Genomic DNA, 57,671 nt, shown 5'->3' with positions numbered 1-57,671 from the left:
AGGAGGAAAGGGAGCGTATATCTCATAATTTTTTTCTTTGAAATTTATCATAGTAGTTATATCTCATAATTATTTATAGGATTGTTAGAGGTTAGTATTTTATAGAAATTTAAGGTATTGATTGGTTTATCGCCACTCATAATATATTGAAAATGTATGGCCAGAGGATTTTCTTTTAGTTTTAAATATGTTTCATCTTCGTACATATTAAAGAATTTACTGTTTTTACTATCTATCCCTAAATAAAGAAACTCTTTTTCAGTATTAATTCTTGAGGAAACTGGATCTGCAGGTGAGTAAACGTCTAACCATAGGGTATTAGTCTTTTTTAGAGAGCTTATTATGTTTGTTTTATTCTCTTGGAAATGCTTAAGGTTTATGTATACAGGTATACAATGCCCCATGGTTATTATTTTTATTTTTTTAAGATGCTCTGTTGGTAACCTAGCTAGCAAAAATATTAAAGGATAACATCCAGCAGAATGTGCTAATAGTATGTATTCATCATGTTTACCTTCATTCAAGCAATTTATAATTATATCAGCATGTTTCTCAGCATTTTCCTCAAAGTGGGGTTTATATTTTTTTGAAAAATATGCTAAAGAAATAAATCCTTGTGTCCATAATCTAACTTTTTCAGGAATAATCTTGTTCTGAAGTTTCTTATACAGGTAAACCAGAAAAATTGATGTTACTAAAAGTATTATACTAATGACATATTGCCCTGATATAAAAGGTATAAAAACAAGTAAAATTATGAATGCAAAAAAAGTTGAATCAATAAGTATAATAGATAGTAAAAATAATTGATGTTTATAATCAAGAATATTTTTTGGAGATTTATGATTGGATATAAAAATCATTAGAGTTGAAAATAAATTAGATACCCAAGTTATAAAAGCGGATTTTTTGTATATTAAATTTATTATATTTATCCAATTAAGAAAAAATAAGTCACAGTTAGAAGTGTTGGATTTTATTATGTATTTAAAGCTATCTACTTGTTGAAAATTGGTGTCTTGATTTGTACTTTTTGAGAATTTTCTTAGTTCGTTTTTGAAAACTCTTTTATAAAACCTTTCTCCTCGAGGGTCAAATCCAGGGAGATAAAAGACTGCTCTGTTCATGGGTAAAATAAATTTCTAACATGTAATATAATGGGGAAGATTATACCATGGGATTGTTGCAAACTAAAATCATGTGGGCTCTAAGTATGTTAAAAATATTCGCAAAATGCGCATTAAACTCGGTTAGATAATTATTTTACCAATTGGCACATTGCGGTTAGCGGCTGTAAAGACAATGAATAAGCAGCTACAACTGTTTGAGCTTTGCGAGTTTTGTAGCTGCCATTGGCTTACAGCTACGCGATAGCATAGTGCTAGGCAGTTTTGCATACTTTTTCTGCCATGAAAAAAGTATGTCGCAATAACTAGCAAAGCTAGTTGCGAAACTTAAAAGCTAGTATTAAAAAATTTTGTAACATATAAATTTTAATATCAAAATGAGGTTAGTTTACTAATAGTCTTTAATACTATAAGAAAGTAAGTTTTCGACATTTATATTTTTTTCATAAGAGTATTTTGTGCTGGCATTTTTTTTAATTATAAAATAGTCAGTAGAGTATTTGTCTTGTTGTGATAAATTCCAATTTGCTATACTTGGCTTATGATCTCCATACCATATTAATAAAGTATCATTATCTATATTATTTTCTAATGCTTTTAGCATAGTTGTTGCTTTATAATTTAAATCTAAATATGAATCAACCTCATCACTTCCAGTGTTTGCCTTATATTTTTTAGAATCTCTTCTTTGAAGGGTGTAAGGACCATGTCCTGCAATGGTTATAACAAAAATAAAGATCTTTTGGTCAGAGTGTTTTTGTAAATATTTTTCAAGGTATTCAGTCAGCTGAGCGTCTGTAGTGAATATATCAGTTTTTTCAAATTCTGATTCATCAATAAAATCATCAAACCCTAAATGCTCAAAAACTTGTTTTCTATTAAAAAAATCTTTTTTAAAAGGGTGGACTACAACGCAGCGGTAGCCCAAACCTTTTAATTGTTCGATATAGCTATTTGTAACACTTTTATAAGTTTTTCGGTATGGATTAAAAGAATCTGTATCTAATTTTTCTAATGAAAGACCTGTTAAAAAAGCAAACTCAGATCTCATGGTATATGCACCGTAACAAGGGACATGAAGTTTTCCATATTTATAACAGTTTTCTTTTTTAGACATGCTAAAATCAAAGTTCTCTTTAGCAAGCATATATGATTCTGATTGTATAGCAATGATTCTTTTAGGTAGTAAATCAGCCTCTAGCTCAGAGGACTTTAAGGTTTCTATTTGTTTTTGATTCCGATATAAGTATATTAAGATCGTCATTAATACCCCAAAGCTTTTTATACAAGAATCAAAGGAGTGTTGTTCGGTTTTTTTTGTTAAGAAAAAGATGATAATATTTAATAAGAAGAAAATTAAAATATTCATTAGCCAGTTATTCATACTAAAGTTGTATACCCACAAGTAATTAAGGTAAAAAATAGTAAAAATACTTATAACAGCTATAGATACAATAGTCCAAAAACGAATCACTCCAACAAAAGGGATATAGAATTTTGGAAAACGGAATACTTGGCTATAAAGGAAAAGGTCTTCATAGTGAAAATGTTCATGAAGTATCTTGTATTTTGTATGATTGACAGCATGTATTAACGCTATGAAAAATGCTGAAACAATAATACATAAACTTGTACTATGGAAAAAAATATTAACAAAGCTATATATCCAACATATAGCTATAGTGTTATATACACTTAGCCAAAAAAAACTAGTGACAAGATTGCTAGTAATAAGAACTATGGTAGTGATTATTAGCACCGTCATTATTTTCTACCATATCCTGTTTTTATCATAAACCAATCAGCTAGCTTATATGGAAGAATACTTTGTAGCCTTATCGCAAGCTGTAAGATTAAAGGAAAGCGGATATAGGCTTTACGTTTATTTATTCTTTTACAAATGTAGGTAGCTGCTTTTTCTGTAGATAAAAGAAAAGGTTTAGGTCTTGTGAATTGTCTACTCATATCTGATTCAACAAAACCCATGGTGATAACTGAGATATTAACATTAGTTTTATGGCAATATTGTCTTACAGATTCAGCATATACGCGTAAACCAGCTTTGCTTGCACAGTAGACTGGAGAGTATGCCATCCCATAGTATGAAGCTAAAGATGAGAAATAAACAATATGCCCAGTATTTGATTCTAACATCTGTGGCAATAGGTAGTTAGTTGCAGCTATTGCTCCATTTAAATTTATTTTTAATAAGTTGTTAGAGTGTTGTAAATCTTCAAATTGATTGTTGCTAATAACCGATGTAATTCCAGCAGCATAAATACATAAATCAATTACATATCTGGATGTAATTTCTTGTAAAGTTTTTATGAATTTATCAATGTTTCCTGTATCACAAACGAAGTATTCTACACCATCAGCCCCAGCTTTTTCACATAGGTTTTGGGTGGTTTTTAGATTGTCTTCGTTACGCGCGATTAGAATCAAAGAAGTATTTTGTTTAGCAAAATTGATAGCTAATTGTTTCCCTAGTCCTCGAGATGCGCCAACAATAAGAACATTCATCTTAATTATTCTCCAATATTCTATGTGTTACAAATGGAACAGCTATGCTTATCCCATGTTTGCTATAGAAGCCACCATTAAATTGATTATGATCTAATAAGTATTTCCTGAAATTTTGAACTAGCTGCTTATTTGGTTTTTGCGGGTTTATCCAAAAGGTATTAAGAGGTTGTGTAGCTGTTAAACCTTCAAAATTATATATTGCTCTACCTAAGGCTTTTGTAGCTTTGTCATGAGACAAAGATTGTAAGCCTACAGTACTATTGATAACCACGACTCCTAGTGAGTTATCAATAAGAGTTGGTAAATGTCCGCCATCTAATACAAGTACTCGTTTTTTCAGAGAGGGTAAGGTTTTTAATTTTCTTTTAATATGTTTTATGCTATTTACCAATAAAGTATCTAAAGGATGAATTTTAAAAACTAGTAAAGTTTCTTTAGGCGCATTACGTTCAAAGCTTTCTAAAATTTCGTCTATCATACATAAGGTAGAATCATAGTCTGAATGTTGTATGATTTGAAAATCATGACTTAATTGTAAAGGAACTAAAAAGAAAGCTTTATTTTCAACATACTTTAATTGCTTAGGTAGAAGAAATTTATCTGTAATAATTTTTTTACTAAAACGTTTCATCCAACCAATATATTCTTGATAAATTTTTGCTTTTCTATGATGCTGATAGTTTCGAAAGCTTAAAAATGTTAGGGCATTGATTAAGTGGTAGCTTAAATCCCATCTTAAACGAGTAAATAAAGAATTCTGTATCCTTATTAGAGGATAATTTTTTACCGGTTTATATGTTTGAAAAAAATCTTTAGTTTTAGGGATTTTGCTATAAGCATTTGTACCTGAATTATATTCTAAAGTAACTGTGTCAGGTCTTAGATAACCTTCTTCAAAGATCCAAATATTGATATTTAGTGATTTAGCTATTTTTGTTGCTTTAAGATGATAAGGGCGGCAGTCTCCTAATAATAAAATATCTGTTATGTATAGGTTTTTAAAAGTTGCTTCTATAAATATATCAAAATTTTCTAAAGTCCCTTTATAAGTAATTAATTCAAAATCCCACCATAAACTATCACCTTTACATAATTGTAATTTATAAACTTTACTATAACCTTTTTGACATAATTCATGAGCAAGTTCATTAAAAAAAGGAGAGATTGGTCCTTGTAAAAATAAAAAATTCCTTTCGTAAGGTATTACTGTAAGCTTTTTGTTTTCAAACGAAGCAGGTCTGTTTAGGGTTTTTTGCATATACTTATTTTTTACCTATGCTCGAGGATAATAGTGACTATCATGCGTAAAATCCCGTACATCGCACTCAATATAATAAATATAGTCATTAGGCTATACCAAGTTCTTGGGTACTTAGGAGTATCTGGTAAAGTTGGTTTCATAACTTCAACTAAGAAGCTTTGTTGCCTAGAGGTATCAATTTTTGAAGCTTCAAAGGCCTGTAATGCGGCTTTATATTCAGCCATTTTAAATTCAGCATTAAGCTTTAACCATTGATAATCTGAGACTAAGTCTTTGATACCAGCCTCACTTTGGTCAATATCGCTTTTTTCATTAAGAAACTCAGCTCGTTCCTTTACTAGTTGAGTCTTTATAGCTTGTATTTCTTGTTCAATAGATTTAACTTCAGCAGATTCCTCATTTAAATAAAGTTTCGTAGAAGTCAATCTTGTTTCAGCTTCTGATAATTTTCCTTGTAGTTCACTAACAACAGAAGATTTTGTTGCAAAGGATCCTTCAGGATCTACAATACCTTTGTTATGTTGAAAGTTAATAAGTTCTTGTTGAGCATCTAAAGCTTGTTTTTTGACTATTTCTAGTTGCTCCTTACTAAAATCCATCCTATTTTTTGCTAGAGTTTGGGTTATATAGTCAATAGCTTTTTGACTATTTTTAACTATTTCTTTTAGAATATTTTGTGCTTGCTCAGGAGTATAGCCTTGAGCATTAATAGCAATTGCATTTGACTCCGGATTATAATTAAGTTGTAGCATACTATCGTAATAGTCCAAGAAGTTTTGTTTATCAGCACTACTGCTTAATCTAGATATAAAATCGATATTTCTATTTTGGTAAAAAGATTTAATATTTATATCTTTTTGTAACAAGTCAAGCATTTCGGGTGATAACATATAGTCTATTAATAAGTAGCTATTAGAAGTATTTGGGGATGTTCCTCCAAAGAAACTACTAATTGAGCTATCAACCATAGAAGCCGAGTCATTTTGTCTTAGAGAAACTATAGCCGAACTTTCGTACCTTGGCGTAGCTATCAATAGGTAGTAAAAAGCTAAAATTATTATTGGTATTATAACAAAAGAAAAAAAAGTGTTTTTCTTAACAAATTTATATGATTTTCTAGAGTTTTCTAAAAGCTTTTCTTTATTTAAACATTTTTTGTGCTTATTAGTTTGTGCTAAAAAATTATGTTTAAATCTTCTATATCTTTTTTTAAAATCTGATAGTGTATTTTTCATATTTTGTTTCTTCTTACTGTGTTTATTTTTTATACTCGGCTATAGCATCATCAATGTCTTCATATACGGTGAAATGTCCATCTTTAAGAAGCACACCTATATCAACGTTCTTTTTTAGTTCTCCCATACTGTGAGAGACCATGATTATGTTTGACTTTTCTCTTTTCTTATCAAATTCAGCTTTTGCTTTACTCTTAAATGAAGCATCACCAACTCCAGTAACTTCATCTACAAGGTAATAATCAAAATCAAAAGCCATAGATAAGCCAAAATTAACTCTACTTTTCATGCCAGAGCTATATGTTTTTACAGGCATATCGAAAAATTTACCAATTTCGGCAAATTCACGCACAAATTCGGTGATTCTTTTTCTTTCAGCAGGAGTTTTATTGTAAATTTGGCACACAAATTTAATATTTTGGGTAGCAGATAAACTTCCTTGGAAACCAGAGGAGAGGCCAACTGGCCAAGATATTGAGCAATCTGTTTGTATTTTTCCGGAGTTTGGATATTCTATGCCTCCTAAAAGACGTAATAGAGTTGATTTACCAGCTCCATTAGCACCTAGTAACCCTATACTTTTATTTTCAGGAAACGTATAAGTCATATCCTTTAGTATAAAATGTCTTTGTTTTTTTATATTGTAGTATTTTGTTACATTAACGAGCTTAATCATATTTGTGGTTACCTTGATCTATCGTTCATTAAGATATTTTCTCTAGAGGTGAAATATACGCCAACTCCTAAAAATATAACGATAATAGTTAGCCCAAAAACATATTTATAACTAAGATATATAGACATATAACTTGGGTTAAAAGCAGAGCGAATAAGTTCAATAACTTGAAATAAAGGGTTAAAAGAAAGGTAATAAGCAATATTGTTTGGTAGCTGCTCTAAGCTAAAAAATATTCCAGATGTAAAAAATAAAAACCTAAAAACAACTCCCAAGAATTTATCTAAATCTATATAATAATAAGACATAATTGCTATGCACAAAGAGGTCCCGAATGCTAGTCCAAGCAGCATTATAAGAGCAAAAATTATTCTAGCTGGGTAATATATAGTTGAATGAGTATTCTCAAAAAAAAGTATTATAATAAACGAACATATAAAAGCCACACATATTGAGATTGTTGTTTCTAATAATATTCTTGAAATTATGACATCAAAAATTTTAACTTGTCGGTAAGTAAGTAAAGCCTTATTTGCAGATATTGCCTTTGCACATGACATAACAGCTTTTTTGAAGTAGAAAAAAGGCACAATACCTGTTAGTAAAAAAAGCAATATAGGCATATCTCCAGTATTTCTACCCAAAAAATAAAAGATGCTAGCTAGTATGAGCACAAATAATAGCGGCTCTATTATTAGCCATGCGTAACTAAAATAACTCTCATCAAAACGAGTAGTCATTTCACGGTTCAACAGGGCCCAAATTACTGCTTTTCTTTCAATTAGAGCTTCTTTTACACTGATATTCATTTTTAATTACCTTTTTTGTATTTTTCTACTAATTTTAAGAATTTTAAAAAATATTAGTTTACATTTTTAATTAATTTTGTTAATATATAATATTACTATAGTCAAAGATTAATAACTTTGTTATTGTAACACTATTATTTACATTGTAAAATAGGCGACTAAATAGATTTTAAGTTCTTGGTTTGTAACTCAAAATATGAAAAGTGGTCTTAAGATACGAACGTTTATTCTTGGTTTTTTATTGTGTTGCTTATTTTTTATTCCACTTTTTACATATGCTGAAGTTGGTTTATTAACACAACAGTTGGCAGAAGATGCCGAGGGTAATTTCACAGCTGCTAGAAATGGTAACCAAAAAAGTAAAGATCCGACAGAAAATATACCAACGCCTCCGCCGATAATACAAGATCAAGCTGGTGGTAAGTACTCTAATAAGGTTTTAGATGTGGCACATTTGGATCAGTTGGGTAATTTGCAAGTTTTTGGTGAGAATTTATTTAGTCATCAATGTTTAACACTTCCTAAGATGGCATTTTATAATCCTGATTATTTGATTAGTCCAGGAGATAATCTTTCACTATCTTTATGGGGAGCTTATGAATATGTTTCAAATAGTACAGTTGACAGTCAGGGTAATATTTTTATTCCAAAAGTTGGTCCTGTTAAGGTTGCCAACACCCCAAATAAAGAGCTAAATGATGTTGTTAGTACAGCTCTAAAGAGAACTTTTAAAAATAATGTTGTCGCTTATGCTAATCTTCTTGGGGCGCAACCAGTACAAGTTTTTGTAACCGGGTACGTTGCTAACCCTGGTCTTTATGATGGTATGTCGTCAGATTCTATATTGTATTTTTTATGTAAAGCTGGGGGGATTATTCCAGAGCAAGGTAGTTTTAGGAAAGTTGATTTAGTCAGAAAGGGTCAAGTAATTGCATCTATAGATTTATATGATTTTTTGTTAAAAGGAACTATTCCTTTTTCACAATTACATCAAGGCGATAGTATAGTTGTCAGACCAAAGGCTGACTCTGTAACTGTACTTGGTGAAGTTAAAGTTCCAGCAATGTATGAGCCATATAATGGCAGTTTTGGTATCAAACAATTAATAAAGTTAGCAGGAGTCAAACCCAATGCCACTTATGTCTTGATTGAAGACAGTAGCGGTGTTGAGCCAACAAATAATTATATAGCGTTATCTGACATTACAAATCAAACTTTAAAGCCAGGTGAAAAAATCACATTAATGTCGGACCAAAATATTAAAGAGTTAACAGTTTCTATAAATGGTGCAATATTTGGACCGCATCAGTTTGTAGTTCCAATTGGGACAACCTTAGAGGATATTGTTGGTAGGCTTAAATTTAGATCTGATGCTAATCGTAAAAACCTGCAATTATTCCGAGAAAGTGTCGCTGCGGCACAAAAGGCAGCTATTAATTCTAATTTGGACTATTTAGAGCAGCAAGCTTACACTAAAAGCTCATTAACTAAAGATGGCCTTATCATGCAACAGCAGTATGCAGGATTAGTATCAAGCTTTGTTGCAAAAGCAAGGCAAGTTCAGCCTAAAGGTCAAGTGATTGTAGGGCCTGAAAACAGGTGGGAGCATATAGCTCTTCAAAATAATGATGTTATTAATATCCCTAACAAAAATCAAGTGATTACAATTAGTGGACAGATAATGTCACCAATGGCAGTTAACTACAATGAAAAGTTTAGTATCGAGGACTATATTAAACTGGTTGGTGGGTATACACCATCAGCAGATAAAGGGTACATAATATTGTTGCATGAAAATGGCATAGCAGAGCAAGTCAATTTGGGATTTTTCTCATCATTATTGCCTTGGTCAGTTTATCCTCAGCCAGGAGATCAGATAATTGTACCTAATGAAGGTATGTCTGAAGCATTACCAATACTGGCTACGATTTCGCAAATTGTATTTCAGATTGCTATTGCTGCAAGAGTGTTTATTGCGCCTTTTTAGGTTGGAACTATTTAGTGTTTTGAAATTACTTTGGAGAGATGAAATGAGTTATTCTGTTAGAGAAGCTAAACCAAAAAACATAAATAGACTATTGATAGTTGGTCATGAGATGTCTAATTATGAAACTGTTGAATCTTTGCTTAATCAAAGTGGTATGAAAGAGGCTGAAGCTCTTAAAAAAGAAAGAATTAATGCTAAAGATGTTTCATCCATTATAAAAAAAGCAAATAATATTGATGAACAGTCATACGATAGATTGGATGTTAATCCGATTTGGAATGGCTTAGCTATGGATCTTATGATTAGTAATATGAATAATAAGCTATGGGGATGGTCTGATCCTCAAGCAATTTCATTGCTTGAATATTGGAAGTCAGCTGATCCGAATCTAGGCTTTGTGCTTGTATATAATTCGCCACAAAGTTTTGTCAAGCGATTGTTTGATAGTGTTGATAATATTTCTAATGAGGTATTACAAGATAAGATATCTGATTATATTGAGTATAATGAGGCTTTGCTACAGTTTTTTTACCAAAATATTGAAGAGTCAGTATTGGTAAGCTCGGAACAAGTTGGGCATAACGCTAAAGAGTATATAGAGCAGCTAGAGAGTCAGTTGTCACTGGTAAATATTTCCTCGACTAATGCTGTAGTAAATGTACTTGATATGGAAGGTATGGGTTCAGGTGGTGATGAAGTCAGTGACTACCTTATTGAGCAGTTAATCAAAAAAAATACACAGCTTGTCGATATGTTTGATGAGCTGCAATCTGTGGCTGTACTGCCACAAGGTTATGCAGATCATGGCAATAATGATGATCAAGAATTTATTGTTAATGCTCTGATTAAGAGGAGTAACGATATTAAGGTTGTTAAAAACCTTGAGATGAAATGTCAGCAAAATGAAAAGCAACTACAAGCATTGAATGTTGAAAACTCTAGCATAAAAGAGCAGAGAAATAACATAGGTATGAAGTTGAAGCAGGCTAGTGATGAAAATGAACTTCTGATGGGAAGCTTATTTCAAGTGCGGGAAGAGCTGGAGAGGTTATATGGCGATAAAAATGCGGCAAAATCACAGTTTCAGAGCTTAGAGAAGCAAAAGAATGATATTGAAAAAAGGTTAAATAATGTTGTAGAGCAGACAAAATTATTAACGGAGCAAAATAAAAAGATAGATGAGGCTAAAAAGAATTTAGACATTGAATATAAGCAAAAAATTTCTCAGCTGGAGCAGAAATTTAAACAGCAAAATAATGTTTTAGGTTCTAAAAATAAGTTAGAAAAAAATGTGAGAAAATTAGAAGAAGAGAATAATTTATTGTTATCTCAACTGTTTAATGTTCAAGAAGAGTTGGAAAAAGCATATCTCTTGAATAGTAAGCTTGGAGCAAAAGAATCTAAGCGGCAATTGCAATATGGTGCTGCAGAAAGAGTTAGGGGTTACCTAAGTTATAGGTTAGGAATAGTTATGATGGAAAACTATAATAGTCTGTTTGGTTTGATTAAAATGCCATTAAAATTGCTGCTGGAAGTAAAAAAGTTTAAAAAAGATCAGAAAAATAAGCCTAAACTTCCTCCACTTCATACTTATGCTGATTATTATAAGGCTGAAAGAGTTAAAAATCATCTGACCTATCATCTTGGTAATGAGATTATGCACTGTTTTAGAACACCGTTGGGCTTAGTTAAATGGCCTTTTGCAGTAAGAAAAGCATTTAAGAAATATGCTAAAGGTAAGGCGTGATGTTAAAAACTAGATTAGCAGAGAAATTTTCTGTTAAGTGATGGCATACGGGTTTAGAATAGTTGATACATTTGAGTATGGTTTTCTAGGTCTTAAGTTAGCAATATATGTCAAAAATTATAGCGGTGTATATGATGGTATATCTGCTGGAAAGGTGTGGGTAAAAATTGAGGGTAGGCTTAAAGATGGAAGATGATAAAAATACAAAATTAATGGTAGATGTTGAGAATTTAGCGAAAGAAAAAGAATCATTGCAGAAAGCTCTTGCTGACGAAGATAAAAAAATATCTCAAAAGGATGGAAGTATTCAAGATTTTCTTGATAGTCATGGGGTATATATTCCTGAAGGATGTTTGAATACTCTCAGCTATGAAAATAAGATAGAAGTTATTACATCTTATTGCATGAAGCAGAGTGATGTTTTGGGATCCATTGATGCATTTGTGCTTGAGAGTGAAGTAAGTGATGAAGAGAAGTTCGATATCTGTTGCTCTTTTGCGACAAAAATTAAAGAATATGGTGATAGAAATCAAGGCGTTAGCTATATGAACAATGCGAGATATTTCTTAAGTGATAAAGATCAAGAGAGAGAAAAACAGTATAAGAAGCTAATCAAGCTTGCAGTTTTATTTGATGAGGTTGCATTAGCTGTTGATTTAGAGATGGAATACAGTTCCCAATTTTGGAATTTTGCGGATGATATTAATAGAAAGGTATCTGAGGAATATAAAAAAATACGCGCAGCGAGTTTTAGTAAGCAAGAACATGGGCAAGCTCTACTAATAGACTATATTGAAAAAAATGTAAAAGATGGGGAAGGTTTTGGTAAAACTTTAGTTGAGATTGGCACAACGAGAGAAAATGTTCCTGGTCAAGGGTCGACTCTACAACTAGCAAGACTATGTAAAAGAAAGGGTATTAAGTTTATTACAGTAGATATGGATGCACACAATGTACGATGGGCAAGCTTTCTTTCTAAAAAGTATGACTTAAACATAAAAGCTGTCACTAGGAAAGGAGAAGAATTTTTGAAAAATGATATAGAAGATTTTGATTTTGTATTTTTAGATGCTTATGACTTTGATCATGGTGGACATAGTAGTTTAAGACAGTCTAGGTATGAAAAATATTTGGATGGCAAGATCGATGAAAAAAAATCACATAAAATGCATTTGGAATGTGCAAAAAGTGTAGTAGAGAAACTAAAAAAAGATGGGGTTGTCTGTGTTGATGATACTTGGCAAGATGAGGTTGGGGCTTGGATGGCGAAAGGAGCCTTGGCAATTCCGTATTTAATTGAAAAGAATTTTAAAATATTAGAGCAAAAAAATAGGGCTGTTTTAATGAGGTATAAAGATAGATGAGAAATAAATACATTGGAATAGATCTAACTTCAGCAGTTGCTCATATGGAATGTGGGATGGTAATAGCATTGAAAAGAATTATTTCAGCTTTGCCGTGTAAAAAAAATGACATTAATTTTATACTTTTTTGTACAGAAAAAAATATAAACATGTATGATAATTTAAAAAATATAAAAATAGAAGTTTTAACAACTGATATTGAATATTACCATAATAATATTAATTTCATAGATGTTTTACATTCACCATTTAATAAGGTCGACAGAAAAATAGATGGTGCTTTAAGTTTATTGACTAAATATGATTTAATCCCACCTCGTTTTATTAATGATTTTAGAGAAGATCAAATTGTTAATAGTATTGAGTCATGTCATGAAGCAGATTATATTTTAACTTCAACTGAGTTTTCAAAACGTGATATACATTGGCAAACAGATATAGATGAAAACAAAATAGAAGCAGTTTATTTACCAGTAGAAAAGAGCATTCTTGGAGTAAATAAACCTAATGTAGACTTAAGTAAGCCGTTTTTATGTTATCCCGCTGCTGGTAGAGCACATAAAAATCATGAAAATCTTTTTAAGGCTTTTTCGAAAATTAAATCAGATGTCAATTTAGTGTTAACTACTGGTGAGAAAAATGTAGCAAACAATAAGTTTAATTATTTAGAGAAACTTACTGCTGAGTATCATTTAACAGGTAGAGTGCATGTTTTGGGCTGTTTAACTGAAGAAGAGTTAAACTATATTTATAGTCATGCTTTAGCATTAGTTTACCCAAGCCTATCTGAAGGATTTGGTTTGCCGCTAGTAGAGGCTATGACATTTTACCGTCCAATTCTGTGCTCTTATTGGAGTTGTATGCCAGAAATTGTTGGGGATATTGGTATATACTTTAATCCCAAAGATCCAGATTGTATAGCTAGGACAATAGATGACTTTTTAAACTCTGAGTATATCGTTAATGTAGGTTCATATGATAGACAATTAGAAAAGTTTAAAAAGAATAAAATTGGAGAAGAAATGATTCAGTTTTATAGTCAACTGGTGTACAAGTCTAAAATATTGAATTTACGAAAAAAAAGAAATAATGAAATAAAAGGTATGCTGGCTATTAAGCATATAATGATTGAAAAGGAGTTGTATTCAAAAGAATTACTTTCATATACTGAAGAGTTTGTATTATTAATGGATTGTTCAAGACTACTGGGAACTAATAATGTTTCTGGTATTTCTAAATATATTTTTAAATTATTTGATGTATTAAGTAGCAAACTTGGTTCAAGATTTATACCTTTTTATGATGAGAATGCTAGAGGTTTAGCAAAAGATCTTGATATAAGAACACGGTTTGTTTTAAATAATGATAAAGAATATAATTTATATCATAAAGGTTATGCAATAAATTTGGCTAAATCTATTTCTAAAAATATAGTTTATTTTTCTCCATACCACCCCTTACCTAAATTAAGAGATAAAGATTTTTCGTATGTTATTACAATATTCGATATTTTTCATTTAACTAGGTTAGATATATACCCAGAGCAAAATAAATATTTTACAAATGATATAGTGAAATCAATACTAAAAAATGATGAAGTAGTTTGTATTTCAAAACACACTGCAACAGAACTGATAAAATACCAAGGTTATAAACACCATGTTTCAGTCTCATTTTTATTAAGTATGAATGATATGATAGAGGAAAAGAAATACAAAAAGAAAAATTTACCTCAAATATTAATTCCATTTCAAAATGATCCAAGAAAGAATTTTAGATTGATGTTGGAATCTTATTATGAATATCTTAAAATTGGTGGTGTGAATAGCAAACTTTGCATATTTGGTAAAACTAATCTTTTATCAGAGGATGATAAAAAGCTAATTAATGAAATTAATAAACATGTAAATGTTAAATTAGTATTAACACCATCTGACATTGATTTAGCGAAGCTAATTTTAGATTCATCTTGTTTCTTATACCTTTCTGAACTTGAAGGTTTTGGTTTACCTCCCCTAGAAGCCATGGTTGGTGGGTGTGCATCAATTGTTTTGGATAATACTGCATTAAGTGAAGTTTATGATGGTTGGCCATTTAAGTTAAGCTCTAACTCATCGAGTATTGAGGTGGCGGCTAATATTAAAAAACTACTTCATAGTGACGAAAATTACATAGTAAAAGAAATTGAAAAGGTAATATCTAAATACACTGTGGAGAATTTTTTAAATTCTCATCTAAGTGCATTTTATGAAGCAATGAGGAGGAAAAATGGAAACTAGAGAAGCTAGAAATAAAAAAGAAATAGATTGTGCTATTAGTGAAATAACTTCAAATAATGCTTTTAATAAAGAAGTTAGTATTGTTGTAGTTCCTCAACTTCAATTATCTACTTATGTTTTTTGTGTATTGAATCATAATATATCTTTAATAAAAGGCGCAGTGATAGTAATTTATCCAGTAGCTTTTGAGATGCCCAAGCTAATATATAATTCAAGTAAAAAGTTTTTCTCATTAGATGTGGTTCAGTTTCATGAAAGACATCAAGATGGTGCGATATATTTACTAAATAAAATTAAAGATAATAATCTCAAGCTTCATTCAGTTGTGTTGCATCCATTTGCTGGCAGCATTAATCGAGAGATATTAGATCAGATTTTACAACGAGACATAAAGGTAAAATATTATTTTTATGCAGATGGGTCAAGAAATAATTTTAACTTAGAGTGGAATAGAAATAACGAAGAGAATATGATTGATATTGTTGCAAAGAAAAAACAATTTACTTCAGTGTATTCATTTGGTTATGATACCTCTGATACGATTGAGACGAAACGGAATCTAAGTAAAATAACAGTTATAGACTATGGATATATGGACTTTATTTTTACGCATTTTAAGCATAATATAAAATCTAATTTAGAAAAGAATAAAAAATATAATTTAGTATTATCTAGATATTGGGGAAGAGATCCATATCTGTTTAAAAATGATGATTTGCAGGTGAAAGCTTATTGGAAGTCTATAGATGTGGCCTTATCAAGCAAACAGAATGATATAATATATAGAGGAGATAATAGATCAACAGTAGTTACATTGGCAAGTTCAATTATTGATAATGTAAAACTAATTGATTTTTCATCAGTATTTGCTGTTCAGAATACTAGACATGAGCGTTTGTTAATGGAAAATTTTATTCATGAAGAACCTAATTTTTTAAAAAAAATAGTTTTAATTTATGTGTTTGACAGTAGTTTTCCTCTTATTTTTCAGTCAAAAAAACTATATAAACTATTGCCATATGATACTGTTATTGTGGTTGGTTTTGATTATGAGAGTGTATTTAAAGATTCTACTAATAATACTTTAGCTGTGATGATGAGAAGAGTTGCTACTCTTATTTATGATTTGCTGAATTTGAATATATTTCGTATATATGACAAAAATAGGTTAATCACAAAAGATATGGTTAATTCATATCATGATATTCTAAAATATTTTAAGGATAATGATGGATTTTTTTATATACAAAAATCTTAAATAAACATAAGGAATGAAAATGAAAAAAGCAATAGTAACAGGAATAACAGGTCAGGATGGGGCATATTTAGCAGAGTTACTTTTAAGTAAAGGTTATGAAGTATATGGAACATATAGAAGAACAGCATCGGTGAACTTTTGGAGAATAGAAGAGTTAGGTATAAATAATCATGCAAACCTTCATTTGATAGAATATGACCTTACAGATCAAGCAAATAGTATTCATATGGTACAAAAAATCCAGCCAGATGAGATTTATAATCTTGCAGCACAAAGTTTTGTGGGAGTATCTTTTGACCAGCCATTAGCAACTGCACATATTACAGGACTTGGTTGTGTGCATTTGCTAGAAGCAATAAGAATAGTAAACCCAGAGATCAAGTTTTATCAAGCAAGCACTTCAGAGATGTTTGGATTGGTTCAAGAAGTTCCTCAAACAGAAAAAACACCTTTATATCCTAGAAGTCCATATGGTGTAGCTAAACTTTATGCTCACTGGATGGTTGTCAATTATAGAGAGTCTTATAATATTTTCGGGTGTAGTGGAATTCTTTTTAATCATGAGTCTCCATTGCGAGGCCAAGAGTTTGTAACTAGAAAGATTACTGATAGTGTTGCTAAGATAAAGCTTGGAAAGTTGGAATGTTTAGAGTTGGGGAATATGGATGCAAAAAGAGACTGGGGATTTGCAAAAGATTATGTAGATGGTATGTATCTTATGCTTCAAGCTGATAAACCCGACACATATGTATTAGCAACAAATAGGACAGAAACTGTTAGGGATTTTGTAACTATGGCATTTAAAGCTATTGATGTTGAACTAGAATTCCAAGGCGAAGATGAAAATGAAATAGCAATAGATAAAGCTACAGGTAAAACAGTAGTAAAGGTTAATCCTAAATTTTACAGGCCTTGTGAAGTTGATTTGCTTATTGGAAATTCTGCTAAGGCAAAAGAAGTATTAGGGTGGGAACCAAAATGTACACTAGAAGAGTTGTGTGCCATGATGGTAAAAGAAGATCTTAGAAGAAATAAAATAGGTTTTAGTTTTTAGCATTATGAAAAAAGTTTTAATAATTGGTGTAAGTAGCTTTACAGGCATTCATTTGTCCAAATATTTGTCAAGTTTTGGGTATGATGTATATGGTACGTCCCTTTCTAGTGAGGGTGAAAAAAAATATATATGTGATATAACAATAAAAACTGACGTACTAGCGATATTAGATAAAGTAAAACCTGATTATTTAATACATTTATCAGGTATCTCTTTTGTAGCACATGGGAATAATGAAGATTTTTACAAGATCAATACTATTGGTACTACTAATATACTTGATGCTATTTTAGAGTTGAAGTTGAATCCTTTAAAAATTGTGCTAGTGAGCAGTGCTACTGTATATGGGAATCAAGGGTTAGAGGTGTTGGATGAAACTTTATGTCCAAAGCCTGCTAATCATTACGGGGCAAGTAAATATGCTATGGAGTGTTTAGTATCAGAGTATTTTACAAAACTACCGATTATTATTACAAGACCTTTTAATTATACTGGAGTTGGACAGGCTGAATATTTTTTGATTCCAAAAATTGTTAAACACTTTAAAGAAAAAAAAGAAGTCATTGAGTTGGGTAATTTAGATGTTAGTCGTGAATTTAATGATGTCAAATTTGTATGTGAGGCTTACAAAAGGCTTTTGGAGTCTATTTATCATTCTGAAGTTGTAAATATTGCTTCAAATAAAGCTATTAAGCTTTTAGATGTAATTTCTATGATGAATGATATAGCTAGCTATGAGATAAAAGTAGAAGTAAATCCTACACTTGTGCGTTCTAATGAAATTAAATCTCTTACTGGCAGTGAATCGAAATTATTTTCTTATGTTGGTGCTATTAAACAAAGAGAATTTAAAGAAGTTCTTAAAGAAATGTATGATGAAGGTTGATAGATTTGTGATTCTTTACCAAATGGTTTTTAAAATATGGTTTAGATGATATTGTGTTCTATGCAAAAACACGATAAGAATATTTTTTAATAAAATTTAATAAAACTTAAGTTTGAATAAAGGTTTGTATGGTTAATTTAATTTTATGTGGGGGCTCAGGAACAAGGCTTTGGCCTGTTAGTCGTACACTTTTACCAAAGCAGTTTGTGAAGTTTACATTCAAAAATAATGAAGAGAAAGAGTCTTTGTTTCAACTTACTATAAAAAGAAATGCAAAAGTCTGTTCTAAACAGCTTATAATTTCAAATGTTGAGCAATATTTTTTAGCTCAAGATCAGCTTGAAGAGCTTAAACAAAAGAACTGTTCTTTTTTGTTGGAGCCTGTAGGAAGAAATACAGCACCTGCTATAGCTCTGGCATGTATGGCATGTGATCTGGAGGAGGTTGTTTTGGTAACGCCATCAGACCATCTTATAAAAAATAATAAAGAATACGCAAAAGTTTTAGAAAAAGCTGAAGTTTTAGCAAAAAATAACAACTTAGTTACTTTTGGAATTACTCCATCATTTGCTGAGACTGGTTTTGGCTACATAGAGTCTGAAGGTGAAAATGTTAAGGCTTTTCATGAAAAACCAGATATACTTGCGGCTACTAAGTATGTAGAGGCTGGAAACTATTATTGGAATAGTGGGATGTTTATGTTTAAAGCAGGAGTGTTTCTAGAAGAGTTAGAAAAGTATTCTCCTAAGATTTTTTTTGCATGTAAAAAAGCCTATGAAAATGCTAAAGGAGATAGGATCACACGAATTAAATATGAAGATATGCTCAATATTCCGGAAGATAGTATTGATTATGCTGTAATGGAAAGGTCAAATAAAGTAAAAGTAGTAGCTTCTGATATTGATTGGTCAGATCTTGGAAGTTTTGATGCACTTTATGAAGAGCTTCCAAAAGATGATTTTGGCAATACTCTTAATAAAAATCATATTTGTATAGATAGTAAGAATAATCTTATCTATGGTAAGGATAGAAAAATAGCTACAGTAGATATAGAGGATATGATAGTAATTGACACAGGTGATGCATTGCTCTTAAGTAAAAAAGGCTCATCTCAGAAAGTCAAACAAGTAGTAGCTAAAGTTAGAAAAAACTCTAATCTTCATAATATCCACTTAACAGAATACAGGCCATGGGGGACATATACGGTTCTAGAAGATGCTCTAGGATATAAGATAAAGCGTATAAATGTAAAGCCAGGTGAAAGCTTAAGTCTACAAAAACACTATCATAGAAGCGAGCACTGGATAGTTATAAGTGGCACAGCTACTGTAACTGCAAGTGAAGAAATTTTCATAGTTAGATCAAATCAGTCTATATATATAAAAAAGGGAGAAGTTCACCGTCTAGCAAATGAGGGGTTAGACTCACTAGTACTTATAGAAGTCCAGTCAGGTGATTATATAGGAGAAGATGATATCGTTCGTTTTGATGATAGGTATGGAAGAATATAGATGAAAACAGCAAAAAAAGTGATTGAACAAAGTGGTATTAAGTTCGGTACAAGTGGTGCTAGAGGTTTAGTAAGTGAGTTCACTAGAGAGGTATGTACTGCTTTTACCTTTGCTTTTTTAGATATGCTGAAAAAAACATTTCAATTTCATCGAGTCGCTGTTGCGATTGACAACCGTCCTAGTAGCCCAGATATTGCTGCAGCAATATGTGGAGCTGCTAAAGCATATGGAATAGAAGTTGATTATTATGGTGTGTTGCCTACTCCTAGCTTAGCCTTGTATGCAATGACAGAACAAATAGCATCTATTATGGTTACTGGAAGTCATATCCCTTTTGATAGGAATGGTATCAAGTTTTATAGACCAGATGGCGAGATAACAAAAAAGGATGAAATTGACATACTTTGTAGTGAAGCTAATATTGAATATGTTGAGTCTTATTTACCTGAAGTACGAAGTCATGCAGCAGAGCTTTATATGCATAGATATAGCACTTACTTTGGTGAAAAAGCATTGGATGGGTTGAAAATCGGTATATATGAACACTCGAGTGCAGGTAGAGATCTATATAGTGATTTATTTAGATCTTTGGGCGGAAAAGTTGTTTCCTTAGAAAGATCTGATGAATTTGTACCTATTGATACTGAAGCAGTTTCGGAAGCTGATAAAAAGCGAGCTAAAGTTTGGTCAGATGAGTATGGATTTGATATTATTTTTTCTACAGATGGAGATGGTGATCGACCTCTTATAGCAGATGAAAAAGGCGATTGGTTACGAGGAGATATGGTAGGGTTGCTAACAGCAAATCTTCTTGGGATTAAGGCTTTGGCTATTCCTGTGAGTTGTAATACAGCTATTGAAGAAAGTGGGTTTTTAGATAAGGTTATTAGAACACGTATAGGATCTCCATATGTTATAGAAGCATTTAATAGTCTGAAGACAGATTGTGTATTATTTGCTGGATTTGAAGCAAATGGTGGTTTTTTGCTAGGCTCTACTTTAAGTGAGGGTGCAAAAAGATTAGATGCCCTACCCACTAGAGATGCGTTATTGCCTTTTATGGTATTAGCTACTTGTGTAGCTAAAGAAAAAATGCCCTTATCTAAATTAGTTAATAATCTTCCGCAAAGATATACTTCAAGTGATAGATTACAAGATTTTCCTAAAGAGAATAGCCTTATGCTTATGAAGAAAGGTTTTATTACCCCCCAAGCACTTTTAAAAAGTTTTGGTATAGATGAGAAAGTGGTAGATATAAATCAAATCGATGGTTTAAGGCTCACACTTGAAAATCAAGTGATTATACATCTACGACCTTCTGGAAATGCTCCAGAGTTACGTTGTTATGTTGAAGCTGGTTCGCAAGAGTATGCAGATCAGCTTGTTACTAATATATTAATTTATATAAAAGGACAAAGTTAATGAAGAAAATAAAAGCTTTATTACCTATGAAAGGTACTTCAGAAAGGGTGCCGAATAAGAACATGAGATTATTTGATGGAGCTCCACTGTATCATGCGGTTATGAATTCACTTTTATCTTGTAAGTATATTGATAAAGTTGTTATCAACACAGATAGTGATGTAATAGCTAAAGATGCTAAGGACAATTTTGGAGATAGAGTCATTATAGTAGATAGACCTGTAGCGATACAAGGGGGAGATGTTTCTATGAATATTATTATTGGCTATGATCTGAATATTCTAGAAGGAGAGCATTTCTTACAAACACATAGTACAAATCCATTATTAAAGTCAGAGACTATTGACAAAGCCATTGAGTCATATTTTGAAGGGCTTAGTGAATATGATTCAGTATTCGGTGTTACAAAAGTTCAAACTAGATTCTATGATAAGGATGCTAACCCTATTAATCATAATCCACAAGAGTTATTAAGAACTCAAGATTTAGAGCCAATGTATGAAGAAAATTCAAATTTTTATATTTTCTCAAAATATTCTTTTAAAAATGCTGGGAAAAAACGAATAGGTATAAAACCACAAATATTCGAGGTTAATAAACTTGAGTCATTAGATATAGACGAACCAGAAGATTTTGTGCTAGCAGAGCTGCTTTATAAAAATAAGGGGCTTATATGAGCTTAAAACAGAAATTAAAAAATAATGAGCTAACTATTGGCTCATGGATTATGATGAATAGTGCTATGAGTATTGAAGTTATGGCATTAGCGGGATTTGAGTGGCTAGTTATTGATATAGAGCACACATCAATTGATTTAGAGACAGCTCAAGTTTTGATCAGAACTACTCAAGCTAATAACATGAAAGCACTTGTACGCGTTAGTAAAAATGAAGAAGTTATTATTAAAAGAATTCTTGATATGGGAGCCGATGGGATAATAGTTCCAATGGTTTGCTCAAAAGATGAAGCTAAACAAGCTGTAAACTATGCTAAATATCCTCCATTTGGTAAGAGAGGAGTTGGCTTATATCGTTCTTCAGGTTATGGTACCTCTTTTGAAGAATATAAAAAATGGGTTGATGAAGAGCTTGTTATTATTGCACAAATAGAGCATATAGATGCAGTTGAGAGTATAGATGAAATTTTAGCTGTGGAAGGCATTGATGGTACTATAATTGGCCCTTATGATTTGTCGGGGTCAATGGGGTGTCCTGGTGCTTTTGAGCGTGATGATGTTAAAGCTGCAGTGCAAAAAGTATTAGATAGAAGTAAAGCAGCAAAAATGCCATCAGGATTTCACGTTGTAGATACAGATCCATTAAAACTTCAGCAAAAGATTGATCAAGGCTGTACATTTTTAGCTTATGGTATAGATTATTTCTTTATGAGAGATGCTGCTATTAACGGTATGAGAAAATTAAGATATAAGGGGCTAATATGAAAGTTCTTGTGTCAACACACCCATTTTCAACAACATCGAATAAGCCTTTTGAGTTATTAAAGCATTATGGCTTTGATGTTAGGTTAAATCCATTTAATCATAAGATAGCAACAAAAGAATTAGTAAAAGAAATTAAAGATGCCGATATCTTGATAGCTGGTACAGAAAAAATAACGGAAGAGGTTTTAAAAAACGCACCAAATTTAAAACTTATTTCAAGAGTTGGTATAGGTCTTGATGGTGTGGATTTTGACTTATGTAAAAAGTATGGAATAAAAGTTGCGTATACACCAGATGCCCCTACCATAGCCGTTGCAGAACTTTGTGTAGGAATGATTCTTGATTTAGCTAGACAAATTACAGCAGCTAATAATAGAATGGCAAAAAAAATCTGGGAGAGGCATATGGGAACTTTACTGTATGGTAAGACTATAGGTATTCTAGGTCTTGGTCGTATAGGCAAAAGCTTAGCTCATTTGCTGTCATCATTTAATGTTAAATTATTAGCTCATGATTTAAGTCCTGATTTGGCTTTTGGTAATTTATATAATATACACTTTGTTAGTAAAGAAGAATTATTACAATCTAGTGATATTGTTTCAGTCAATGTCCCTCTTAAACAGGATACTTTAAACTATATTGCATTTAATGAACTATCTTTGATGAAATCAAGCGCTTTTTTAATAAATACAGCACGAGGTGGCATAGTTAATGAGAGTGATTTATATTCTATTTTACAGTCAAAACAAATAGCAGGTGCTGCGGTAGATGTTTTTGAAGAAGAGCCGTATAGGGGAGAGTTGATAAATTTAGATAATTGTATATTAACTTCTCATATGGGAGCTAGTACTATAGATAGTCGCACAGATATGGAAATTCAAGCTGTTGAAGAAGCTATAAGATTTAAAAAAAATGAACCACTATTAAACGAGGTATTTGAAAATGCGTAAAAAAGTAGTTGTTTTTGGAGGATGTGGGTTTATAGGAACTTATTTAATACAAAAGCTTTTTGACGAAGGTTATAATGTTGTAGCTGCAGATATAAACCAGTCAGTGCACGTGGCTGATGAATTTTTTGTTGAGTGTGATATTTTAGATAAGCAGCGAGTTTTTGATATAACAGAAGGTGCTTTCATTGTTTATAATTTTGCAGGTATTGCAAACCTTGATGATGCAGTTGAGACCCCCGTAGAAACTTTAAATTTAAACGTTATGGGAAACTTAAATGTATTAGAAGCATGTAGAATTCATAATGTTAAAAGGATGGTTTATGCTAGTAGTGCTTATGCTATGAGTGATAAAGGATCCTTTTACGGTATAAGTAAACTGACTTCTGAGAAATTAGTTGAAGAATACTATAAGAAATATGGTTTAGAATTTACTATTATTAGATATGGTTCTGTTTATGGAGAAAGGGATTACCGTAATAACTACATATATAACTTATTAAAAAAAGCTTACTTAAGCAATGAGATAAACCATCAAGGTGATGGAGATGAGTATAGAGAATATATTCATGCAATAGATGTCGCTAAGCTATCTATAGAAATTATTCAGTCTGATAAATATATTAATCAACATATAATATTGACAGGCGTTGAAAGAATGAAGAGAAAAGAGCTCTTTGATATGATCAATGAGATGATAGGAGGAAATTTGAGAATTACTCTTAGAAGTGATGGTTACTTAAACCATTACAAAACAACCCCATATTCTTTTTTACCAACGAGAAGTAAAAAATTAGTTGCTAACCCGTACGTTGATATGGGACAAGGTCTCATTGATTGTCTAGAAGATATTGAGAGAAATTATGGGGCTAGAAATTATGAGTAGACATATTTACTTATCTTATATTCTAGATGAAAACACTCCAAGCTATGGTAATAGAAATAGCTTTGTAGTTAATAAAAATGCAGATATGTCTAAAGGCGATCCTGTTAATGATACTAGTATTTCGACTACTGTACACATGGGGACACATATTGATATGCCATATCATTTTTTTGAAAATGGTCAGACAATTATTGATTTTGATATAGACTTCTTTGATTCAAAAAAAGTTCTTTTTATAGAGATAAAACCACAAGATTTAATAATAAAAGGTGATTTGATTGAAAGGTTAGAGCAAATTTCAAATAAGCAAGATTGTGAATTTTTAATAGTTAAAACAGGGATTTGTTATGAGAGGTCAGAGTCTAAGTTTTGGGAGTCAAACTATGGCTTTGATCCATCTGTGGCTATATATCTAAGAGAAAATTATCCTAATATTCGTATTATTGGTTTTGATAGTATTTCAGTCTCTAGTTTTCAGAATAGAATACTTGGGCGTGTAGCGCATAAAGAATTTTTATCTCCAGAGTCGCCGATTTTATTGTTGGAGGATATGGATTTAAGAGAAGTTAATGAAAATATGAAATTTGATCGAGTTACTATTGCTCCTATGAGAATAGCTAATAGTGATGGTTTGCCATGTACTGTTATTGCGGAGGTAAGATAATGGCTATATATGGAACTTTTGATTCTATTAAAGAACAAGTAGTGGATCAGAGATTTAAAACAGCTTTTAATTATGTACAAGAAGCTTTGACAGAGGGTAGTGAGGTTAGAAATAGGTTATTGTCTCATTCAAGTGGAACTTTCCTTAAGGTAGATCTAGATAAAGATAATTTAGCCTTAGAGCAAGTTTATGATACGAAAGAAAGGCAAGAGTGTTTTTTTGAATCTCATTTAAAGTATATAGATGTTCAAGTTATATTGGATGGTGAAGAAGTTATAGAGATTGATGATATTAAGACCTTTACTATTAATGGGGAATATAATGATAGTATCGATTTAGTTAAATACAAAGATATGCCAAATTCGACACCGTTAACTATGAAAAAAGGCTATGTTTCTATATTTTTCCCAAGTGATGCTCATATGCCTTGTATTAAGAATAAATGTAGTCAAAAAGTTATTAAAACGGTTGTGAAGGTGAAAATTTGATTAGGAATATCATATTTGATTTTGATGGAGTAATACTCGATTCTGTATCAGTTAAAACCCAAGCTTACAGAGATTTATTTAAAAAATTTGATAAAAAAGTAGTTGATCGCATGATTTCTTATCATGAACGTCATGGAGGAGTATCTAGATATTTAAAAGTGAAATACTTTTTTAATCAATTGTTAGGAGAAGGTATCTCTGATGAAGATGTTGTGATGTATGCAAATAGATATTCAGAGCTTACAAAACAAGAGCTTTCACAGAAGAAATACCTTATTAGAGATACCGTTGATTTTATAAAAAGAAATCAAAATAAATATAACATGCATGTGGCTTCGGCAGCAGATCATAATGATTTAATATGTATTTGTAAAGAATTAGAGATTGTAGGTTATTTTAAATCAATACAAGGGTCACCTAAGTTAAAATCAGATATTATAAAAGAGATCTTATTAGAAAATAAGTATCAAAATCAAGAAACAGTTTTGATAGGTGATAGTATCAATGATTATGAGGCTGCAGAAAAAAATGATATAACGTTTTATGGATATAACAACCTATCACTAAAAGATAAATGTAATTATATATACGATTTCAAGGAAGCGGATATATGAAAAAAAAGTTTTATAGAACCTTAAAAGATTCTTACTTCTTTTTGAGAGTAAGAGGTCGAAATATAAGAGTAGTATGGTATCCAAAAATTAAAAGTGAAGAAGTCTTGATTCGTGAACTATGTAGAGCTGTTTGGTATTTGTTTCCCGTCAAGGATCGTATTAGAGAGTTGATATTTGTAGTTGATATAGAGTTTATTAATTTTGATTTCAAAAAAGTTGATGTACCAGAGTATTTAGATTCTAATATAAAAAAAATCTTGATAGAATTTTTTGATAAAATAAGTTTTAGAGCTACTAGGAAACATATAGATAAATATGACATGCAGGTTTTTTGGAAAGGAACTGACAAGCTATACTACAAGAAGATAAATAAATTATATCCATATGTTGTTAATACAGATTTTTTAATAAATCAATTTGAGGCTATTCAGCTTGTTAGATTATCAAGACTATTTATTTCATATAAAGAAAAGCAAGATAGTAAGATACAATTACGACATTTTTTATCATTTCTAAAAAAACAACAAAAAGATGTTTTGTTGATTGGAAGTGGTCCGTCGACAGTTAAGATAGATTATTGCGACCTTGATTTCAGTAATACAATATCAATAGTTTGTAATAGTGTTGTAAAAAATATAGATTTACTCAAAAAAGTAAATCCGAGTATTATTGTTGCCTCAGATAGTGTATTTCATTCAGGTTATTCTAAATATGCTGAAGAGTTTCGGAGAAGTTTAATAAAAGCTATGAAAATGTTTACAAGCTTAGTTTTGATTGTTCCCATAAAAGATTATAATATTTATAAAGCCGTATTGCCTGAAACAGTGCTTAGTAGACTGTATTGTGTTGAATCTAAAAGAGTAAAAGCTTTAAATATGAACTTGATAAAAAGAACTTTTGTTAAGTCAACGAATAATATTCTTACATTAATGATGTTACCCATTGCATCAACAATTTCAAAAAAAATAAAATTGATAGGATTCGATGGGAAAACTAAAGAAGATAAGGATATTTTTTGGAAATATAATCAAGATTTACAGTTTACGAGTATTGATTCAACTAAGTTAGGGCATCCAGCCTTCTATCGGGTAGATTATCAAAGATACTATGAAAAGCATTGTAGTGAAACGGAGTTTGCTATTGAAAAGATATTAAAAAAAGGGATTGATGTTAAAAGTTTCTGTTCGTCAAATATACCTATATTAAATAAGGTTAGTGATAAATGATTAGTGTAGTTGTTCCTATTTATTATAAGTCTAAAAATCATTTATAATTACAAGAGCAACATATCTTGTAGAGAAGTTTTCAAATTTAAGAGAGTTTGAGTTGATTATTTTAGACGCAAGTCCTAGAAAATACTTAGATATAGGTAAAAGTTATCAAAATGTTAAATTGTTTAATGTAGAGGCTACTAAAGCGTTCTCACCTGCAATAACTAGAAATGAATGTATAAAATATGCTAAATATGATTATTTATTCTTTTTTGATGTAGATCTTGATTTTGATAGTCAATTTCTAAGTAAATTAAAAAGAGAAGTTTTATATAAGCTTAAACGAGATTCTGACTTTTTAATGATTCCTTGTTACTATTTATCAAGAAATGGAACATCTATATTTGAATCTTCTAAATCTAGAGAGATTATGCTAGATATAAAAGAATCATTTCTTTTAGGAGATAATGAATATGTAGACAGGTTAGCTATAAATACTTCAGCAATTGTTCTTAGGAAGAGTCATTTTATAAATATTGGTATGTTCAATCATGATTTTTTTAGTCATGGATGTGAAGATTTTGAGTTACTTCATAGATTATTCTCTATTAGACCACATATCAAGAGAGATCATGATTACTATGTTGATAATGTGTCACAATTCGTTGGTAACTATAAAGGTTTTAGGAGGTATATGGCTTCATTTTCTTTACCTTATCTATTTAGTGATTTAGCTCTTGTTCATAGGTGGCATGAAAGGCCTTTATTTAATAAGTTTTATTTAAATAGAGTCAAAAATGAGAAGCTTTTAGAGTTAAAAATGAAATATCATGACAGTAAAAAAGATTTTTTAGGTATGAAATTATGGTTAAGTGATTTATCTATAGATTATGATAGTTTTATAAAAAGATTGCTTGAAAGTAATGGTTATGACACTAATAAGTATATTGGATTATATAGGTTCAAGAAAGGAGTTGTAGTTAATAGAGTAAAAGGAGCAAGGATTAGAAAATTAATTACTAGACCAAAACAGTATTTTAAAGATGCATTTAAGAAATAAATTAAGTACATGCATGAGTTTACAAAATATCATAATAGGACTTAAATTGCTTAAAATGTTATATAGTTATCGTTACTACATCAATAATTTTTTACAACTTTTTTATAAGAGCAAATTTGCTGGTTGGGGACGTAAAAAAACAGGCCGTTTAGCTTTATGGTGTTATAGAAGATTCGGTGGTTCTGTTAGGCTTCTTGAAGACGGCTTTATCCGTTCCATAGGTCTTGGTATTGATAATAGTCCTAGTTTTAGCTTAGTAGAAGATGATGTTGGTATTTACTACGATGCTACAACTCCTAGCAAATTAGAAAATATTTTAAACTCCTATGATTTTGCACAAGATAAGGATCTTATGCTCAAGGCGCAAAATGCTATATCTTTGTTGAAAAAACATAATATATCTAAATATAATAATGCACAGGATGTAGATAAAGATTTCTGTAAAAAATATGGGTTAGGTTATAGAGATTCCCGATCGGAGTCGGGAATGATGGAAAAAGTGAGTGCATCGATGAATGAGATCCCCGGATCAAGTCCGAAGATGACTGCTTGTTCGGGTAATGATGTAGAGATTCTGAATCAAGTTCAGGATGATATATTACACAAGAAAAAAAATATTCTCATTATAGCTCAAACAGCTGGAGATAGTAGTCTTGAGTACGGTTTAGCAAATCAGTTCTCAACAGATGATATGATTGAAGCTGCAATTGCAGAAAATCCTGATGCTAAGATATATCTAAAAATTCACCCAGATGTGTTAAGTGGTAAAAAAGCCTCTGATATAGATATTCATAATATTGATAGTAGAGTAACTATTATTTCAGAAAATATAAATCCTGTCTCGCTACTTAAATATTTTGATAAAGTTTATACAAAAACATCAGGTATGGGTTTTGAAGCTTTATTGGTCGGCTGTGAATGCGTGTGTTTTGGTATGCCATATTATGCCGGTTGGGGAATTACAGATGATAGAATCTTGTGTGAGAGAAGAAAAAGGAAGTTATCTGTTGAAGAAGTTTTTGCAGCTGCATACATTCTGTATACTCGTTATGTAAATCCATATACTAAAAAAGAAATAGACATAATCGAAACTATACAAACTATAGTTAAACTAAGAAATAGCTAATTTATAAGAGTTATATATTTTTAAGTAATGTGTATTATAGAAATATTACGTAAAAGAGAGAAAAGGATGACAACGCTTACAATTAGAAAAACAGCTAATGCAGTTTGTATTAATATACCAAAAAAATATTAAAACTCTTAGGCCTGGAGGTAGGTGAGGAGATATAATTAATAAAATAGATATATAAATAGTGTATAATAGAGATACACATCAAAGGAGTTATCAAAAATGAGCACAGTAAGAACAAACATTTCTCTAGATAATGATTTAAAGCTAAAAGCTACAGAAGTAGCTTCTACATTGGGTTTATCTTTTTCTGGCCTAGTCAGATTACTCTTATCAAAAACAGTTAATAAAAATAAACTAACTGGTCTAGAACAAGGCATGTTAGATTATATTAACGGAGACGTAGAAATATCTTCTGGTGAAGAGTTTCTAGCAAAGCTTCGAAAGGATATAGATAAGTGTTAGAAGTCTTTGAAACTAAGAGATTTCTTAAGAGTTATAAAAAGATAAAGCACAAAAAGAAAATCTTAGAAGAATTACAAAAAGCGATTAAATTTTTAATAACACAACAAGAAATACCTAAAAAATACAAAGATCATGAGCTTAAAGGAAAATTCTCTGGCATTAGAGAACTACATTTAGGATACGATGATTTACTCCTATATTTTGTAATTAATGAAGAAAAGAAATTAGTATTAGTAGATATAGGAACTCACGCACATACATTAAATATCTAATTTTTTGTTCATAGAGCCTGGTTTGAAACTATACAGACAATAGTGAAACTGAAAAGAACTTCTAAAGAAGGAGGGATTAATATGAATAACCTAATAAAGCATAAAGGATATTATGGCTCTGTTGAGTTTGATGAAGAAAGCATGGTTTTTTATGGTCAAATTCAATTCATTAGAAGCCTTATATCTTATGAGGCTGAAAATGCTAAAGAGTTAGTAGATAGCTTTCATAGTGCTGTAGATGAGTATCTAGAAGATTGTAAAGAAAGAGGAGTTGAGCCTGAAAAAGCTTTCAGGGGTACTTTAAATGTTAGGCTTGGTACTGATCTGCATGAAAAAGTAGCTATAGCAGCTAGTAATATGGGTACTAGTATTAATGATTTTATCAAACAATCTCTTAATAAAAGTACTGCTTAAAGATGACAAAGATAATACTAGAAGGACAATTGTTGGCTCTATGGCATGAGTAATCCTATGAGCCATAAGATTTATATATTCATGTTGATGTTATTTAACCTAAGTTTGACAATTATTTTGTCAATAGCTACATTGCGGTTAGCATCTGTAAAAAGATATTGCTGGCCGGGACTTTCCAAATAAATGTGTAAATTCTTAATTAACCTGCTAGATTATATCTAGCAAAATATTAAGGATAGAAACGATGTCTAAGAATAAGAAGTCAGAAGATATTTACTCAGTTATTGCAGATCAAATAATAGATTCAGGTGTTGATGTTAATCAAATGTTTGAGAAAGATGGTTTGCTAAAGCAACTAACAAAACGATTATTAGAAAAAGCACTAGATACAGAAATGAATAGTCATCTTGGCTACTCAAAGCATCAACGCAGTAACTCTTCAAATGCTAGAAATGGCTATAGTAATAAAAGTTTATCTACGGATACTGGTAATATAGATATATCAATTCCTAGAGATAGAGATAGTAACTTTGAGCCTCAAATAGTTCCCAAAAGAGTAACAAAGATAAATGGATTAGACAAAAAATAATATCTTTGTATGCTAAAGGTATGAGTACTACAGATATCCAACAACAGTTATTTGAGTTATATGATACAAAGATAAGTACAAGCTTTATAAGTGATGTTACAGAAGCTATTATTGATGATGTTAAAGCATGGCAAAATAGACCTTTAGAGTCAGTTTATCCAATAGTGTTTTTGACTGTATAGTCGTTAAAGTTAGAGAAGACAAGCATATTATTAATAAAGCTGTGTATGTGGCTCTTGGCATATCGTTAACTGGTCATAAGGATGTATTAGGTCTTTGGATCAGTCAAAATGAAGGTGCTAAATATTGGCTAGGAGTATTTACTGAATTAAAGAATAGAGGCTTACAGGATATATTTATAGCATGTACTGATAATTTAAAAGGTATGTCTGATGCTATACAAGCTATATACCCTGAGACAAAGCATCAGCTTTGTATGGTTCATCAAATTCGTAATAGTCTTAAGTATGTGCCATATAAAGACAAAAAAGAGGTAGCTAGAGAGTTAAAGAAAATATATGATGCTGATACCATTGAAATAGCTCAATCTGAACTTGATAACTTTGCAAATAAGTATGACGCTAAATATCCTTTAATTTCAAAATCATGGACAAATAACTGGGATAATTTAACCGTATTCTTGCAATACCCACCAAAAATTCGTAAAGTTATTTATACTACTAATGCGATAGAATCGCTTAATAGTCAGTTTAGGAAAGTTATTAAAAATAAAAAGCTGTTTCCTAAGGATGACTCTGTTTTCAAATCTTTGTACTTGGCTATAGATTATTTGACTAAAAAATGGTCTATGCCTGTCAGATATTGGAATGAGGCTATGCCTTATTTCGCTATTGAGTTTGAGGATAGAATCCAGAGATTCATGTAACTGAATTTACACAGTTAAGTGGAAAGGCTCCTGGCCTTGTTTGTGAATTTTTAAAGTACTTCTAATTTTAATCTATAAATTAAAGTTATTTTTTATCAATGGCATTACAATTGGTAGAGCAATTGAGGTAATACCTATTCCAACAATCCAATATAATAATGACGTTAAACGGTCAAATCGCTTATCAACCTCAATAAACCTTCTATCGACATCAATTTTGAATTCATTAATTTTTTTGTCAAATTCACCAAACTTTTTATCAACATCATTAAACCTTTTATCAACATCGGCTCTTAATCTATCAATATCAACCCTAGTTTCAGCAACAACATCATGAGTAATCTTATGAGCCATAAGATTTATATACTCCTGTTGGCTTAAACTAATATTTTTATCATCCATAGTTTATTCTCCATAATATCAATATAATTATACTAGGGTCAGTTTTATATTAAAAGTTATATATTACAAAGGTTTAAGTTTTCAGATAATACAAAATTTTTTAATACTAGCTTTTAAGTTTCGCAACTAACCGCAATGTGCTAATTGGTAAAATAATTGTCTAACCGAGGTCATACTATATTTCTATATTCAAAACTTCTAATTACTATATATACCTAGCTCCAATCAAAACACATAAATTTTGTGAAAACTACATTATACACACTTATATTAGAAAGAGCCTTGATTATAAATTCAAATTGTTTTTTATCAATGGCATTACAATTGGTAGAGCAATTGAGGTAATACCTATTCCAACAATCCAATATAATAATGACGTTAAACGGTCAAATCGCTTATCAACCTCAATAAACCTTCTATCGACATCAGTTTTGAATTCATTAATTTTTTTGTCAAATTCACCAAACTTTTTATCGACATCAGTTTTGAATTCGTTAATTTTTTTATCAAATTCTCCAAATCTTTTATCGACATCAGTTTTGAATTCGTTAAATTTTTTGTCAAACTCTCCAAACCTTTTATCGACATTAGCTCCTAACCTATCAATATCAACTCGAGTTTCAGCAACAACATCATGAGTAATCTTATGAGCCATAAGATTTATATACTCCTGTTGGCTTAAACTAATATTTTTATCATCCATAGTTTATTCTCCATAATATCAATATAATTATACTAGGGTCAGTTTTATATTAAAAGTTATATATTACAAAGGTTTAAGTTTTCAGATAATACAAAATTTTTTAATACTAGCTTTTAAGTTTCGCAACTAACCGCAATGTGCTAATTGGTAAAATAATTGTCTAACCGAGGTCATACTATATTTCTATATTCAAAACTTCTAATTACTATATATACCTAGCTCCAATCAAAACACATAAATTTTGTGAAAACTACATTATACACACTTATGTTAGAAAGAGCCTTGATTATAAATTCAAATTGTTTTTTATCAATGGCATTACAATTGGTAGAGCAATTGAGGTAATACCTATTCCAACAATCCAGTATAATAATGACGTTAAACGGTCAAATCGCTTATCAACTTCAATAAATTTTTTATCGACGTCATTAAACCTTCTATCGACATCAGTTTTGAATTCGTTAATTTTTTTATCAAATTCACCAAATCTTTTATCGACATCAGTTTTGAATTCGTTAAATTTTTTGTCAAATTCTCCAAACCTTTTATCGACATTAGCTCCTAACCTATCAATATCAACACGAGTTTCAGCAACAACATAATGAGTAATCTTATGAGCCATAAGATTTATATACTCCTGTTGGCTTAAACTAATATTTTTATCATCCATAGTTTATTCTCCATAATATCAATATAATTATACTATATTTCTATATTCAAAACTTCTAATTCTATACCTATATATTGAACCTCATAAAACCAATATTATTTAATACTCATTTTGATATTCTAGGTAATAATCTTTATATTCCCTGTAATAATTATAATTAATTGCTTTACACAACTTTTCAGCCTACCTATACCAACTTATCTTATATAGTTAATCTTCTTAGCAACTCAAATAAAAACTGCGATACAACTATTAATCCTCTAGTTTGCTGTGGTATTTTGAAGCTAGATAGCAAACTAAATTATCTTGACTGTCTCAAGATTATTAATAGAATACTCACATAAATATGTTGATTATTTTGATATTATCAACTTATTTTAGATTATATGAAATACAAAGTTAGAAAATACTAATATGTATTGGAATTGGTATTAGGCTAAATTAAAGTACATACGTGACTAGGATTGTAATAAGGTGTATATGGATCAAGAAAATAATACTCTGCAAAAGCTCTATCTATTTGGTTTTTCTAAATGGAAACATAATTTTGTTCGCTCTTTTCTAAAGGAATATGATCCTAAGCAAATATTTTTTATTAACCCTTTGTTTTTTTGGACACCACATTATAGAAAAGCGATTAAAAAAGGTCTAGATAAAGATAGTCAAATATTTATATGGGGTAGAAAAGAGTTTCCTGAGGTAGAAGAGTTTGTAAAAGTAAACAATATTAATATTACAAGAGTCGAAGATGGTTTTATTCGTTCTATTAACCTTGGTTCTAATTTTACAAGACCATATTCTTTAGTCTTTGATAACGTTGGCATATATTTTGATGCTACTAAGCCAAGTAGATTAGAAAATCTCCTAAACAGTTATGATTTTGATAAAAGGATTTTACATGAAGCAGAACAACTGCGTAAAAAAATATTAGATAGTAAATTATCTAAGTACAATAAGGCTAGCCATAAAAAGCTAGAATTACCCAGTAGTAGGGTTAAGATATTAGTGCCTGGACAGGTTGAGGATGACGCTTCAATCCGTTATGGAGGAAATAGTATGGCAAATTTGGAATTATTAAAGCAGGTGCGACAAAATAACCCTAATGCATATATACTTTTTAAACCACACCCTGATGTGATAAGTGGAAATAGAATAGGTAAACTTTCTCAGAAAGATGCTCTAAACTACTGTGATGCTGTGATAACAAATATAAGTGTCTCTTCCTGCTTGCAGGAAATTGATGAGGTACATACTATAACTTCTTTAGTAGGTTTTGAAGGATTATTACATGGTAAGAAAGTTGTAACTTATGGTATGCCTTTTTATGCTGGTTGGGGAATTACTGATGATAGAATTTCTTGTGAAAGGAGAAAAAGAAAATTAACACTAGAAGAGTTAGTAGCAGGAGCTTATATTTTGTATCCAAAATACCTATGTCCCAAGACTTTAGATTTTTGTCAACCTAGTGTTTTAATAGATGAGTTAAAAAAGCAAAGAGAAAAGCTAGAACAGAATAAGTTATTGTCTTTTTGTAAAATTAAGTTCTATAATTACTTTGCTAAATTGCTTCATGTCTTAACTATAAAAACTAAAGTAACTAGAAATAGAGGTTGACAATTATTTTGGTAGCCAAAGCAAGTTTTACTGGTTGATGTTGTATTGTTATTGACTTATAATCAGCTGGGTATATATTTTAATTTCATAATATTCGATTAATTCGGAGGAAAGTGATGTCGGATTTCACTAAAGATATTGATGTTTTAGAAACTCAAGAATGGCTTGAAGCTTTTGAAGATGTAGTTAAAAGAGAAGGTGTTGATAGAGCTAAGTTTTTATTTGACCAGCTTCTAGCTAAAGGAGCTGAGCTTGGTGTAGAGAGTGCTTATGCAACAGCTAAAGTAAAAAAATACATTAACTCTATAGATGTTAGTAATCAGCCTAGTTATCCTGGTGATATAGAGTTAGAAAAGAAAATTGAAGCAGTAAATAGATGGAACTCAACTGTTATCGTAGCGCATGCTAATAAAAAAGACGGTTCAATTGGTGGTCATATAGGTACTGGTGCAGGGGCTATGACTCTATATGAAGTTGGTTTTAACCACTTCTGGAAAGCTCCAAATGAAAATCATGCAGGTGATTTGATTTTCTATCAAGGCCATCTTTCTCCAATTGTTTATGCTCGCTCTTTCCTAGAGGGCAGAATTTCATCTGAGCAATTAGATAATTTCAGAAAACAAGCTTTTAATGGTGAGAATGCTGTATCTTCTTATCCGCATCCTTATTTACAACCTACATATTGGCAGTTTCCTACAGTTTCTATGGGACTAGGTCCACTGCAGGCAATTTATCAAGCTAGATTTATGAAGTATCTAGAGGCAAGAGGCTTAGCTAAGACTTCTGATCGTAGAGTTTGGGCTTTTTGTGGTGATGGTGAAATGGATGAGCCAGAATCAATTGGTTCTATCACTAGAGCGGGTCGTGAAGGATTGGACAATCTAATCTTTGTGGTTAATTGTAATTTACAAAGATTAGATGGGCTTGTAAATGGTAATGGTAATATTGTAGAAGAGCTTGCAGATGTGTTTATGGGTGCAGGCTGGAACGTTATCAAAGTACTGTGGAGTAGTGATTGGGATAAATTACTAAATGATCCAAAAGCTGGCAAGAAATTACAGCAAAAGTTAAGCTCACTAAATGATGGTCAGTTTCATACTATCAAAGCTCATGGTGGAGCAGAGTGCCGTAAAGTGGTGTTTAGTGGTGATGAAGACTTAGAAGCTCTAGCGAAAGATATGTCAGATGCTGATTTAGCAGCACTTCGTCGCGGTGGCCATGACCCACTTAAAATCTACGCTGCTTATAAAAAAGCTACAGAAAATGCAAATGGACGCCCAACTCTTATATTACCAATGACTGTTAAAGGTTATGGCTTAGGTGAGTGGGGAGAGTCTAAAAATATCGCTCATAATGTTAAAAAACTTGATACAGAAGCGTTAGATTATATTAGAAATAGATTTGATGTTCCTGCTACAAAAGAAGACGTTGAAAATTATAAGCTTATTAAACTAGATGAAAATTCCCCAGAGATGAAATATCTTCATTCTAAGAGAAAAGACTTAGGTGGTTATATTCCTGCTAGGCTTGAGAACAATCAAGCATTAGAAATACCTCACTACACAGATTTTGCTAAAAATCTTTTGGACGATAGTGGTGATAGAGAGTTTTCAACTACTACAGCTTTTGTAAGAATTTTGTCAACGTTAGCAAAAGATAAAAAATTAGGTAAGTATCTTGTACCAATTACAGTTGATGAATCACGTACTTTTGGTATGGAAGGTTTGTTTAGACAGCTAGGTATTTATAATCCTAAAGGTCAACAGTACGTTCCAGAAGATAAACAACAAGTTATGTTCTACAAAGAATCTGTAGATGGTCAGATTTTACAAGAAGGTATTAATGAGCAGGGAGGTTTTTGCTCATGGATAGCAGCAGCAACTTCTTATAGCGTTCATAAGGTGCCAATGATTCCATTTATGATTTACTATTCTATGTTTGGTTTTCAAAGATTTGGAGATTTGGCATGGGCAGCTGGTGATTCTATGGCAAAAGGTTTTGTTATAGGCGGTACATCAGGGCGCACCACTTTAAATGGTGAAGGTTTACAGCATGAAGATGGTCATAGCCATATTCAAGCTGGGTTAATACCAAATTGTGTATCTTATGATCCTACTTACGCTTATGAGCTTGCTATTATCTTACATGAGGGTATGAAGAGAATGTATGTTGATGGTGATAAGGTTTATTATTACGTCACAGTTATGAATGAAAATTATTCTCATAGAGCTATGCCAAAAGGGTGTGAAGAAGGTATTATCAAAGGTTTATACAAGTTAGAAGATAATAAACCAGCTAAAAATCACGTCCAGTTGATGGGTTCGGGGTCTATTTTAAGAGAAGTTGAAGCTGCAGCTAAGATGCTTAAAGATGAATATGATATTACTTCTAATATTTGGAGTATGACTAGTGCAAATGAGCTTTATAGAGAAGCTAAAGATGTAGCTAGAACAAATATGCTTCATCCAACAGCTAAGAAGAAAGAAAGCTATATAGAAAAATGCTTTAAAAATGAGCAAGGCCCTGTGATAGCATCTACTGACTATATTAAGTTGTATACTGATCAGTTAAGAGAATTTATACCTCATACATTCGTTAACTTAGGTACAGATGGTTTTGGTAGATCAGATACTCGAGCAGCTTTAAGAAGTTTCTTTGAAGTAGATAGATACCATGTAGTAGTAGCAGCACTTTATGCTTTATCTTTAGACGGCAAAGTTAAAGCAAGCCAAGTAAAAGAAGCTATTAAAAAATATAATATAGATCCAGAGCGTGTAGCTCCATTATATAGCTAATTGGTAAGGAGATATTAATGTCTATAGAAATAGTTAAAGTCCCTGATATTGGGGATTATGATAGTGTAGATGTGATTGAAGTAAATGTGGCTGAAGGCGATATTATTGCTGAAGAAGATTCTTTGATTACATTAGAAACAGATAAAGCTAGTATGGAAGTGCCTTCACCAGTAGCCGGTAAAATTGTTAAGTTGACTGTAAAAGTTGGTGATAAAGTTTCACAAGGTTCTGCGATTATGGAAATAGAAGTTGCAGGTAATGAAAAGACTCAAGAGCCAAAGCAAGAAGAACAACATGAATCTACACAAGCTGAGTCTGGTGAAGTGTCTAAGCCACAACCTGATGCATCTCAAGCATCTTTAGAAATTATAGATGTAGAAGTACCAGATATTGGTGACTATGATAGTGTTGATGTTATTGAAGTATCTGTAAAAGTTGGTGATAAAGTTCAAGAGGAAGATTCTTTAATTACGCTAGAAACAGATAAAGCTAGTATGGAAGTTCCATCTCCAGTAGCTGGTGAAGTTGTAGAAGTTATCACAAAGGTTGGCGATAAGGTTTCTCAAGGTAGTTTAATACTTAAAGTTAAAACACAAGGTTCAGCTTTAGTACAAGCTAGCTCACAACCTACCCCTGCTAAACAAGAAGCTTCTAAAAAACAACAAGAGACAAAACCATCTCAAGCTACAGCCAGTTCAGTAAATGAATATGAAGTAGATAACTCAAATGCTCATGCTTCACCAGCTGTTAGAAAGTTAGCTCGGATTTTAAATGTAGACTTAAACAAAGTAAAAGCTACAGGCCGTAAAGGTCGAGTTACAAAAGAGGATTGCTACAACTATATCAAAAATGCTGTTAGCCAGGTTCAATCTGGTAAGATTGCAGCTAGCGGTAGTGGTTTAGATCTTTTAGATGACCCAGTAGTTGATTTTGCTAAGTTTGGTGAGATTGAAACCCAACCACTATCAAGAATTAATAAAATTAGTGCTAAAAACTTACATAGAAATTGGGTTAAGATTCCTCATGTAACATTCTATGATGATGCTGACGTTACGGACCTTGAAGAATTTAGAAGTTCTAAAAAAGCATTTGCTGAGAAAAAGGGTATAAAAATTACGCCTTTATCATTCTTGGTTAAAGCAGCAGCTGTAGCATTGCAAGAGTTTCCAAGAATGAACAGCTCGCTTTCAAATGATGGTGAAAATTTAATTCTTAAAAAATACTATAATATTGGCTTTGCTGCAGACACGCCAGCTGGTCTAATGGTTCCAGTAATCAAAGATGCTGATAAAAAAGGTATCATTGAAATATCAAAAGATATTATGGAATTAGCAGGTAAGGCACGTGATGGTAAATTAGGTGCAAAAGATATGTCTGGTGCTACATTTACTATCTCAAGTATCGGGGTATTAGGTACTACCGCATTTACACCAATTATTAATATGCCAGAAGTGGCTATTATGGGCGTTTCAAAAACTGCTGTTAAACCGGTTTGGAATGGTAAAGAGTTTATTCCTAGGACTATGTTACCTTTATCTATGTCAGCAGATCATAGAGTTATAGATGGTGCGTTGGCTGCGAAGTTCTTAACTAGATATTGTCAGATATTATCTGATTTACGTGAAATCATAATGTAAGCGGAGTTTTAAAAAAATGAGTGATATTAAAACACAGGTGGTAGTGTTAGGTAGTGGTCCTGGTGGATATAGTGCAGCTTTTAGAGCAGCTGATCTAGGACTAGAAGTTACTTTAGTAGAAAGATATGAAAACATTGGTGGTGTGTGTCTAAATGTTGGCTGTATTCCATCAAAAGCTATGCTACATATAGCAAAAGTTATCAATGAAGCTAGACATTTAGCAGCTGCTGGTATCATCGAAATGGGTGATATGAAAATTAACAAAGATAAAATTCTTAAATATAAGAATGATATTGTTAGTAAGCTTACTGGTGGCCTAAAAGGTATGGCTGCTATGAGAAAAGTTAAAATCGTACAAGGTTACGGTAAATTTACATCTGATAAAGAGTTAGCTGTAGAAGGTGCTGATGGTAAGGTTACAAAGATTGCTTTTGATAATTGTATTATTGCGGCAGGTTCTAGTGTTATTAATCTACCATTTGTGCCAAAAGATGACAGAATTATCGACTCAACTGGTGCTCTACAGATGAAAGAAATCCCAGAAACTATGCTAGTAGTTGGTGGTGGAATTATTGGGCTTGAGATGGCGCAAGTATACTCTGAGCTTGGTACTAAGATTACGGTAGTGGAATTTGCTGACCAGCTGATGAATGGTGTGGATAAAGACATAGTAAAAGCTTATGAAAAAATGAATAAGCGTTATGAAGTTCGTCTAAAAACTGGTGTTACAGCTATGGATGCGCGTAAAGATGGTATCTATGTAACTATGGAAGGTGACATCGACGCTAAAGAAGAAAGATATGATAGAGTGCTTATGGCTATTGGTCGTAAGCCAAACGGTAAGTTAATTGATGCTGAGAAAGCTGGTGTTAAAGTTGATGAAAGGGGATTTATCCCAGTAGATAAACAACTTCGCACTAATGTTCCGCATATCTTTGCTATTGGTGACATAGTTGGTCAGCCTATGCTTGCTCATAAAGCTGTACCAGAAGGAAGAACAGCTGCTGAAGTTATCTCAGGTTTAAATCATAGCTTTGATCCTCTAGTAATTCCAGCTGTTGCTTACACTGATCCAGAAGTTGCTTGGGTTGGTGAAACAGAAACTTCCGCAAAAGCTAAGGGTATCAAATATGAAAAAGGAGTATTTCCTTGGGCTGCTAGTGGTAGATCATTAAGTATTGGCAGATCAGAAGGTATGACAAAAGTGCTATTTGATGAAAACCACAAAATTATCGGTGCTTCTATAGTGGGTACTAACGCCGGTGAGCTTATTTCAGAAGCAGCTTTAGCTATTGAAATGGGTTGTGATGCTGAAGATATAGCTCTTACAGTTCATCCACATCCAACTCTATCTGAAAGCTTAATGATGGCTACAGAAGTTTTTGAAGGTACAGCTACAGACCTTCCTCCTCAAAAGAAAAAATAGAATCCTATTTGAAAAAGCAACAATCCCAAAATAAGAAACTTAACACAGAAACAAAGTAGTAATTATTTTCTGTGTAAAAGCTATACATCACTTAAAACTCACCTTACGCATTTTAGTTATGAATTTCTAATTTCATATAACTCCTTAAGAGCAATAGCGTTAGATCTAACTAATAGCTTATATTTCAGAGCGAAGTGGTTTAGTGAAGTTTTTATCTTAAGCATTTCTAGTTTACAAAAAGCTACTAATGAGCAAAAAATATGATTTCTTTGAGTTTTCTCAACTTTAGTTGGTGAGGCTGATAAAGAAGTATTTTGCTTAATTGATTTATGATAAACCTCTATTTGCCATCTTTTTTGATAGTCATGGTATAACTGATTAGAATCTATTTCTAAATCATTTGTTACAAGATATAAAATTCCTTTTGTACCGTTCTCGTTTATGAAAATCTTTTTTGTTAAAAGCACAGGGAAATTCATATCTTTAAGCCATATCTTTAAAGATTCTCCATCAGCAATATCAAGTTCAGAGAGCTTAATAAAATCCTTACTCTTTCTAGCATAATCACTCAAGGCAACAACTCTATTTGACTTCATACCAAGTATAAATTTCTTCGATAATCTATGATGTATGAAATTCATATTATCTTTAGAGCAAAACCAGCTATCTGCCAAAATATATTTAAACTTAACATGATTAATAACTGCTCGATTTATCATGTTTTGAAACATTTGGTTTTTAGTAACTTTAGATCTTCTTTTATACCGCTTATCTTTTTCATCATAATATCGCTCATCCTTTTTCACTATCTCATAGTCTATAGGAATAGATAAGTTTGATGTACTAAGCATACATGAGACTATATTAATACCCTTTACATGAACACTTTTAGCATGAGAGTGATGCCAACAGACTATATCATTTTCATCTGTGCTTGGCTTTTCACTAATTGTATCATCCAAACAAAGAACATCGTATTCGCTGTTATGTTTTCTAACTAAAGGCTTTATATATTTCCAAAATTCTAAGCTTGTTAAATCTGACTTGTTTAAAAACCTTGTTATTTTGTCATGTGATACTTCTTGATCTAATATATCTGATAATTTTGTGGCTGTAGCATACTTAGTTTGGCTTATAAGATAGTCTGTGTATATATCTAGTAAATCCTTGTCCATTTCTTAAAAAACAGAATTTTTTCCTATGTCCAGTATTCTAAATATCTTTTTAAAACTTACAATCTTTTACGTAAGGTGAGTTAAAATTTACAATCACATTTAAGTAAATTTTCGGGACTTTCCAAATAAATGTGTAAATTCTTAATTAACCTGCTAGATTATATCTAGCAAAATATTAAGGATAGAAACGATGTCTAAGAATAAGAAGTCAGAAGATATTTACTCAGTTATTGCAGATCAAATAATAGATTCAGGTGTTGATGTTAATCAAATGTTTGAGAAAGATGGTTTGCTAAAGCAACTAACAAAACGATTATTAGAAAAAGCACTAGATACAGAAATGAATAGTCATCTTGGCTACTCAAAGCATCAACGCAGTAACTCTTCAAATGCTAGAAATGGCTATAGTAATAAAAGTTTATCTACGGATACTGGTAATATAGATATATCAATTCCTAGAGATAGAGATAGTAACTTTGAGCCTCAAATAGTTCCCAAAAGAGTAACAAAGATAAATGGATTAGACCAAAAAATAATATCTTTGTATGCTAAAGGTATGAGTACTACAGATATCCAACAACAGTTATTTGAGTTATATGATACAAAGATAAGTACAAGCTTTATAAGTGATGTTACAGAAGCTATTATTGATGATGTTAAAGCATGGCAAAATAGACCTTTAGAGTCAGTTTATCCAATAGTGTTTTTTGACTGTATAGTCGTTAAAGTTAGAGAAGACAAGCATATTATTAATAAAGCTGTGTATGTGGCTCTTGGCATATCGTTAACTGGTCATAAGGATGTATTAGGTCTTTGGATCAGTCAAAATGAAGGTGCTAAATATTGGCTAGGAGTATTTACTGAATTAAAGAATAGAGGCTTACAGGATATATTTATAGCATGTACTGATAATTTAAAAGGTATGTCTGATGCTATACAAGCTATATACCCTGAGACAAAGCATCAGCTTTGTATGGTTCATCAAATTCGTAATAGTCTTAAGTATGTGCCATATAAAGACAAAAAAGAGGTAGCTAGAGAGTTAAAGAAAATATATGATGCTGATACCATTGAAATAGCTCAATCTGAACTTGATAACTTTGCAAATAAGTATGACGCTAAATATCCTTTAATTTCAAAATCATGGACAAATAACTGGGATAATTTAACCGTATTCTTGCAATACCCACCAAAAATTCGTAAAGTTATTTATACTACTAATGCGATAGAATCGCTTAATAGTCAGTTTAGGAAAGTTATTAAAAATAAAAAGCTGTTTCCTAAGGATGACTCTGTTTTCAAATCTTTGTACTTGGCTATAGATTATTTGACTAAAAAATGGTCTATGCCTGTCAGATATTGGAATGAGGCTATGCCTTATTTCGCTATTGAGTTTGAGGATAGAATCCAGAGATTCATGTAACTGAATTTACACAGTTAAGTGGAAAGGCTCAAATTTTCTTAAAAAGCAGTTATACCAATTCCAACACATATTATTACTTTCCTAAGGGCGGCAGTAATTTTGATAAGACGTAAGAATTTCTGATAATTGTAACAAAACTAGGAATTAAGTAAGCTAGAAGCATTTAATGAGTAGATCAAATAACTATGTATCTATAAAATATTAATTATACAAGGACTCAAAAGAAAATGTCATTATCAGAAAAAGAATTAAGTGAATTGTGTAATCTTATTGTTTGTAAAGTTCGCAAGTTTATCCCGTACTCTACAAACCTACCATTTTTTCTAGTGGAAAATAATGATAATCCGATTCACCAGACTCAAGTGCAAATTAATGCTCCTTCCTGTTCTTGGAATACACCACTAGTCATACGTAAAGAATTATCAGCTCTTTCAAGTTTACTATGTGGAGTAGGAGATTGCACAGAACAATCAAAAGTAATACTCACCTTATTCAAACTTATAAATATTCCAAATTTAAATAATTATCGTTGTGACATTGTAAGAATAAATGAGTGGACCCACCATTTTAATATTTTATATCCTGAGCAGTATACGAAAGATATACATGAATCTCTAAGCAAACTTGCAATGGATAAAAAAGTTAGTTTTCCTAATTGGATAACGTCTATAGCTAATAAGCCTTATGATGTATGGATACTCGATGGTTGGATCAAGCTAGGATGTAAAATTGATAATACTATTTTGGGAAAAATTTCTTCCAAAGTAAGCAAACTACAACCCCTAAACAATAGTCTCTTTGGCAAACAAGATCTAGTTTACCTGGAAGATACAACTAAAGTGATAAATGATAACGAAAGAGGCATCAAGCTACATAACCAAGACCAAGAGTATAGAAACCGTTTTTTAGATGCTTTTTCTCCTCTTATAGATGAATTATTAAATAGCTCTTTATTTTTATCGCAAATCGATTATAGAAATTCAATGCGGCAATCATCAATAGGTAGATACATGAATAATGAAAATACTATTTATGATAATAAACCATACACTCAAATGGGTAAGTTCAACGATCTGAATTATACTCCCATTACTTTAAACTACAAAAAAATTCAAGTAGATTTAATGTATTTTTTTGTTAAAGAGCTTATAGCAGCAACTAGTTTTTGGATGAACTACTTTTCATCTGAATCAAAGAAAGACCACCTGATTAAATATAAAATTTTTTATGAGCAAAATAAGAGTAGATCTTTCCAGTTAAATATTATTGAGGGCCATCTATCAAATATATTAGCCATATGTTTATCAGAAAGAACTATAAAGAATAACGATAATTATTCCTATTCAATACAAACAAAGTCAGGAAATAAAGCATTAAGTTTATTAAATAGCCAAAGATTTATTGATTTAAAAAATATACTTACTAAAAGTGAAGAAAAAATTACTTACGATGATTTGAGAGACTATGTTACTCGTACAATCCTACCGATGAATTACTCAGAAAATGGTTTTGACAAAAATAGGTTATACGAAAAAACTGAATATTTAAAATATAAACCAGATTGGTTTTAGCTCTCAGATTGTATCTTTAAAATGCTCATTTACTATACGTATACTATATATTTTTCTCTTGTTATCATCCATCTAATTCCAGCTTAGACATTTACTTAATGAAAAAATAACTAAATATAGCTAAAGTGCTGTATAAAAAATTTGGAAATGAATTATTAATAGACCATTATAATAATAGATGCTTCAGGATCATTCAGATTATTAGTAGTAATGATCGAAACAAAATTTGGTAGATCAAAACAATCTTATAGTTTAAATATCCATAAGATCTAAATTACCCAGAAATTGTATAAGTGTAAGGGGAAGGACAATGGAAGGTATAAAAAACATAAAGATTATTGACGTAACACTCAGAGATGGTGGATATAGAGTTAACTTCAATTTTCCTGATAGCTTAATTAATATGGTGGTAAAAAAGCTTTCTCTAGCTGGGATAGATTATATAGAAGTAGGCTATAGAAATGGATCTTTCAAGAAGATTAATAACATAGGGAAATGTGGACTTGGAAGTGATCATTATATTAAGCGAGTAAGAGAAGTATCTCAATTAGCTAAATTGGTAATGATGTATCATCCTAGAAATGTTGATATATCAGAATTAGGAAGAATGAAAGATAATGGGATTGATTTTTTAAGATGTTGTGTTCCTATCGATAACCCGGGAAATTCAATCGAATATATAAAAGAAAGCAACAATCTGGGTATTAAAAATTGTGTTAATTTGACTCGTATAAGTCAACATAATATAAATGATATTTTATTTTTTATAGAAAAGCTAAAAAAAGAAAATGTTGAATTAGTATATTTAGCAGATTCTAATGGAAGTTTGCTACCTACTCAAATATCTAAACTTGTTAGTAGCGTAATTAAAAATATAGATATAGAAATAGGGTTTCACCCTCATAACAACCTTAGTTTAGCTGTTGCTAATTCAATATCCGCACTAGATGCTGGGGCAACGTATTTTGACACCTCTATTAGGGGTATGGGTAAAGGTTCAGGAAATTTACAGACAGAGTATTGGATAGCATATTTAATAAAACATGGGTTATTTAAATATGATCTTGGGCCTATATTAGAGCTAGCAGATTATTTTTCTGAAAACGTAGAAAAATCAAATTTAGTATTTTCCTCATCAGATATTATAGCTGCAGCATTAAACTTCTCAGCTGACCAAAGAAAGGCGCTTGTAGGGTATGACTACTCTAATTTTCAGAATAAATATAGAGAATTAAATTTAGTTATGCAGAGGAAAATATATGAAAAAAGTAGCTGTCCTAGGGCCTATACTAGCTAGATGGAAAGATCATGTTTATCTCATGAAGCCATTTGATAAATTATCAAATCAAAAATTAAAGTTTAAAGCAATAGATCCCTTAATCTTTTGTTATGGTTGTGATTCATTAAAGCAGGCAAAGAATAATTTTTTAGGTTGGTTAAAGCTAAATAAGAATGAATATGATATTTTTATGGGTTTTGCTCTGGGTGGAACGCTTATTCAAACTGTATTTGATGAGGGAATCCTTGATGATAAAAAAGTTATATTATTTTCTTCGCCATCCATTGCTGATGAAAGGTTAAAATCCAAGATAAGTAAAATATTAGATTATTTGGATAAAGCTGACTTAACTAGCGCATTGATAGCTAAAGAGAAAATAGCAGCTAACTTAGATGATTATGTTATTAATTATAAATTAAGTAAGATGGAGAAAATAGAAGCTATTGAGCGCATGCAACTAGGGTTTAATTTGATATTACAAGCTAACTTATCAGTTTTAGAAAAGGTGCCAAAAAATACTAAGGTATATATTGGAGAGAAATCTCAGTTAGCAACACCAAATAACGTTAAATTGCCTACAGATAAACAGGTAATTGTACCAAATGCAAGTATGAGACTATTTCAAGATAATCTTGATTTTATGCTGAATGAATTAGACAAAACTATAAAGGAGTGGTGTTGTGAGTAACTCTTTGAGAAAAATAGCTATATTACCTGGTGATGGGGTGGGCCAGGAAGTGGTTTCGGCGGCTATACCTGTGTTTGGAGCATTATCACTAGATTTTGACTTTATTTATGGAGAAATAGGCTGGGAGTGTTGGAGAAAGGAAGGCAACCCTGTTCCTCAAAAAACATGGGAGATCATAAATGAAAGTGATGCCACATTACTAGGAGCAATTACAAGTAAACCATATAAACAAGCAATATCAGAGCTCCCAAGTTATTTAATTGATAACCCTCCTATGTATATTTCTCCAGTTATTCAACTTAGACAGACTTTAGATCTTTTTGCTAATGTCAGACCTATATTTAATATAAATGATAGATCTAAAGATTTTAATTTAGCTGTAATAAGAGAAAACACAGAAGGGTTATATTCAGGGTTAGATTATGGGTATTTACCTAATGAGATTAAGTCTATAGTGTCTAGTAATAGTAAGTGGCAAAATATAACCCCTGACGAGGCTTGTGCTACATTGAGACTACAAACTAAATTTGGATTAGAAAGGTTATTTAAATTTGCTTTTGAGTATGCAAGCAGGCATGGTCTTAATAAAGTTACCTTGGCAGATAAACCAAATGTAATGCGACATAGTTCGTATTTTGTGAAAACTATTTTTGATAAGATTTCATCAGATTATAGAAATATAGAGGCTGAAATTTTAAATGTTGATGCTGTTGGCTTGTGGCTAGTGCGTCGGCCAGAAAATTTTGGTGTAATAGTTGCTGAAAATATGTTTGGGGACATCCTTTCAGATGTTGGAGCAGCTGTTATGGGAGGATTAGGTTTTGCTCCAAGTGGTAATTATGGTAGTAAAGGCGCCTATTTTGAGCCTGTACATGGAAGCGCTCCTAGATTATCAGGAAAAAATATAGCAAACCCTTGCGCTATATTCTTGACTATAGCTATGTTATTAGAGAGCTATAATTATACATCACAATCAGAAAAAATTAAAAAAGCCATAAAAGAAGTAATAAAAGAGGGTAAATATTTAACTTATGATATGGGAGGAAACACATCTACTAAAGAGATGGCTGATAGAATAATTGACCTGGTAGATTCTCCACTAAGTAGCAAAGTCATTTCAATTATTTCCACGGGTTCTGAATTAGTCAATGGCGATAGGCTAGATACAAATGCACAATATTTTTCACAAAAGATCACCTCCTTAGGAGGTAGTGTCAAAGGACATCAGTTAGTTTCTGATAACCAAAGAGATATTAAGTTAGCAATTGAGTTTGGTTTAAATAGTAGTGATTGTGTAATAATTACAGGAGGATTAGGTCCAACTTCTGATGATAAGACAAGAGATGCTGTAGCAGGCGCAACTGGTAAGGAGCTGGTTTTTGATGAAAAAAATTGGAAACTTGTTTGTGATAGATTTAAAAGATTTAATATTTCAGTGCATGATGTAAATAAGCAGCAAGCATTTTTCCCAAAAGGTGCAGAAATACTAGAAAACCCAAATGGCACCGCAGCTGGATGCAAAATTAATATTAATAACAGGGTCGTTTTTATGTTACCTGGTCCTCCTAGTGAAAATCAACCAATGTTTGAAAAATATGTAATACCATATTTAGAAGAGCAAAAGTTTTTAATAGAGAAAAAAAGTCTTACATGGAAATTATTGGGAGTTATTGAAGCAGATATAGCAGATGATATCGATAGAATAATTTCAGCATCTGAAGTAGAGGTTGCATACAGGTGGAGCTACCCATACATTGATGTAAAGCTTTCTTTCCTAGTGTCAAAAGAATTTCAATTACAAAGTATTATAAGTAAAGTTAATAGGCATTTAGATAAACATACAGTTTCTAATGATGGAAGAGATAGTAAAACCAGATTACTAGATTTTGTAAGTAAAAGTAAATTGAATATAAAAATAATAGACTATCTGACAGATGGAGAGTTAGGGAAACTAGTTGCACCATATATTAGTGATGTAACTGACGAATCAGAAGAACTTATTTATGTAGAAATGAAAGGCTTAGAGGAATTTAAGAAAAAGCTTCCTTATAGTGGTTCGACTATTCTTGAATGTAATACTAGGTATAACAATCTAAATTACTATAATAAATTAAAAATTGCTTATAGAGGCCCAGAAGTTCAAAAATATGCGTTACATTTTGGATGTTTTAGCATCCTATCATCTCTAAAAAAAATGTTAGGAGAAAATAAATGAAGCTTGAGCAGGTTAAACATGAATTTTCTAAACTAACTACATCAGTAGTTTCTGACGCCTTAGATAGCTTAGGTATTAAGGATCGAGTTACCGGGTTTAGTGTAAGAAGCTCAAATAATACTTTAATAGGTTTTGCTTACACAGTTAAATATGATCTTTTAGATGAGGATAAAGGCTTTCAAAATGCTGGCAATTATATTGATAATGTATCACAAGGTGAAATAATATTAATAGATAACGCGGCAAGAGATTGGTGTACCACATGGGGAGGGATACTAACTAGAGTTTCGACATTAAGAAAGATCGGTGGAGCTGTTGTTTACGGTGCAGTTAGAGATATAGAAGAAATAGAAAGCTCAAACTTACCAGTTTATAGTAGTCATGTCTTTATGGCTTCTGGGAAAAATCGTGTCAAAAAGGTTGCTGAGAAGTGTTGTGTAAAAATGGGGGATGTTTTGGTTAGCCATGGAGACCTTGTTTTTGGTGATAAAAATGGAATCCTTTTTATACCCAAGGATAAGATTGAAGAGGTTTGTAAAAGAGCTAGGTGTATAGAGGAAACAGAAAAGAAAATCATAGAAGCTATAGAATTGGGAATGGGTCTATCAGAGGCTAGATCTAGGTTTAATTATGCGCGACCATGGGACTCATAAAATGCAGAACATAAATTTTATTGATATACATTACCATGCATCTCCAGATCTATTTTTAAGAAGAGAGAATTCAATTTCAGCAGGAAAAAAATACCAAGAACTAGGTGGGGCAGTAATTTTGAAGAGCCATTTAGGATCAACAGTTCAGGCAGCTGAAATTGCAAGAACCCAAGATTTGCCAGTACTACCATCAATAGTTTTAAACAATATTGCTGGAGGAGTAAGTAGAAAAACCATTTTACATGCTTTATCGGAATATACATATGCTGATAGGTTACGAATACTTGTTCATTTACCTACTTTAAGAAAAACTCAACATAAGAGTAAGTTAATAAGATCGTATAGTAATCAATGGGCTGAAAAGTATGCATCAGAGCCATCCTCTATTTGCATTAAAAATACACTAAAAGAGGATGTAATTGATATATTAAAGATGAGTAAAGACTATCCAATAGTAGTTACAAGCGGGCATGCAAGTAAAAATGAAATTTTATTATTGTTAGAAGAGTGTGCAAAATTAAAAGTTGATAAATTTATGCTTAATCAACCAGCAAACCCTATGACTGGGTTAACAGCTAAAGAACTATTAGTTCTATCAGGCCAATATGGATTTTTATGGGTTGAACAGTGTGCTTTGACCTATACATTAAAATATCAATCGTGGGATGATATGGTGGAGGTTTTAAAAAATGTTCCAAGAGTAATATATAGCTCAGACTTTGGACAAAAGTCTCAACCTAGTATTGCTGACTGGTATCTAAAATCAAAAGAGTGGTTTGAGAGTATGAAGTTAAGTAAAAAACGGTTTAAAGATATTACTCTTAATAACCCGTTACAACTGTTAAAAGTTTAAGGTAAAAGTGTTATGAAAAATAATATAATTTTTTTGTTTATTATAGGGTTGATGTGTGCAATAGGCTTAATCGCAACAGATATTTATATACCTGTTTTGCCACAGATTGGTGATTATTTTGAGACTTCTCAGCACTCGTTACAGTTAACTTTAAGTGTATATTTGTTTGGCTTAGCTATATCACAATTAATCTATGGTCCATTAAGTGATAGGTATGGTAGAAGACCTATTATACTAATGGGCATGGTAATTTTTGTTATTGGTACATTTTTATGTATGTTATCAGTTTCTATTAATATGTTTATTGCTTCAAGGCTTCTACAAGCTATAGGAGCAAGCTCAGGTATGGTTATAGGCAGAGCTGTTGTTGGTGATACTTATACCAAACAAGAATCAGCAAAGATCTTTACAGTTATATTTCCAATAGTTGGACTGTCTCCAGCTATATCTCCAGTAATAGGTGGATTAATAGGAAGTATTGCAAATTGGAGGATTATTTTTGCTTTTGTGGTGCTACTTTCCAGCATTTTATTCTTTATGATAATTTTATTTTTACATGAGACAAAATCTCAGGAAAATAGGGTATCTATTCATCCTAAAATTATATTTGGATATTATAAGGAATTATTTTTTTGTAAAAATTTTTGGGCCTATACATCGATAGTATGCTTTGCATATATTGCATATTTTGGTTATATAGCAGAATCTCCATTTTTATTTCATCACTTCAAGTACACTGCTGTAGAAATTAGTTTTTTCTATATTTCATTATCACTTAGTTACTTATTTGGGAATCAAGTAGCAAAGCGTTTACTATCATTTATGTGTATAGATAGGACTATTTTTATAGGGTACGGCTTTTTTGGATTGGGTGGAATAATGTTTATTGTACTTAACCATGGGGTAAGCTTTACTCCTGTTGATTTAATATTACCAGCTACAATATTAACATTCGGCAATGGCTTTTTACTCCCTTTAGGAACAGCTGGGCTTGTAAGTAGTTTTGAAAAAATATCAGGTTATGCTTCAGGATTTATGGGAGCTATGCAGTTAAGTAGCGCAGCACTCTCAGTTTATTTAGTAGGTATATTAAGTAAGACAAATATAACAGCCTTTACAATATATATGTTACTTGCTACTTTTACAGGTTTTAGTTTGTTTTTATTCTTGGTTCCAGTTTTCTCTAAATTTAAGAAGGTGGCTTAATTTGTCTATAGGGTTACTTGACCATTCCAGCTTGCAACAGCCCCATAAAGTTGCATTATCTTTTTCTAGTCATTCTTTATTAGCCTTTGCGATTCTTTAAATAATCGTATTACTGTAATAACTTTTTATTTTAAGATCAGATGTTGCTATGGGATAATTATAATACTTAGCGTATGCTACTATTAGCCTATCAGCTGGATCTTTATGGTCCCATTCAAGACGCACTGCTTCCAACCATAAATCAGTATCTATATCTACAATTTCAAATATTTTTGAGAGTTCAGAATATAATTCATTAACATCTAATGAGGACAAAGAGTTATAGCTCTTTCTGGTTAAGCATTCTAACTCAGCAAATGATATTGATAGAATTACCGCACCATGGTTTTCTATATATGATAGTAAGCCATCACTAACTTGGTGCTTAGTGTCTAATTCATCCGATAAAAATAAATAAGCTATAGCACATGTATCTAAAATAATTGGTTTTCTCAACATGCTTATATATCCATCGGTGGTAATACTGTTTCTGTGATACTGTTACAATTCAGCTTACCCTTAAATTTATTTCTTATTTTATTTATAGCTTCCATTCTAGCTTCTTTTTGTGAATTAACAGCAGAAAGTACACATTCTTCTTTACCTCTATTAGTTACAATAATTTTATCAGTAGTATTTTTAACTAATGAGACATATTTAGATACATTATGACAAAACTCTCTTTTTGAAACTTCTATACTCATGTCTTTAAGCTCCTTTTTTATATTGTTATAACATGATAACATGGTGGAAAACAATATCAAAGATATAAATAATTGTGGAAACTACAAGTTAAAACCTTACGTTTCACAAAATTGTAAATTGACTTGAATAATAGACCTAAAAAATGTTTAAATTATTTAACTCCTAATAGGACAGGACACATTACGGAATCAGCATAAACATTGAGAATACAACCTAGCTTTTAATTCTCTAATAGAAAAGCATAAAAAGAAAGTTTCATTTTGGAGTAGAGTAGCTGATGCAGGTATAAAGGAGAAATTAGAAAATTTACATATTAAATCCTAAAGGATAGAAGCGTTATTTGAAAAACAGTAGTTTCAAGAATGTTGTTTAAATAATATAATATATAAATTAAACATTTTAAGAGTTCCATAAGGGCGCTTGCAATGACCTGGTCAAATATTTTATCAAAAGAGAAACAAAAACTTTATTTTAAGCAAATATTAGAATTTTTGGCTAGTGAGGAAAATAAAGGTAAAGTTATATTTCCAGCTAAAGAGAATATTTTTAACGCTTTTAAGTATACTAAGTTAGAAGATTTAAAAGTGGTAATTCTTGGTCAAGATCCATATCATAATTATAATCAAGCTCACGGTCTAGCATTTTCAGTACAAAAGGGAGTTGATGTTCCACCATCTTTACGCAATATGTATAAAGAGCTTGCTCGCAGTATTTCAGATTTTGAGATTCCAAATCATGGTTGCTTAGTCGATTGGGCAAAGCAAGGTGTGTTTTTGTTAAACACAACTTTAACTGTGGAGGCTCATAAGGCAAACTCACATAAAGACATTGGTTGGGAAACTTTTACAGATACAGTAATACATAAAATATCGGAATATAAAGAAAACGTTGTTTTTATGCTTTGGGGCTCTCATGCACGTAAAAAGAAAAACCTTATTGATAATTCTAAACACTTAATTCTGGAGTCAACCCATCCATCTCCTTTATCAGCACATCGTGGCTTTCTAGGATGTAACCATTTTATACTTTGTAACCAGTATTTATCTAATCATAAACTTAATGCTATAAATTGGAAATTAATTGATTAGTCATAAATTTTTAAGAGTTTTTACTGGTTTCTTACTTATTATCAAAAGATGCTTTTTAGGCTTGAGTATGTTAAAATATCACCCATATGTCATATCTTTATTAAAAACGGTAAGTAATGTCTGTAACGACTAAAGAATCATCATCAATAAATATAGAAAAAGAATTAAAGCAATCATACCTTGATTATGCAATGAGTGTTATAGTTGGTAGAGCTTTACCAGATGTCAGAGATGGGTTGAAGCCAGTTCACCGAAGAGTTCTTTTTGCGATGAATGAGCTATCAAACTATTATAATAGACCTTATAAGAAGTCTGCTAGGGTTGTCGGTGATGTTATAGGTAAATATCATCCACATGGTGATACTGCAGTTTATGATACTATCGTTAGGATGGCTCAACCTTTTTCTCTACGTTATACATTAGTAGATGGTCAAGGTAACTTTGGTTCAGTTGATGGTGATTCACCAGCAGCTATGCGTTATACAGAGATTAGAATGCAAAAGCTTACTCATGAGCTTTTGGTGGATATTGATAAAGAGACGGTAGATTTTTCTCCAAACTACGACAACACAGAGTTAGTTCCAGATGTTTTACCAACAAGAGTACCAAATCTTTTAGTTAATGGCTCATCAGGTATTGCTGTTGGTATGGCCACAAATATCCCTCCTCATAATATGACAGAGGTAATTAATGGAACAATAGCTCTTATAGACAATCCAGGTTTAAGTGTTGAAGAGTTAATACACTATATCCCAGCACCAGATTTTCCAACAGGTGCCTATATAAATGGTACAGATGGTATTTTAGAGGCGTATAAAACAGGTCGTGGCCGTGTGATAATGCGAGCTAAGGCTGATATAAAAGAAGATGAAGCATCAGGTAAATCGCAAATAATAATTACAGAGATACCTTATCAGGTAAATAAAGCAAAACTAGTTGAAAAAATTGCTGAGCTTGTTAAAGATAAAAAAGTAACAGGCATTTCAGAACTTAGAGATGAGTCTGACAAAGATGGTATTAGAGTGGTAGTAGATTTAAAAAGAGATGAATCTCCAGAGGTTGTATTAAATACTTTGTACGCTCAAACTCAATTACAATGTAGTTTTGGTATTAACATGGTTGCTCTTAGTGACAATAGACCAAAGCTTTTAGGCCTAAAAGAAATTTTAGAGCAATTTATAAAACATAGAAAAGAAGTTGTTACTCGCCGTACTATATATGAGCTAAGAAAGTCAAAAGAAAGAGCTCATATTTTAGAAGGACTATTGTTATCTTTATCAAATATAGATGAGATGATCGAGCTTATCAAAGCTTCGCCAAGTCCAGCTGATGCTAAAGAATCTATGCTAGCTAAGTCATGGAATGGTATCCTTGTCAAAAATATGCTTGAAGGTGTTGATGTTAAAATGTATCGTAAAGAAACGCTAGCTTCTCACTACGGTATTCAAACAGATTCTTCATATAATCTAACAGAAGAGCAAGCTGATGCGATTTTAGCTTTGAGGCTACATAGACTAACAGGTCTTGAACAAGACAAGATAGTAAATGAGTTTAAAGAATTAATTGATAAAATTAAGTATCTAATAGCAATATTAAGTGATACAAATGAGCTTATTAGAGTAGTTAAAGAAGAACTTGTTGAAATAAGAGAAAACTTTGGCGACGCTAGAAAATCAGAAATTATTTCCTCAAGATTAGATTTGACAAGAGAAGATCTAATAGCAGAAGAAGAAATGGTTGTAACATTATCGATGGATGGTTATGTTAAGACTCAGCCATTAAGTTTATACAATGCTCAAAAACGTGGTGGAGTAGGAAAGTCTGCAACCAAAACTAAAGAAGAAGATAGTATCTTTAAATTAATTTTAGCATCAACTCACGATACTATGCTTTGTTTTTCAAGCTTAGGTAGAGTTTATTGGTCAAAAGTTTATGATTTCCCAGTAGCTAGTAGAATCTCTAAAGGTAGGCCAATAAATAATATTTTACCACTAGAAAAAGATGAAAAAATCACTGCTCTTATGCCAATTTCACAGTTTGAAGAAGGCTGGTACGTGTTTATGGCTACAAAGCTAGGTCGAGTTAAAAAAGTTGATTTGTCAGAATTTGCAAGGCCACGTTCTACAGGTAAGATCGCTATTGGTTTAAATGATAGTGATGAGTTATCTTATGTTGCACTTACAGATGGTAATAAGCAGATTATGATGTTTTCAGATGCAGGCAAAGCTATTCGCTTTGATGAATCTGATGTTAGGGCTATGGGTCGTTCTGCTGCTGGTGTTACAGGTATGCGTTTACAAGATGATCAAAAGATAGTTTCTATGCTTGTGACAAATCCTGAGGAGGGTGTAGTCCTTGCTGCTACAGAAAACGGTTATGGTAAAAGAACACCAGTTTCTGAATATAGAAAAACAAAAAGATCTAGTCAAGGAGTTATAGCAATTTCTACATCAGAAAGAAACGGTAAAGTAGTTGTGGCTGTCCTTGTTGCTGAAGATGAAGATATTGTGATGATTACAAATAATGGTACCTTAGTTAGAACATCATCATCTGAAGTTAGAGAGTGTGGTCGTTCGGCACAGGGTGTTAGGTTGATCAACCTTCGAAACAATGAAAAACTTATAGGTTTGAAGGTTGTAAAACAAGATGATACAGATATAGAGGAAAGCTTAGAAGAAGAAACTGAAATAGCTTTAGATGTTGACTTAACAGAATAAAGGTTATGTCTATGAAAAGCAAGGTTACTATATTAGGAGCTACAGGTTCTATAGGAGATAGCACATTAAGTGTAATTAGAGAGAGTAGTAGCTTTGAGGTGTATGCCCTAAGTGCCTTTAGTAATATAAAAAAGCTTGCTAGTTTATGTGAAGAATTTCAGCCTAGGTACGTCGTTGTACCTACTCAGCAAAAATACCAAAAGCTTAGAGAACTCGTTAGAGAAGTTGAGATTTTGGTTGGTGAGGAAGCTTTAGAGCAAATTGCTAGTGATCCACAAGTTGATATAGTAATGTCTGCTATAGTTGGAGTAGCTGGACTTAAGCCAACTTTTGCAGCTGCTAGGACAGGCAAGAAAATACTTTTAGCTAATAAAGAATCTTTAGTAGCCGCAGGGCATTTGTTAATTGAAGAGGTGGCAAAAAATAACGCCCAGCTTATACCTGTAGATAGTGAACATAATGCAATATTTCAGTGTTTGGATAATCAAAGCAAGACTTTTAACGAAAAAGAAATTGCCGAGATAATTCTTACAGCCTCAGGAGGACCCTTTAGAGATAAGCAGTTAGATGACCTAGTTAATATAACCCCTGAGCAAGCATG

At 31.6% G+C, this 57,671-nt stretch carries 51 protein-coding genes and 1 pseudogene (1 of these 52 cut by a window edge); 39 read left to right on the top strand and 13 right to left on the bottom strand.

The window, feature by feature from the left end; all coding sequences use genetic code 11:
- Positions 1 to 56: 56 nt before the first annotated feature.
- The 7 genes from E4K63_RS06600 to E4K63_RS06570 all read right to left on the bottom strand — a co-directional run bounded on the left by E4K63_RS06600 (position 57) and on the right by E4K63_RS06570 (position 7,634).
- The gene (locus E4K63_RS06600) at positions 57 to 1,127 is read right to left on the bottom strand and encodes a hypothetical protein (protein ID WP_133942335.1); all 1,071 of its coding nucleotides are present in this window, start codon (positions 1,125 to 1,127) and stop codon (positions 57 to 59) included.
- Between the two features lie 391 nt (positions 1,128 to 1,518).
- On the bottom strand, positions 1,519 to 2,511 hold the full coding sequence (locus tag E4K63_RS06595) for an LTA synthase family protein (RefSeq protein ID WP_243830508.1): 993 nt from the start codon (positions 2,509 to 2,511) through the stop codon (positions 1,519 to 1,521).
- A gap of 380 nt (positions 2,512 to 2,891) precedes the next feature.
- Positions 2,892 to 3,650: an SDR family NAD(P)-dependent oxidoreductase gene (locus E4K63_RS06590; RefSeq protein WP_133942338.1), complete on the bottom strand. Its 759-nt coding sequence runs from the start codon at positions 3,648 to 3,650 to the stop codon at positions 2,892 to 2,894.
- A 1-nt stretch (position 3,651) separates the two neighbouring features.
- Positions 3,652 to 4,911 (bottom strand): capsular biosynthesis protein, encoded by a 1,260-nt coding sequence (locus tag E4K63_RS06585; protein ID WP_133942339.1) that lies wholly within the window; start codon positions 4,909 to 4,911, stop codon positions 3,652 to 3,654.
- An 11-nt stretch (positions 4,912 to 4,922) separates the two neighbouring features.
- Positions 4,923 to 6,149 carry a KpsE/RkpR family capsule polysaccharide export protein gene (locus E4K63_RS06580; protein ID WP_133942340.1) on the bottom strand — a complete coding sequence of 409 codons (1,227 nt, stop codon included), beginning with the start codon at positions 6,147 to 6,149 and terminating at the stop codon, positions 4,923 to 4,925.
- Positions 6,150 to 6,171: 22 nt separating this feature from the next.
- Entirely contained in the window at positions 6,172 to 6,825 is a 654-nt protein-coding gene (locus E4K63_RS06575) for an ABC transporter ATP-binding protein (protein ID WP_133942341.1), read from the bottom strand.
- 8 nt (positions 6,826 to 6,833) lie between these two features.
- A complete protein-coding gene (locus tag E4K63_RS06570; protein WP_133942342.1) occupies positions 6,834 to 7,634 on the bottom strand; it encodes an ABC transporter permease in 801 nt (266 codons plus the stop codon).
- 196 nt (positions 7,635 to 7,830) lie between these two features.
- Between E4K63_RS06570 and E4K63_RS06565 the strand changes: the two genes are divergently transcribed.
- The 24 genes and pseudogenes from E4K63_RS06565 (at position 7,831) to E4K63_RS06450 (ending at position 32,211) form a co-directional block, all read left to right on the top strand.
- Positions 7,831 to 9,621: a polysaccharide biosynthesis/export family protein gene (locus tag E4K63_RS06565; protein ID WP_133942343.1), complete on the top strand. Its 1,791-nt coding sequence runs from the start codon at positions 7,831 to 7,833 to the stop codon at positions 9,619 to 9,621.
- Positions 9,622 to 9,664: 43 nt separating this feature from the next.
- Complete coding sequence (locus E4K63_RS06560) at positions 9,665 to 11,368, top strand: hypothetical protein (RefSeq protein WP_133942344.1); 1,704 nt, start codon at positions 9,665 to 9,667, stop codon at positions 11,366 to 11,368.
- A 40-nt stretch (positions 11,369 to 11,408) separates the two neighbouring features.
- Positions 11,409 to 11,564: a hypothetical protein gene (locus tag E4K63_RS06555; protein ID WP_166666915.1), complete on the top strand. Its 156-nt coding sequence runs from the start codon at positions 11,409 to 11,411 to the stop codon at positions 11,562 to 11,564.
- A complete protein-coding gene (locus tag E4K63_RS06550; protein ID WP_133942345.1) occupies positions 11,554 to 12,732 on the top strand; it encodes an O-methyltransferase in 1,179 nt (392 codons plus the stop codon). The genes E4K63_RS06555 and E4K63_RS06550 overlap by 11 nt, the downstream gene beginning before the upstream one ends.
- Complete coding sequence (locus E4K63_RS06545; RefSeq protein WP_133942346.1) at positions 12,729 to 15,011, top strand: glycosyltransferase; 2,283 nt, start codon at positions 12,729 to 12,731, stop codon at positions 15,009 to 15,011. The genes E4K63_RS06550 and E4K63_RS06545 overlap by 4 nt, the downstream gene beginning before the upstream one ends.
- Positions 15,001 to 16,269, top strand: coding sequence for a hypothetical protein (locus E4K63_RS06540; protein ID WP_133942347.1), 1,269 nt, complete (start codon positions 15,001 to 15,003; stop codon positions 16,267 to 16,269). Before E4K63_RS06545 ends, E4K63_RS06540 begins: the two co-directional genes overlap by 11 nt.
- A gap of 19 nt (positions 16,270 to 16,288) precedes the next feature.
- Positions 16,289 to 17,323, top strand: coding sequence for a GDP-mannose 4,6-dehydratase (gmd, locus tag E4K63_RS06535; RefSeq protein ID WP_133942348.1), 1,035 nt, complete (start codon positions 16,289 to 16,291; stop codon positions 17,321 to 17,323).
- 4 nt (positions 17,324 to 17,327) lie between these two features.
- Positions 17,328 to 18,209 (top strand): NAD-dependent epimerase/dehydratase family protein, encoded by an 882-nt coding sequence (locus tag E4K63_RS06530; RefSeq protein WP_133942349.1) that lies wholly within the window; start codon positions 17,328 to 17,330, stop codon positions 18,207 to 18,209.
- Between the two features lie 128 nt (positions 18,210 to 18,337).
- Positions 18,338 to 19,720, top strand: a complete 1,383-nt coding sequence (locus E4K63_RS06525; protein ID WP_133942350.1) for a mannose-1-phosphate guanylyltransferase/mannose-6-phosphate isomerase — start codon at positions 18,338 to 18,340, stop codon at positions 19,718 to 19,720.
- Entirely contained in the window at positions 19,721 to 21,142 is a 1,422-nt protein-coding gene (locus tag E4K63_RS06520; RefSeq protein WP_133942351.1) for a phosphomannomutase, read from the top strand.
- Complete coding sequence (locus E4K63_RS06515) at positions 21,142 to 21,819, top strand: acylneuraminate cytidylyltransferase family protein (protein WP_208318265.1); 678 nt, start codon at positions 21,142 to 21,144, stop codon at positions 21,817 to 21,819. Before E4K63_RS06520 ends, E4K63_RS06515 begins: the two co-directional genes overlap by 1 nt.
- A complete protein-coding gene (locus E4K63_RS06510) occupies positions 21,816 to 22,583 on the top strand; it encodes an HpcH/HpaI aldolase family protein (protein ID WP_133942352.1) in 768 nt (255 codons plus the stop codon). The genes E4K63_RS06515 and E4K63_RS06510 overlap by 4 nt, the downstream gene beginning before the upstream one ends.
- Entirely contained in the window at positions 22,580 to 23,533 is a 954-nt protein-coding gene (locus tag E4K63_RS06505; RefSeq protein ID WP_133942353.1) for a phosphoglycerate dehydrogenase, read from the top strand. Before E4K63_RS06510 ends, E4K63_RS06505 begins: the two co-directional genes overlap by 4 nt.
- Positions 23,526 to 24,416, top strand: a complete 891-nt coding sequence (locus E4K63_RS06500) for an NAD-dependent epimerase/dehydratase family protein (protein WP_133942354.1) — start codon at positions 23,526 to 23,528, stop codon at positions 24,414 to 24,416. The genes E4K63_RS06505 and E4K63_RS06500 overlap by 8 nt, the downstream gene beginning before the upstream one ends.
- Complete coding sequence (locus tag E4K63_RS06495) at positions 24,409 to 25,080, top strand: cyclase family protein (RefSeq protein WP_208318266.1); 672 nt, start codon at positions 24,409 to 24,411, stop codon at positions 25,078 to 25,080. Before E4K63_RS06500 ends, E4K63_RS06495 begins: the two co-directional genes overlap by 8 nt.
- Complete coding sequence (locus E4K63_RS06490) at positions 25,080 to 25,568, top strand: NanQ anomerase/TabA/YiaL family protein (protein ID WP_166666916.1); 489 nt, start codon at positions 25,080 to 25,082, stop codon at positions 25,566 to 25,568. The genes E4K63_RS06495 and E4K63_RS06490 overlap by 1 nt, the downstream gene beginning before the upstream one ends.
- Complete coding sequence (locus tag E4K63_RS06485) at positions 25,565 to 26,182, top strand: HAD family hydrolase (RefSeq protein ID WP_133942357.1); 618 nt, start codon at positions 25,565 to 25,567, stop codon at positions 26,180 to 26,182. The genes E4K63_RS06490 and E4K63_RS06485 overlap by 4 nt, the downstream gene beginning before the upstream one ends.
- Complete coding sequence (locus tag E4K63_RS06480; RefSeq protein ID WP_133942358.1) at positions 26,179 to 27,408, top strand: hypothetical protein; 1,230 nt, start codon at positions 26,179 to 26,181, stop codon at positions 27,406 to 27,408. Before E4K63_RS06485 ends, E4K63_RS06480 begins: the two co-directional genes overlap by 4 nt.
- Positions 27,409 to 27,508: 100 nt before the next feature.
- Positions 27,509 to 28,453, top strand: coding sequence for a glycosyltransferase (locus E4K63_RS06475; protein WP_179965698.1), 945 nt, complete (start codon positions 27,509 to 27,511; stop codon positions 28,451 to 28,453).
- 13 nt (positions 28,454 to 28,466) lie between these two features.
- Entirely contained in the window at positions 28,467 to 29,579 is a 1,113-nt protein-coding gene (locus E4K63_RS06470; RefSeq protein ID WP_243830509.1) for a capsular polysaccharide export protein, LipB/KpsS family, read from the top strand.
- Between the two features lie 228 nt (positions 29,580 to 29,807).
- On the top strand, positions 29,808 to 30,050 hold the full coding sequence (locus E4K63_RS06465) for a type II toxin-antitoxin system RelB/DinJ family antitoxin (protein ID WP_133942360.1): 243 nt from the start codon (positions 29,808 to 29,810) through the stop codon (positions 30,048 to 30,050).
- Positions 30,044 to 30,322: a type II toxin-antitoxin system RelE/ParE family toxin gene (locus E4K63_RS06460; protein ID WP_133942361.1), complete on the top strand. Its 279-nt coding sequence runs from the start codon at positions 30,044 to 30,046 to the stop codon at positions 30,320 to 30,322. Before E4K63_RS06465 ends, E4K63_RS06460 begins: the two co-directional genes overlap by 7 nt.
- 81 nt (positions 30,323 to 30,403) lie before the next feature.
- Entirely contained in the window at positions 30,404 to 30,736 is a 333-nt protein-coding gene (locus tag E4K63_RS06455; RefSeq protein WP_133942362.1) for a type II toxin-antitoxin system HicB family antitoxin, read from the top strand.
- A 244-nt stretch (positions 30,737 to 30,980) separates the two neighbouring features.
- Positions 30,981 to 32,211, top strand: a pseudogene (locus E4K63_RS06450) (IS256 family transposase).
- Between the two features lie 72 nt (positions 32,212 to 32,283).
- Here E4K63_RS06450 and E4K63_RS06445 read toward each other — a convergent pair.
- The 3 genes from E4K63_RS06445 to E4K63_RS06435 all read right to left on the bottom strand — a co-directional run bounded on the left by E4K63_RS06445 (position 32,284) and on the right by E4K63_RS06435 (position 33,986).
- Positions 32,284 to 32,613, bottom strand: a complete 330-nt coding sequence (locus E4K63_RS06445; RefSeq protein ID WP_133942531.1) for a hypothetical protein — start codon at positions 32,611 to 32,613, stop codon at positions 32,284 to 32,286.
- Positions 32,614 to 32,899: 286 nt separating this feature from the next.
- Positions 32,900 to 33,316: a hypothetical protein gene (locus tag E4K63_RS06440; protein WP_133942530.1), complete on the bottom strand. Its 417-nt coding sequence runs from the start codon at positions 33,314 to 33,316 to the stop codon at positions 32,900 to 32,902.
- Between the two features lie 286 nt (positions 33,317 to 33,602).
- Positions 33,603 to 33,986, bottom strand: coding sequence for a hypothetical protein (locus E4K63_RS06435; RefSeq protein ID WP_133942529.1), 384 nt, complete (start codon positions 33,984 to 33,986; stop codon positions 33,603 to 33,605).
- A 480-nt stretch (positions 33,987 to 34,466) separates the two neighbouring features.
- Between E4K63_RS06435 and E4K63_RS06430 the strand changes: the two genes are divergently transcribed.
- The 4 genes from E4K63_RS06430 (at position 34,467) to lpdA (ending at position 41,458) form a co-directional block, all read left to right on the top strand.
- Positions 34,467 to 35,600: a capsular polysaccharide export protein, LipB/KpsS family gene (locus tag E4K63_RS06430; RefSeq protein ID WP_133942528.1), complete on the top strand. Its 1,134-nt coding sequence runs from the start codon at positions 34,467 to 34,469 to the stop codon at positions 35,598 to 35,600.
- A gap of 116 nt (positions 35,601 to 35,716) precedes the next feature.
- A complete protein-coding gene (aceE, locus tag E4K63_RS06425) occupies positions 35,717 to 38,395 on the top strand; it encodes a pyruvate dehydrogenase (acetyl-transferring), homodimeric type (RefSeq protein WP_133942527.1) in 2,679 nt (892 codons plus the stop codon).
- Between the two features lie 17 nt (positions 38,396 to 38,412).
- Complete coding sequence (gene aceF, locus E4K63_RS06420) at positions 38,413 to 40,032, top strand: pyruvate dehydrogenase complex dihydrolipoyllysine-residue acetyltransferase (protein WP_133942526.1); 1,620 nt, start codon at positions 38,413 to 38,415, stop codon at positions 40,030 to 40,032.
- A 16-nt stretch (positions 40,033 to 40,048) separates the two neighbouring features.
- Positions 40,049 to 41,458, top strand: a complete 1,410-nt coding sequence (gene lpdA / locus E4K63_RS06415) for a dihydrolipoyl dehydrogenase (protein WP_133942525.1) — start codon at positions 40,049 to 40,051, stop codon at positions 41,456 to 41,458.
- 116 nt (positions 41,459 to 41,574) lie between these two features.
- Here the strand turns inward: lpdA and E4K63_RS06410 are convergent, their stop codons facing one another.
- On the bottom strand, positions 41,575 to 42,633 hold the full coding sequence (locus tag E4K63_RS06410; protein ID WP_179965674.1) for an IS701 family transposase: 1,059 nt from the start codon (positions 42,631 to 42,633) through the stop codon (positions 41,575 to 41,577).
- A gap of 190 nt (positions 42,634 to 42,823) precedes the next feature.
- Between E4K63_RS06410 and E4K63_RS06405 the strand changes: the two genes are divergently transcribed.
- The 8 genes from E4K63_RS06405 (at position 42,824) to E4K63_RS06370 (ending at position 52,521) form a co-directional block, all read left to right on the top strand.
- On the top strand, positions 42,824 to 44,056 hold the full coding sequence (locus tag E4K63_RS06405) for an IS256 family transposase (RefSeq protein ID WP_179965676.1): 1,233 nt from the start codon (positions 42,824 to 42,826) through the stop codon (positions 44,054 to 44,056).
- A gap of 227 nt (positions 44,057 to 44,283) precedes the next feature.
- The gene (locus E4K63_RS06400) at positions 44,284 to 45,627 is read left to right on the top strand and encodes a hypothetical protein (protein ID WP_133942330.1); all 1,344 of its coding nucleotides are present in this window, start codon (positions 44,284 to 44,286) and stop codon (positions 45,625 to 45,627) included.
- 310 nt (positions 45,628 to 45,937) lie between these two features.
- Positions 45,938 to 46,924 (top strand): beta/alpha barrel domain-containing protein, encoded by a 987-nt coding sequence (locus E4K63_RS06395; RefSeq protein ID WP_133942329.1) that lies wholly within the window; start codon positions 45,938 to 45,940, stop codon positions 46,922 to 46,924.
- Positions 46,887 to 47,594, top strand: a complete 708-nt coding sequence (locus tag E4K63_RS06390) for a hypothetical protein (protein ID WP_133942328.1) — start codon at positions 46,887 to 46,889, stop codon at positions 47,592 to 47,594. Before E4K63_RS06395 ends, E4K63_RS06390 begins: the two co-directional genes overlap by 38 nt.
- Positions 47,587 to 49,809 carry an isocitrate/isopropylmalate dehydrogenase family protein gene (locus tag E4K63_RS06385; RefSeq protein WP_133942327.1) on the top strand — a complete coding sequence of 741 codons (2,223 nt, stop codon included), beginning with the start codon at positions 47,587 to 47,589 and terminating at the stop codon, positions 49,807 to 49,809. Before E4K63_RS06390 ends, E4K63_RS06385 begins: the two co-directional genes overlap by 8 nt.
- Complete coding sequence (locus E4K63_RS06380) at positions 49,806 to 50,462, top strand: RraA family protein (RefSeq protein ID WP_133942326.1); 657 nt, start codon at positions 49,806 to 49,808, stop codon at positions 50,460 to 50,462. The genes E4K63_RS06385 and E4K63_RS06380 overlap by 4 nt, the downstream gene beginning before the upstream one ends.
- Position 50,463: 1 nt before the next feature.
- Positions 50,464 to 51,315 (top strand): DUF6282 family protein, encoded by an 852-nt coding sequence (locus E4K63_RS06375; protein WP_133942325.1) that lies wholly within the window; start codon positions 50,464 to 50,466, stop codon positions 51,313 to 51,315.
- A gap of 12 nt (positions 51,316 to 51,327) precedes the next feature.
- The gene (locus E4K63_RS06370; protein ID WP_133942324.1) at positions 51,328 to 52,521 is read left to right on the top strand and encodes a multidrug effflux MFS transporter; all 1,194 of its coding nucleotides are present in this window, start codon (positions 51,328 to 51,330) and stop codon (positions 52,519 to 52,521) included.
- 96 nt (positions 52,522 to 52,617) lie between these two features.
- Here the strand turns inward: E4K63_RS06370 and E4K63_RS06365 are convergent, their stop codons facing one another.
- A complete protein-coding gene (locus E4K63_RS06365) occupies positions 52,618 to 53,019 on the bottom strand; it encodes a type II toxin-antitoxin system VapC family toxin (protein WP_052251871.1) in 402 nt (133 codons plus the stop codon).
- Positions 53,020 to 53,021: 2 nt separating this feature from the next.
- The gene (locus E4K63_RS06360) at positions 53,022 to 53,264 is read right to left on the bottom strand and encodes a hypothetical protein (protein ID WP_039124085.1); all 243 of its coding nucleotides are present in this window, start codon (positions 53,262 to 53,264) and stop codon (positions 53,022 to 53,024) included.
- A 426-nt stretch (positions 53,265 to 53,690) separates the two neighbouring features.
- Here E4K63_RS06360 and ung point away from each other — a divergent pair, with 426 nt between their 5' ends.
- From ung to dxr, 3 genes are all read left to right on the top strand, one after another.
- Complete coding sequence (gene ung, locus E4K63_RS06355) at positions 53,691 to 54,353, top strand: uracil-DNA glycosylase (RefSeq protein ID WP_133942323.1); 663 nt, start codon at positions 53,691 to 53,693, stop codon at positions 54,351 to 54,353.
- 116 nt (positions 54,354 to 54,469) lie between these two features.
- A complete protein-coding gene (gene gyrA / locus E4K63_RS06350) occupies positions 54,470 to 57,070 on the top strand; it encodes a DNA gyrase subunit A (RefSeq protein ID WP_133942322.1) in 2,601 nt (866 codons plus the stop codon).
- Positions 57,071 to 57,075: 5 nt separating this feature from the next.
- Positions 57,076 to 57,671: the 5' portion of a 1-deoxy-D-xylulose-5-phosphate reductoisomerase gene (gene dxr / locus E4K63_RS06345; protein WP_133942321.1), read on the top strand. Its footprint extends 565 nt past the window's final position; only the first 596 of its 1,161 coding nucleotides appear in the window; the start codon lies at positions 57,076 to 57,078; the stop codon falls past the right edge of the window.

The organism is Allofrancisella inopinata (genome assembly GCF_012222965.1).
GTDB lineage: Bacteria > Pseudomonadota > Gammaproteobacteria > Francisellales > Francisellaceae > Francisella > Francisella inopinata.
The sequence above is the reverse complement of the archived record's forward strand: the minus strand, read 5'-3'. Positions and strand labels throughout refer to the sequence as shown.

Excerpts from the sequence above, each read along its gene's own strand:
- E4K63_RS06540 (WP_133942347.1), top strand. The coding sequence starts at position 15,001 with ATGGAAACTAGAGAAGCTAGAAATAAAAAAGAAATAGATTGTGCTATT.
- E4K63_RS06575 (WP_133942341.1), bottom strand. The coding sequence starts at position 6,825 with ATGATTAAGCTCGTTAATGTAACAAAATACTACAATATAAAAAAACAA.
- E4K63_RS06370 (WP_133942324.1), top strand. The coding sequence starts at position 51,328 with ATGAAAAATAATATAATTTTTTTGTTTATTATAGGGTTGATGTGTGCA.
- E4K63_RS06585 (WP_133942339.1), bottom strand. The coding sequence starts at position 4,911 with ATGCAAAAAACCCTAAACAGACCTGCTTCGTTTGAAAACAAAAAGCTT.
- E4K63_RS06510 (WP_133942352.1), top strand. The coding sequence starts at position 21,816 with ATGAGCTTAAAACAGAAATTAAAAAATAATGAGCTAACTATTGGCTCA.
- E4K63_RS06445 (WP_133942531.1), bottom strand. The coding sequence starts at position 32,613 with ATGGATGATAAAAATATTAGTTTAAGCCAACAGGAGTATATAAATCTT.
- aceE (WP_133942527.1), top strand. The coding sequence starts at position 35,717 with ATGTCGGATTTCACTAAAGATATTGATGTTTTAGAAACTCAAGAATGG.
- E4K63_RS06520 (WP_133942351.1), top strand. The coding sequence starts at position 19,721 with ATGAAAACAGCAAAAAAAGTGATTGAACAAAGTGGTATTAAGTTCGGT.
- E4K63_RS06465 (WP_133942360.1), top strand. The coding sequence starts at position 29,808 with ATGAGCACAGTAAGAACAAACATTTCTCTAGATAATGATTTAAAGCTA.
- E4K63_RS06525 (WP_133942350.1), top strand. The coding sequence starts at position 18,338 with ATGGTTAATTTAATTTTATGTGGGGGCTCAGGAACAAGGCTTTGGCCT.
- E4K63_RS06440 (WP_133942530.1), bottom strand. The coding sequence starts at position 33,316 with ATGGATGATAAAAATATTAGTTTAAGCCAACAGGAGTATATAAATCTT.
- E4K63_RS06395 (WP_133942329.1), top strand. The coding sequence starts at position 45,938 with ATGGAAGGTATAAAAAACATAAAGATTATTGACGTAACACTCAGAGAT.
- E4K63_RS06495 (WP_208318266.1), top strand. The coding sequence starts at position 24,409 with ATGAGTAGACATATTTACTTATCTTATATTCTAGATGAAAACACTCCA.
- ung (WP_133942323.1), top strand. The coding sequence starts at position 53,691 with ATGACCTGGTCAAATATTTTATCAAAAGAGAAACAAAAACTTTATTTT.
- gmd (WP_133942348.1), top strand. The coding sequence starts at position 16,289 with ATGAAAAAAGCAATAGTAACAGGAATAACAGGTCAGGATGGGGCATAT.
- E4K63_RS06505 (WP_133942353.1), top strand. The coding sequence starts at position 22,580 with ATGAAAGTTCTTGTGTCAACACACCCATTTTCAACAACATCGAATAAG.
- lpdA (WP_133942525.1), top strand. The coding sequence starts at position 40,049 with ATGAGTGATATTAAAACACAGGTGGTAGTGTTAGGTAGTGGTCCTGGT.
- E4K63_RS06410 (WP_179965674.1), bottom strand. The coding sequence starts at position 42,633 with ATGGACAAGGATTTACTAGATATATACACAGACTATCTTATAAGCCAA.
- E4K63_RS06430 (WP_133942528.1), top strand. The coding sequence starts at position 34,467 with ATGGATCAAGAAAATAATACTCTGCAAAAGCTCTATCTATTTGGTTTT.
- E4K63_RS06400 (WP_133942330.1), top strand. The coding sequence starts at position 44,284 with ATGTCATTATCAGAAAAAGAATTAAGTGAATTGTGTAATCTTATTGTT.
- E4K63_RS06550 (WP_133942345.1), top strand. The coding sequence starts at position 11,554 with ATGGAAGATGATAAAAATACAAAATTAATGGTAGATGTTGAGAATTTA.
- E4K63_RS06570 (WP_133942342.1), bottom strand. The coding sequence starts at position 7,634 with ATGAATATCAGTGTAAAAGAAGCTCTAATTGAAAGAAAAGCAGTAATT.
- E4K63_RS06435 (WP_133942529.1), bottom strand. The coding sequence starts at position 33,986 with ATGGATGATAAAAATATTAGTTTAAGCCAACAGGAGTATATAAATCTT.
- E4K63_RS06590 (WP_133942338.1), bottom strand. The coding sequence starts at position 3,650 with ATGAATGTTCTTATTGTTGGCGCATCTCGAGGACTAGGGAAACAATTA.
- E4K63_RS06380 (WP_133942326.1), top strand. The coding sequence starts at position 49,806 with ATGAAGCTTGAGCAGGTTAAACATGAATTTTCTAAACTAACTACATCA.
- E4K63_RS06545 (WP_133942346.1), top strand. The coding sequence starts at position 12,729 with ATGAGAAATAAATACATTGGAATAGATCTAACTTCAGCAGTTGCTCAT.
- aceF (WP_133942526.1), top strand. The coding sequence starts at position 38,413 with ATGTCTATAGAAATAGTTAAAGTCCCTGATATTGGGGATTATGATAGT.
- E4K63_RS06375 (WP_133942325.1), top strand. The coding sequence starts at position 50,464 with ATGCAGAACATAAATTTTATTGATATACATTACCATGCATCTCCAGAT.
- E4K63_RS06480 (WP_133942358.1), top strand. The coding sequence starts at position 26,179 with ATGAAAAAAAAGTTTTATAGAACCTTAAAAGATTCTTACTTCTTTTTG.
- E4K63_RS06600 (WP_133942335.1), bottom strand. The coding sequence starts at position 1,127 with ATGAACAGAGCAGTCTTTTATCTCCCTGGATTTGACCCTCGAGGAGAA.
- E4K63_RS06580 (WP_133942340.1), bottom strand. The coding sequence starts at position 6,149 with ATGAAAAATACACTATCAGATTTTAAAAAAAGATATAGAAGATTTAAA.
- E4K63_RS06500 (WP_133942354.1), top strand. The coding sequence starts at position 23,526 with ATGCGTAAAAAAGTAGTTGTTTTTGGAGGATGTGGGTTTATAGGAACT.
- E4K63_RS06530 (WP_133942349.1), top strand. The coding sequence starts at position 17,328 with ATGAAAAAAGTTTTAATAATTGGTGTAAGTAGCTTTACAGGCATTCAT.
- E4K63_RS06405 (WP_179965676.1), top strand. The coding sequence starts at position 42,824 with ATGTCTAAGAATAAGAAGTCAGAAGATATTTACTCAGTTATTGCAGAT.
- E4K63_RS06490 (WP_166666916.1), top strand. The coding sequence starts at position 25,080 with ATGGCTATATATGGAACTTTTGATTCTATTAAAGAACAAGTAGTGGAT.
- E4K63_RS06595 (WP_243830508.1), bottom strand. The coding sequence starts at position 2,511 with ATGAATAACTGGCTAATGAATATTTTAATTTTCTTCTTATTAAATATT.
- E4K63_RS06515 (WP_208318265.1), top strand. The coding sequence starts at position 21,142 with ATGAAGAAAATAAAAGCTTTATTACCTATGAAAGGTACTTCAGAAAGG.
- E4K63_RS06470 (WP_243830509.1), top strand. The coding sequence starts at position 28,467 with ATGAGTTTACAAAATATCATAATAGGACTTAAATTGCTTAAAATGTTA.
- E4K63_RS06565 (WP_133942343.1), top strand. The coding sequence starts at position 7,831 with ATGAAAAGTGGTCTTAAGATACGAACGTTTATTCTTGGTTTTTTATTG.
- E4K63_RS06555 (WP_166666915.1), top strand. The coding sequence starts at position 11,409 with ATGGCATACGGGTTTAGAATAGTTGATACATTTGAGTATGGTTTTCTA.
- gyrA (WP_133942322.1), top strand. The coding sequence starts at position 54,470 with ATGTCTGTAACGACTAAAGAATCATCATCAATAAATATAGAAAAAGAA.
- E4K63_RS06455 (WP_133942362.1), top strand. The coding sequence starts at position 30,404 with ATGAATAACCTAATAAAGCATAAAGGATATTATGGCTCTGTTGAGTTT.
- E4K63_RS06390 (WP_133942328.1), top strand. The coding sequence starts at position 46,887 with ATGAAAAAAGTAGCTGTCCTAGGGCCTATACTAGCTAGATGGAAAGAT.
- E4K63_RS06365 (WP_052251871.1), bottom strand. The coding sequence starts at position 53,019 with ATGTTGAGAAAACCAATTATTTTAGATACATGTGCTATAGCTTATTTA.
- E4K63_RS06560 (WP_133942344.1), top strand. The coding sequence starts at position 9,665 with ATGAGTTATTCTGTTAGAGAAGCTAAACCAAAAAACATAAATAGACTA.
- E4K63_RS06360 (WP_039124085.1), bottom strand. The coding sequence starts at position 53,264 with ATGAGTATAGAAGTTTCAAAAAGAGAGTTTTGTCATAATGTATCTAAA.